The organism is Rhizobium sp. LjRoot30, assembly GCF_964253915.1.
GTDB lineage: Bacteria > Pseudomonadota > Alphaproteobacteria > Rhizobiales > Rhizobiaceae > Metarhizobium.
In genome coordinates this window covers 1-44,337 of record NZ_CAXUSG020000023.1, presented here as the reverse complement: position 1 = coordinate 44,337, position 44,337 = coordinate 1, and the positions used below count along the sequence as shown (strand labels likewise).

43 protein-coding genes and 1 pseudogene are annotated in these 44,337 nt (G+C 57.5%); 18 read left to right on the top strand and 26 right to left on the bottom strand.

Translation table 11 applies throughout. The features are described from left to right. A partial coding sequence (locus tag ACSQ3I_RS26495; protein ID WP_436003935.1) for a DUF6671 family protein occupies positions 1 to 504 on the bottom strand: 504 nt, incomplete at its 3' end. Positions 505 to 577: 73 nt separating this feature from the next. Continuing rightward, positions 578 to 1,495, bottom strand: coding sequence for a LysR family transcriptional regulator (locus ACSQ3I_RS26490; protein ID WP_160862637.1), 918 nt, complete (start codon positions 1,493 to 1,495; stop codon positions 578 to 580). 117 nt (positions 1,496 to 1,612) lie between these two features. On the opposite strand from ACSQ3I_RS26490, the gene ACSQ3I_RS26485 reads away from it, so the two are divergent. Both ACSQ3I_RS26485 and ACSQ3I_RS26480 read left to right on the top strand, forming a co-directional pair. Further along, positions 1,613 to 3,196, top strand: a complete 1,584-nt coding sequence (locus ACSQ3I_RS26485) for a proton-conducting transporter transmembrane domain-containing protein (protein ID WP_160862638.1) — start codon at positions 1,613 to 1,615, stop codon at positions 3,194 to 3,196. Positions 3,197 to 3,200: 4 nt separating this feature from the next. After that, a complete protein-coding gene (locus tag ACSQ3I_RS26480) occupies positions 3,201 to 5,618 on the top strand; it encodes a YbcC family protein (protein WP_160862639.1) in 2,418 nt (805 codons plus the stop codon). Between the two features lie 81 nt (positions 5,619 to 5,699). Here the strand turns inward: ACSQ3I_RS26480 and trpB are convergent, their stop codons facing one another. From trpB to ACSQ3I_RS26445, 7 genes and pseudogenes are all read right to left on the bottom strand, one after another. Beyond that, positions 5,700 to 6,926: a tryptophan synthase subunit beta gene (trpB, locus tag ACSQ3I_RS26475; protein ID WP_160862640.1), complete on the bottom strand. Its 1,227-nt coding sequence runs from the start codon at positions 6,924 to 6,926 to the stop codon at positions 5,700 to 5,702. Between the two features lie 267 nt (positions 6,927 to 7,193). Beyond that, positions 7,194 to 7,817: pseudogene (gene msrQ / locus ACSQ3I_RS26470) on the bottom strand (protein-methionine-sulfoxide reductase heme-binding subunit MsrQ). Then, positions 7,817 to 8,758 (bottom strand): protein-methionine-sulfoxide reductase catalytic subunit MsrP, encoded by a 942-nt coding sequence (msrP, locus tag ACSQ3I_RS26465; protein WP_436003932.1) that lies wholly within the window; start codon positions 8,756 to 8,758, stop codon positions 7,817 to 7,819. The pseudogene msrQ and the gene msrP overlap by 1 nt, the downstream one beginning before the upstream one ends. A 209-nt stretch (positions 8,759 to 8,967) precedes the next feature. Next, positions 8,968 to 10,011, bottom strand: a complete 1,044-nt coding sequence (gene hemH / locus ACSQ3I_RS26460) for a ferrochelatase (protein ID WP_261005855.1) — start codon at positions 10,009 to 10,011, stop codon at positions 8,968 to 8,970. A gap of 23 nt (positions 10,012 to 10,034) precedes the next feature. Then, on the bottom strand, positions 10,035 to 10,706 hold the full coding sequence (locus ACSQ3I_RS26455; protein WP_436003930.1) for a class I SAM-dependent methyltransferase: 672 nt from the start codon (positions 10,704 to 10,706) through the stop codon (positions 10,035 to 10,037). 71 nt (positions 10,707 to 10,777) lie between these two features. Continuing rightward, positions 10,778 to 11,602, bottom strand: a complete 825-nt coding sequence (locus ACSQ3I_RS26450; RefSeq protein WP_436003928.1) for a DUF1365 domain-containing protein — start codon at positions 11,600 to 11,602, stop codon at positions 10,778 to 10,780. Positions 11,603 to 11,622: 20 nt separating this feature from the next. Further along, positions 11,623 to 12,003 carry a DUF2147 domain-containing protein gene (locus ACSQ3I_RS26445; RefSeq protein WP_160862644.1) on the bottom strand — a complete coding sequence of 127 codons (381 nt, stop codon included), beginning with the start codon at positions 12,001 to 12,003 and terminating at the stop codon, positions 11,623 to 11,625. A gap of 120 nt (positions 12,004 to 12,123) precedes the next feature. On the opposite strand from ACSQ3I_RS26445, the gene ACSQ3I_RS26440 reads away from it, so the two are divergent. Beyond that, positions 12,124 to 12,525, top strand: a complete 402-nt coding sequence (locus ACSQ3I_RS26440; protein WP_436003937.1) for a DUF2177 family protein — start codon at positions 12,124 to 12,126, stop codon at positions 12,523 to 12,525. On the opposite strand, the gene ACSQ3I_RS26435 is transcribed toward ACSQ3I_RS26440, so the two are convergent. Genes ACSQ3I_RS26435 through ACSQ3I_RS26415 form a run of 5 tightly spaced genes read right to left on the bottom strand, consistent with a single transcriptional unit; the run spans position 12,490 to position 16,227 of the window. Beyond that, a complete protein-coding gene (locus tag ACSQ3I_RS26435) occupies positions 12,490 to 13,089 on the bottom strand; it encodes a hypothetical protein (protein WP_436003926.1) in 600 nt (199 codons plus the stop codon). The two genes, ACSQ3I_RS26440 and ACSQ3I_RS26435, sit on opposite strands and share 36 nt — an antisense overlap. After that, entirely contained in the window at positions 13,086 to 14,123 is a 1,038-nt protein-coding gene (locus ACSQ3I_RS26430; protein WP_436003924.1) for an SAM-dependent methyltransferase, read from the bottom strand. Before ACSQ3I_RS26430 ends, ACSQ3I_RS26435 begins: the two co-directional genes overlap by 4 nt. After that, complete coding sequence (locus tag ACSQ3I_RS26425; protein WP_160862647.1) at positions 14,120 to 14,935, bottom strand: DUF1295 domain-containing protein; 816 nt, start codon at positions 14,933 to 14,935, stop codon at positions 14,120 to 14,122. The genes ACSQ3I_RS26430 and ACSQ3I_RS26425 overlap by 4 nt, the downstream gene beginning before the upstream one ends. A 3-nt stretch (positions 14,936 to 14,938) precedes the next feature. Then, a complete protein-coding gene (locus ACSQ3I_RS26420; RefSeq protein ID WP_436003922.1) occupies positions 14,939 to 15,592 on the bottom strand; it encodes a ChrR family anti-sigma-E factor in 654 nt (217 codons plus the stop codon). Next, positions 15,589 to 16,227 (bottom strand): sigma-70 family RNA polymerase sigma factor, encoded by a 639-nt coding sequence (locus ACSQ3I_RS26415; protein ID WP_160862649.1) that lies wholly within the window; start codon positions 16,225 to 16,227, stop codon positions 15,589 to 15,591. Before ACSQ3I_RS26415 ends, ACSQ3I_RS26420 begins: the two co-directional genes overlap by 4 nt. 134 nt (positions 16,228 to 16,361) lie before the next feature. On the opposite strand from ACSQ3I_RS26415, the gene ACSQ3I_RS26410 reads away from it, so the two are divergent. Then, a complete protein-coding gene (locus ACSQ3I_RS26410; RefSeq protein WP_160862650.1) occupies positions 16,362 to 17,693 on the top strand; it encodes an NAD(P)/FAD-dependent oxidoreductase in 1,332 nt (443 codons plus the stop codon). Between the two features lie 131 nt (positions 17,694 to 17,824). Beyond that, positions 17,825 to 18,403, top strand: coding sequence for a biliverdin-producing heme oxygenase (locus ACSQ3I_RS26405; RefSeq protein ID WP_436003919.1), 579 nt, complete (start codon positions 17,825 to 17,827; stop codon positions 18,401 to 18,403). Here the strand turns inward: ACSQ3I_RS26405 and ACSQ3I_RS26400 are convergent. Together ACSQ3I_RS26400 and ACSQ3I_RS26395 are read right to left on the bottom strand one after the other, a co-directional pair. Beyond that, positions 18,400 to 20,862, bottom strand: coding sequence for a PAS domain-containing protein (locus ACSQ3I_RS26400; protein ID WP_436003917.1), 2,463 nt, complete (start codon positions 20,860 to 20,862; stop codon positions 18,400 to 18,402). The two genes, ACSQ3I_RS26405 and ACSQ3I_RS26400, sit on opposite strands and share 4 nt — an antisense overlap. Before the next feature lie 167 nt (positions 20,863 to 21,029). After that, positions 21,030 to 21,434, bottom strand: a complete 405-nt coding sequence (locus ACSQ3I_RS26395) for a response regulator (RefSeq protein WP_436003915.1) — start codon at positions 21,432 to 21,434, stop codon at positions 21,030 to 21,032. 289 nt (positions 21,435 to 21,723) lie between these two features. Between ACSQ3I_RS26395 and ACSQ3I_RS26390 the strand changes: the two genes are divergently transcribed. Genes ACSQ3I_RS26390 through ACSQ3I_RS26380 form a run of 3 tightly spaced genes read left to right on the top strand, consistent with a single transcriptional unit; the run spans position 21,724 to position 25,378 of the window. Further along, entirely contained in the window at positions 21,724 to 23,892 is a 2,169-nt protein-coding gene (locus ACSQ3I_RS26390) for an ATP-binding protein (RefSeq protein WP_436003913.1), read from the top strand. A gap of 3 nt (positions 23,893 to 23,895) precedes the next feature. Then, positions 23,896 to 24,354: a response regulator gene (locus ACSQ3I_RS26385; RefSeq protein ID WP_160862663.1), complete on the top strand. Its 459-nt coding sequence runs from the start codon at positions 23,896 to 23,898 to the stop codon at positions 24,352 to 24,354. Between the two features lies 1 nt (position 24,355). After that, positions 24,356 to 25,378 (top strand): HWE histidine kinase domain-containing protein, encoded by a 1,023-nt coding sequence (locus ACSQ3I_RS26380; protein WP_436003911.1) that lies wholly within the window; start codon positions 24,356 to 24,358, stop codon positions 25,376 to 25,378. Between the two features lie 42 nt (positions 25,379 to 25,420). Here the strand turns inward: ACSQ3I_RS26380 and ACSQ3I_RS26375 are convergent, their stop codons facing one another. Further along, positions 25,421 to 25,807, bottom strand: coding sequence for a response regulator (locus ACSQ3I_RS26375; protein ID WP_436003910.1), 387 nt, complete (start codon positions 25,805 to 25,807; stop codon positions 25,421 to 25,423). A 386-nt stretch (positions 25,808 to 26,193) separates the two neighbouring features. On the opposite strand from ACSQ3I_RS26375, the gene ACSQ3I_RS26370 reads away from it, so the two are divergent. The 4 genes from ACSQ3I_RS26370 (at position 26,194) to ACSQ3I_RS26355 (ending at position 32,266) form a co-directional block, all read left to right on the top strand. Further along, positions 26,194 to 28,395 (top strand): putative bifunctional diguanylate cyclase/phosphodiesterase, encoded by a 2,202-nt coding sequence (locus ACSQ3I_RS26370; protein ID WP_436003909.1) that lies wholly within the window; start codon positions 26,194 to 26,196, stop codon positions 28,393 to 28,395. Between the two features lie 265 nt (positions 28,396 to 28,660). Next, a complete protein-coding gene (locus ACSQ3I_RS26365) occupies positions 28,661 to 29,158 on the top strand; it encodes a hypothetical protein (protein ID WP_436003907.1) in 498 nt (165 codons plus the stop codon). A 1,161-nt stretch (positions 29,159 to 30,319) separates the two neighbouring features. Further along, on the top strand, positions 30,320 to 31,459 hold the full coding sequence (locus tag ACSQ3I_RS26360; RefSeq protein WP_436003905.1) for a GGDEF domain-containing protein: 1,140 nt from the start codon (positions 30,320 to 30,322) through the stop codon (positions 31,457 to 31,459). A gap of 495 nt (positions 31,460 to 31,954) precedes the next feature. Continuing rightward, complete coding sequence (locus tag ACSQ3I_RS26355; RefSeq protein ID WP_436003903.1) at positions 31,955 to 32,266, top strand: DUF1476 domain-containing protein; 312 nt, start codon at positions 31,955 to 31,957, stop codon at positions 32,264 to 32,266. Between the two features lie 6 nt (positions 32,267 to 32,272). Here the strand turns inward: ACSQ3I_RS26355 and ACSQ3I_RS26350 are convergent, their stop codons facing one another. The 3 genes from ACSQ3I_RS26350 to ACSQ3I_RS26340 form a co-directional block, all read right to left on the bottom strand. Then, the gene (locus ACSQ3I_RS26350) at positions 32,273 to 32,491 is read right to left on the bottom strand and encodes a hypothetical protein (RefSeq protein WP_436003901.1); all 219 of its coding nucleotides are present in this window, start codon (positions 32,489 to 32,491) and stop codon (positions 32,273 to 32,275) included. Positions 32,492 to 32,592: 101 nt separating this feature from the next. Continuing rightward, on the bottom strand, positions 32,593 to 33,492 hold the full coding sequence (locus tag ACSQ3I_RS26345) for a YsnF/AvaK domain-containing protein (RefSeq protein WP_436003899.1): 900 nt from the start codon (positions 33,490 to 33,492) through the stop codon (positions 32,593 to 32,595). Then, positions 33,476 to 33,868, bottom strand: a complete 393-nt coding sequence (locus tag ACSQ3I_RS26340; RefSeq protein ID WP_436003897.1) for a YsnF/AvaK domain-containing protein — start codon at positions 33,866 to 33,868, stop codon at positions 33,476 to 33,478. The genes ACSQ3I_RS26345 and ACSQ3I_RS26340 overlap by 17 nt, the downstream gene beginning before the upstream one ends. A gap of 362 nt (positions 33,869 to 34,230) precedes the next feature. On the opposite strand from ACSQ3I_RS26340, the gene ACSQ3I_RS26335 reads away from it, so the two are divergent. Next, complete coding sequence (locus tag ACSQ3I_RS26335; protein ID WP_436003895.1) at positions 34,231 to 35,871, top strand: sensor histidine kinase; 1,641 nt, start codon at positions 34,231 to 34,233, stop codon at positions 35,869 to 35,871. 282 nt (positions 35,872 to 36,153) lie between these two features. Here the strand turns inward: ACSQ3I_RS26335 and ACSQ3I_RS26330 are convergent, their stop codons facing one another. Next, positions 36,154 to 36,840 carry a PAS domain S-box protein gene (locus ACSQ3I_RS26330; protein ID WP_436003893.1) on the bottom strand — a complete coding sequence of 229 codons (687 nt, stop codon included), beginning with the start codon at positions 36,838 to 36,840 and terminating at the stop codon, positions 36,154 to 36,156. Between the two features lie 101 nt (positions 36,841 to 36,941). Next, positions 36,942 to 37,187 carry a DUF6894 family protein gene (locus ACSQ3I_RS26325; RefSeq protein WP_436003891.1) on the bottom strand — a complete coding sequence of 82 codons (246 nt, stop codon included), beginning with the start codon at positions 37,185 to 37,187 and terminating at the stop codon, positions 36,942 to 36,944. A gap of 470 nt (positions 37,188 to 37,657) precedes the next feature. Between ACSQ3I_RS26325 and ACSQ3I_RS26320 the strand changes: the two genes are divergently transcribed. Beyond that, positions 37,658 to 37,912, top strand: coding sequence for a hypothetical protein (locus tag ACSQ3I_RS26320; protein ID WP_436003889.1), 255 nt, complete (start codon positions 37,658 to 37,660; stop codon positions 37,910 to 37,912). Here the strand turns inward: ACSQ3I_RS26320 and ACSQ3I_RS26315 are convergent. Beyond that, positions 37,887 to 39,194 carry a TadE/TadG family type IV pilus assembly protein gene (locus ACSQ3I_RS26315; RefSeq protein ID WP_436003887.1) on the bottom strand — a complete coding sequence of 436 codons (1,308 nt, stop codon included), beginning with the start codon at positions 39,192 to 39,194 and terminating at the stop codon, positions 37,887 to 37,889. The two genes, ACSQ3I_RS26320 and ACSQ3I_RS26315, sit on opposite strands and share 26 nt — an antisense overlap. A 231-nt stretch (positions 39,195 to 39,425) precedes the next feature. Between ACSQ3I_RS26315 and ACSQ3I_RS26310 the strand changes: the two genes are divergently transcribed. Next, positions 39,426 to 39,842, top strand: coding sequence for a helix-turn-helix domain-containing protein (locus ACSQ3I_RS26310; RefSeq protein ID WP_436003885.1), 417 nt, complete (start codon positions 39,426 to 39,428; stop codon positions 39,840 to 39,842). A gap of 444 nt (positions 39,843 to 40,286) precedes the next feature. Here the strand turns inward: ACSQ3I_RS26310 and ACSQ3I_RS26305 are convergent, their stop codons facing one another. Next, positions 40,287 to 40,796: a ferritin-like domain-containing protein gene (locus ACSQ3I_RS26305; protein ID WP_436003883.1), complete on the bottom strand. Its 510-nt coding sequence runs from the start codon at positions 40,794 to 40,796 to the stop codon at positions 40,287 to 40,289. Positions 40,797 to 40,846: 50 nt separating this feature from the next. Continuing rightward, positions 40,847 to 41,725 carry a PhnA-like protein gene (locus ACSQ3I_RS26300; RefSeq protein ID WP_436003881.1) on the bottom strand — a complete coding sequence of 293 codons (879 nt, stop codon included), beginning with the start codon at positions 41,723 to 41,725 and terminating at the stop codon, positions 40,847 to 40,849. Positions 41,726 to 42,018: 293 nt separating this feature from the next. On the opposite strand from ACSQ3I_RS26300, the gene ACSQ3I_RS26295 reads away from it, so the two are divergent. The 3 genes from ACSQ3I_RS26295 (at position 42,019) to ACSQ3I_RS26285 (ending at position 43,750) form a co-directional block, all read left to right on the top strand. Then, a complete protein-coding gene (locus tag ACSQ3I_RS26295; protein WP_436003879.1) occupies positions 42,019 to 42,213 on the top strand; it encodes a hypothetical protein in 195 nt (64 codons plus the stop codon). A gap of 360 nt (positions 42,214 to 42,573) precedes the next feature. Then, on the top strand, positions 42,574 to 42,819 hold the full coding sequence (locus tag ACSQ3I_RS26290) for a DUF6894 family protein (protein WP_436003877.1): 246 nt from the start codon (positions 42,574 to 42,576) through the stop codon (positions 42,817 to 42,819). 151 nt (positions 42,820 to 42,970) lie between these two features. After that, the gene (locus ACSQ3I_RS26285; RefSeq protein WP_436003875.1) at positions 42,971 to 43,750 is read left to right on the top strand and encodes an EAL domain-containing protein; all 780 of its coding nucleotides are present in this window, start codon (positions 42,971 to 42,973) and stop codon (positions 43,748 to 43,750) included. 41 nt (positions 43,751 to 43,791) lie between these two features. Here ACSQ3I_RS26285 and ACSQ3I_RS26280 read toward each other — a convergent pair. After that, positions 43,792 to 44,337: GFA family protein (locus ACSQ3I_RS26280; protein ID WP_436003873.1), on the bottom strand; the 546-nt coding region annotated here is incomplete at its 5' end.

The window sequence follows — 44,337 nt, the reverse complement described above, 5'->3', positions numbered from 1 at the left end:
AGGATACTCAATCGAGTTCAAAAATTTGTCCGCTTCGTTAACGTCTTCCACGTCAATATGGGCAAAATTCGGAGACTCATCGATGATCATATCGACGATCTCGACCCCGGATCGGATATCGAGCCATAAGATAAGCTCCCGACCGATCGGAATGAGCGGAATGAATGGGTGTGGACTGTAGGAGCCTTCACTTGCGATGCCGATCGGCAGGCCGCTTAACGCGGCCGCCGCTTTTGCTTTTGCTCGAGCGGCGTCGAGTATGGTGCCCGCTCGCTTCACTTCGCTGGTGAATGTTCCGAACCTATCCGTGTTGAGATCGCGAGGAACCGCCAGATGAACATCTATATCGGCAAAGGAGGGCGAAAGCGCTGCCTCCTTTCCGTGCATGGTTCCAAGCGCAACCTGCCTTGGTAACTTGAAGTAAATTGATGACGAAAGGCTCGAATCCCTGGATTCTGCGTGGCCGAGCGTCCATTGTTTGCGAGATAGATCAGAAATATTCATTTCAGCTTCTCCAACCGATCGCACTATTCTCTATAGCGCGCGAACTGGAGCTCTAAAAATTCATTGTTTCGATCTATTTATTCTCTTTAATGAATGGGTTTTCTGCAGTCGCTGCGGCTTTGGAGGGTTTTAGCAGAAATGATACGAGCGGATTTGGGAAACGACGTTTCACGGTTATAGCGTAAAATGTCTCGACCATGCCCGGAAGGGCGTCGTACTCGATGAGCTTGCCGGTCTCCAGTTCACCCTTGACAACGATAGGAGGAAGAACGGCAAGACCGGCTCCTTCCAGAGCGAGGACGCGCATCATCGCCATATCGTCCACTTCTGCAGCAATCTGAGGTGTGATTCCAAGTCGTGCTACGAGAGCGTCAAATTGCGAGCGAACCCCACTTTCGAGCGACGGCAGAACGACGGGGTGGTCGGTGAAGAGATCCACAAGGCTAGCACGAGATTTAGTGTAAGGTATTTTGCCCACTAAGCTCACTCGCTGTTGATAGATTTGCTGGGTGATAAATGGTGTGACGGAATCGGTCATCGGGGCTTGATTCAGCAATACGATGTCAAGACTCAGTGCTTCAAGCGCGCCAAGCAACTCGCTTGTACTACCTGAGCGTAGTATCATATCAACGTCTGGGCGCCCGAGAATCGGTCGCAAGAACTCAATCTGGAAATTGCGAGAGAGTGTCGCAAGCGCGCCTATCCGGATGGCACGGCGGGTCCTGCCGGTTTCTTTCAACGTCTCAACGAGTTCCTGCCCTGAGGCGAAGATCGCGTCCGCATGATCGAGCGCGATACGCCCCGCTTCTGTTAGAAATAACTGCCGTCCGCGGCGCTCGAAAAGGGCATGGCCCAAGCGCCCTTCCAGCTGCTTTATCTGTGTGGAAAGAGCCGACTGAGAGAGGTTCAGCCGTTCAGCCGTACGCGTTAGATTTCCATCGTGTGCGACGGCACGAAAGTAGCGAAGGTGATGATAGTTCAACTCTGACATCATTCTAATTTATAGAACGATTTCGTGAAAACAATGAATTTTTTTCATCTCTAGCCGGGTGATAACAACGCCTCGTATCGACGCTTTGCCAAGTGTCGAATGTGCATGGAGACCTTTATGATCACGAGTCTTCCCTTAGTAGCGCCGCTGATCCTTGCGGGTGCTTCCTTCTATTGTTTTACGGCGTCCAGCCTTCGGCCTCGTCTGGCCGTGCGCATAGCTGAATTAACGGCTCTTGCCTCGATTGTCGTTGCGATCCTGTCAGGCATCGTGCTCGCCTTGAATGGACCTACAACAGGTCTGGCAATCGGGTACTATTACTTTGCATTCTCCTCGCGCCTCGATCTGGTCAGTGTCCTGATGCTGTCGCTCGTATCTTTCATTGGTTGGATAGTGCTGCGTTATGCTGGCAATTTCCTGGACGGAGAACGGCGCCAGGGCGCCTTCACAGGCTGGATGGCTGCGACCATCGCTGCCGTCCTCTTGTTGGTTCAAGCAGGCACGCTTTTGCAACTTGTCATGGGGTGGATCACATCTAGTCTGCTGCTCCACAAACTTCTGCTTTTTTATCCGCAACGCCCCGCGGCGCAGCGTGCCGCGCGCAAGAAATTCATCATCTCACGCACTGGCGACGCGGCCCTTATTTGCGCTGCGGTCCTCTTGTCGATTGATTTGAAGACAGGCGATATCGCGACGATCCTTGCCATCGCGCGTGACGGGGATGGCACGCCGCTGACGAGTGCTGCCGCAGCCTTTCTGGCGATCTCGGCCCTCCTCAAGTCGGCGCAGTTTCCGACCCATGGCTGGCTGACCGAAGTCATGGAGACGCCAACGCCGGTTTCCGCCCTGCTGCATGCCGGCGTTGTAAACGCCGGAGGCTTTCTGCTCATACGGCTTGCCGACGTTATGTTGCACGCTCCATTGGTGCTGGCCATATTGGTCATCGTGGGTGGGTTCACAGCGCTTTTCGGCAGCCTCGTCATGCTTACGCAATCTGCGGTGAAGACTTCACTGGCTTGGTCTACTGTGGCGCAGATGGGTTTCATGATCCTGCAATGCGGCCTTGCGCTTTTCCCCATCGCACTCCTCCACATCATCGCTCACTCCCTCTATAAAGCGCACGCCTTTCTTTCTTCTGGCTGCGCCGTCGAAACGGTCTCTGCCATCCCGCGTCCAGGCCCGGTTACAATTCCAAACCTAGGCGCGGTCGGTCGCGCTTTCCTTTTGGCCTTCTTTATTTACGCTGTGTTTGGGGTGATCTTTGGAATCGTGGACAAGCCGCCGCAGGCGATGGCTCTCGGCGCGATGCTCATATTCGGGGTAGCTTATCTCATTGCTCAAGGTCTAGCAGATGCCGCACCACGAGCGCTGACGTGGCGGACCACCCTATATTCCATAGCGGCAGCCACAGCCTACTTCGCCCTGCAGTGGATGTCGGACAATCTGCTGAACGGCACGTTGCCGACAACACCGCAGCCCGGCCCACTCGAATGGACGCTTATGTTGCTCGCTGTCGCCACCTTTGGCTTGGTGGCGTTGGCTCAGTCTCTGTTCCCGCTATGGGCCTATCATCCGGCAGCGGCCGGCTTCAGGGTTCATCTTGCCAATGGCCTCTATGTGAATGCGCTCTTCGACCGCCTGCTTGGCGGCTGGACTATTACACGATCGGTGTCGCCGACGTCTGACTTCGTAAAGGAGTGAATCCATGGCCGATGTAGGAAAAGTCGAAACCTTGCATGGCGAAGCACTGGTACGAGCAGCAAACGAGGCGGTAGGGGCTGTTCCACCAGCCTGGCCGCTGACAACGTCCATAGCCGTCAATCCCTTTCTCGGGCAGGTGAACGAGCGCTTCGATCACACGGCAGCTCGGCTCGCTCGAATTGGCGGCATACGGCTCGCACTACCCCGTAAGCACTATTCGGCCAAGATTGCCAATGGTGAGATCGCGGACGAAGATCTTATCGCCGCCCTTGACGCTAGTGTACTTTTTAATCGGATAGACTTGCGTGAACTTAAGATTGCCGCTGCCGCTGAGCCGCAGCATCTCGCGCCTTTGCCAACTATCTCAGAACTCGCGGCACAAGCCACGGGCACGGATTGGCCCTCACTGGTTTGTGACCGCATCGGTTCTTTCGCCTCCGGCTTCTTCGATGAAGGTCAAGCCCTTTGGGCTGCATCCCGTCGCAATGGTCTCTATGCCGCTTGGCGGGAATTTGCGACCCACGATTTGACGACGGAAATCCACGGTCTAAAGAACTTTTGCTTCTATGTCACCGACGCGCCCGAAACCCCACAAGCAGCCATTGAACGAGCATCCGTTACGCTTGGTCTCGGCGCCGAGCCCGGTACTTATTTTCATCAGCTTCTGCTAACGCTTGGCGGATGGGTCCAGTTGGCACGACACATCCAATTCAAGGCAGAGTTGGAGGGCAGGGATGATACGACCGCGCTTGAATTGCTCGCTGTGCGGCTGATCTTCGAAGAGGCGCTCTACATTTGCCACAGGTCGGCCATCGATACGGAATGGGTAAAGGTGCGGCGGACCCATAGGGCGCCAGTCTCGGTAGAATTCGACACGGCGATCGACGGCATTCTCTTGTCAGCTGCCGAGCGCTCAGGCCAACGTAAGCTCGCCTGTACACTTGCCGAACCAAAACCCGCCAATGTTACTGAAGTGCAGCCGGTGCTGCAGGCGGCATTCTGCATCGACGTGCGTTCTGAGGTTTTCCGGCGATCCCTCGAAAGCTTGGATCCAGGAATCCGCACGATAGGCTTTGCCGGTTTCTTCGGTCTCGGTATCAGCCATAAGGGTTTCGCGTCCGACGTTCCCGAACAACGTCTGCCAGTTCTCCTGAACCCTTCCGTTTTCACCTGTAGCGCGGTGGATCAAAGAGGAGAGACCGATGTGCGGACACGGCTGAGCGCGCGAGGAACGCGTGCCTGGGGTCGATTCAAGCTCGCGGCGGTCTCCTCTTTTGCTTTCGTTGAGGCGATGGGGCCGGTTTATGCTGGTAAACTCGTGCGCGATGGTCTCGGTTTCGGCAAAAGTAAGCGCGCAGACGTCGCCATGCCGCGCTTTAGCCCAAGCCTCGATTTGACTACGCGGGCAAGTATGGCCGAGATGGTGTTGAAGGCCATGTCGCTCACGGAGGGCTTTGGGCGCTGCGTACTTGTTGTTGGCCATGGTGCAAACGTAGCCAATAATCCCTACGCTAGCGCACTACATTGCGGAGCTTGTGGCGGGTATGCAGGTGACGTCAACGCGCGTTTGCTGGCGAGCCTGCTAAACGAGCAGCCAGTGCGTGAGAAGCTATCTATGAAAGGGATCAACATTCCTTCTAACACCATTTTCCTTGGTGCGCTACACGACACAACGACTGACACTGTAACTCTGTTCGATCATGATCTCGGAGATGGCATTGCACGCGGGGACATCGTTCGCATTCGTCATTGGCTCGTCGATGCCGGACGGTTAGCGCGAGCCGAACGGTCGAAACGTCTGCCACGAGCGACGGCAGACAACGTCATCAGGCGTAGTCAGGACTGGGCGGAAGTTTGGCCCGAGTTAGGACTTGCTGGCTGCCGAGCTTTCATCGCTGCACCGCGTTTCCGAACCTCCGGTCGGTCCTTGGATGGACAGGTCTTTCTCCATGATTACGTCTGGCGCAAGGATGAGGACTATAAAATTCTTGAGCTCATCCTGACCGCACCTGTTGTTGTCGCGAGCTGGATTAGTCTGCAATACTTTGGTTCGTCGGTCGCGCCAGTTCTCTTCGGGGCTGGCAACAAGTTACTTCACAATGTCGTTGGCGGCATCGGAGTCGTCGAGGGTAACGGTGGCAATTTACGCGCGGGCCTTCCTTGGCAATGTGTGCATGATGGAGAACATTTCATTCACGAGCCTCAACGGCTGACGGTTGCCGTGGAGGCGCCCAGGGATGCGATCACCGCAATCTTGACCCAACATAACCAGGTTCGCGCACTGTTCGATAACGGCTGGCTAAATCTGTTTGCTCTTGACGAGAAAGGTCATATGGCGTGGCGCTACACTAACGGTTTGATCTGGGAACCATTTCAGCACATGAACAATACCATGGCACCCACGTGTGCGATACGAAGATGAACTTAGGAAATATGATGAGGCGCTCTCCACTGGTGGCGGGTAATGAATGCGAGAGCACCTCATCCTCCTTTTATGCTCCAGCTAGCACGGCTCGTTCACTCGCTTTGCATCCGCATCGAAGAATTCCGAAACCGCGAAAATATCCTTGTCACCACGGCCGCAGAGATTGAGGATGACAATGGCCTCCTTCGGCATGAGAGGAGCAATCTTTAGCGTAGCAGCCAATGCGTGCGACGGCTCGAGAGCTGGAATTATGCCTTCCTCCACCGCAAGAAGCCGGAACGCGCTCAGCGCCTCGGTGTCTGTGGCCGAGGTATATGAAACTCTGCCGGTTTCTTTCAACCATGCATGCTCTGGACCAACGCCGGGATAATCAAGCCCTGCCGAAATTGAATGACCCTCTCTAATTTGCCCGTCGTCATTTTGCAGAAGGTAGGTTCGATTTCCATGTAAGACGCCAGGCTGGCCCGTTGACAACGACGCGCAGTGATCTCCGCTCTCTATACCACGGCCGCCGGCTTCCACACCAAGCATCGATACTTCTGACTCATCGAGGAAGGCATGAAACAGTCCGATTGAATTGGAGCCTCCACCAACGGCTGCCACCAGAAGATCCGGAAGTCTTCCCTCATATTCAACTATTTGCCGTCGCACTTCATGGCCGATGACAGCCTGGAGAGACCGAACCATTTCGGGATACGGATGGGGGCCAGCGACGGTCCCGATGAGATAATACGTGTCATCTATGTTCGAAACCCAATCGCGAAGCGCTTCGTTCATAGCGTCCTTCAGGGTTCCGTTCCCCGAAGACACTGCGTGCACTTCGGCCCCAAGAAGGCGCATCCTGAATACGTTTGGCGCCTGCCGTTCTATGTCCTTTGATCCCATGTAAATTACACATTTGAGACCGAACCGTGCTGCAACTGTTGCAGTTGCAACGCCATGCTGTCCTGCGCCGGTTTCAGCTATGATTCGTGTCTTTCCCATTCGGAGCGCCATCAAGATTTGCCCGACGCAGTTGTTTATCTTATGGGAGCCAGTGTGGTTGAGTTCGTCGCGCTTTAAATAAATACGCGCACCACCTATCGAGGCAGACAAGCGCTCCGCCAGATACAAAGGGCTTGGCCGACCAACGTAGTGTCGACACAACAGCTCAAAGCGCGCCCAGAAGGACGAATCCGCTTTAGCTTCCTGCCATTTTGCATCCAGCTCCAGGAGGAGAGGCATCAGCGTCTCGGCTACGAACCGTCCGCCGAATGTACCGAAGAAACCATCCACGTCCGGCATTCGGGCTTTATATGTTTCCATGTCAATTTCTCCAATCGAACCATCTTACGATTCAACGCGCCATGTGGATCGCAAATCCGGAGAAATAAGCGTCGAAGCCAATCGCTTTGAGGCTCTGAGCACGACTTCGGATTGTTTGTAAAATGTGAGTGCAGTTGGAACCGCCTTATTTTCGCGGTTGCCTGCGGGCTATTTCTGCCCGCCCGTTGGCTATAGTGGCATGCTTGTTGTGCCGTGCATCCGGCATAACTGAAAGCAACTCGTAGCGCATATCGGGCGATACGCGCACTACGTAGGTCGAGGGTATGCCCTATTATGGTTGCGCCAGTTCCGCCGCACCGCGCGCCAAGCCAGAAATAGCGTCACCAGCGCGATGTAGATCCATGGTTCCAGCCTCACGACCTTCACCGACATGGCGAAGTGCAGCGCTCCGCCTGCGGCGATGATATAGACAAGCTTGTGCAGTTTTACCCAGCGCGGCCCGAGCCGGCGGATCGACCAGTTGTTGGAGGTGAGCGCCAGCGGGATGAGCGTCACGAAAGCGGCCATTCCGATGGTGATGAAGGGGCGCCTGGGGATATCGACGAGGATGGCCGTGAAATTCAGGTACTGGTCGAGCACCATATAGGTCAGGAAGTGCATCAGCACGTACCAGAAGGCCAGCAAGCCGAGCGCCCGTCAGTAGCGGATCCAGTTGATGCCGAAGAGATCGCGCAGCGGCGTGATCGCCAGCGTGGCGACAAGGAAGCGCAACGCCCAGAGCCCCAGCAGGTGCTCGAATGCCTTCACCGGATTGCCCGGCAGGCGCCCTGTCGCGCCGAGCCAGAAGTCGTAGGCCGCGGGTAGGAAACCGACGGCATAAAGCAGCCAGATCGAGGCGGCATGGTATTTACGGGGCAGGGCGGGCAGCATCAGTAGTTCGCCCTGAGATCCATGCCGCTATAGAGGCCGGCGACCTCCTCGGCATAGCCGTTGAAGGGCAGGGTCGGCCGGCGGTTCGCGCCGAAGAAGCCGCCTTCGCCGATACGGTTCTCGCTGGCCTGACTCCAGCGCGGGTGATCCACCTCCGGATTGACGTTGGCATAGAAGCCGTATTCGTTCGGCGCGGAGATGTTCCAGGTGGAGGGCGGCTGCTTGTCGGTCAACGTGATCTTAACGATCGACTTGATGCCCTTGAAACCGTATTTCCAGGGAACGACGAGGCGGATCGGTGCGCCATTTTGGTTGGGCAGCGTCTTGCCATAGACGCCGACGGCGAGGATGGCGAGCGGATGGCGAGCCTCGTCGAGTCGCAGGCCTTCGACATAGGGCCAGGGCAGCGATTGGAAGTAGCCCGATTGCCCCGGCATCTCCTCCGGCCGCACCACCGTCTCGAAGGCGACGTATTTGGCATCCCCAAGCGGCTCCACCTTGTCGAGCAGGGCGGAGAGCGGAAAGCCCACCCAAGGAACGACCATTGACCAGGCCTCGACGCAGCGCATGCGATAGACCCGGTCCTCCAGCGGCATGGCCAGCAGCTCCTCGAGGCCGAATTCCTTCGGCTTGCCGACCAACCCGTCCACCTTCACCGTCCAGGGTGTCGGTTTTAAATTTTTGGAGTTTGCCGCGGGATCGCCCTTTCCCAGACCGAATTCGTAGAAATTGTTGTAGCTGGTGACGTCGTTTTCGGGCGTCAGCGTCTCGTCGACCGTGTAACCGGTCTTCGATGCCGTCAGGGCTTCGGCGAAGGCTGGTGTGCCGGCGGCTGCGAGCGCGCCGCCGGCGGCAGCTACCAGAAACGAGCGACGACTAAAGAAATAGCTTTGCGGGGTGATTTCCGAGGCTGCGATTCGTGGCGGGCGATAGAGGGACATTGTGCTTACCCTTGTTGTTTGTGCATGCTTGCTAATTCCTCAGCCTCAGAGTTTGAAATCAAGACGCGACTACAGCGAGCAAATTTTCGTGTCGGGGCCGTGATGGGCACGCGATCGTTTACGTCCGTCTTGCCGCTTAGACCGAAAGAAACAGAGCGATACAGGGTCTATTCCGAAGGAATTCCCGGCAGGCAGTAACTTAAGACCTACTATGGCGCCTTGGGGTTCACCCAACCGGAAAGCTCCCGCCTAACGATCTTCTCCAGCACTTTCATGCCTTCCGGCGAATCGTTCAGGCAGGGGATGTGCGCGAACTTTTCGCCGCCGTTGTGCAGGAAGCTGTCGGCAGCCTCCTCGGCGATCTCTTCCAGTGTTTCCAGGCAGTCGGAAACGAACCCGGGATTTAGCACGGCGATACGTTTGACACCTTCCTGCGCCAGCTTTTCCACGGTCTTGTCGGTGTAGGGCTGCAACCATTCCTCCGGCCCGAAGCGGGACTGGAAGGTGACCACGAGCCTGTCGCTCGACCAGCCGAGGCGTTCGCGCAGCAGGCGCGCGGTCTTCTGGCATTGGCAATAGTAAGGGTCACCCTTCTCGAAATAGCTTTTCGGAATGCCGTGGAAGGAGGTCAGTACCTTTTCCGGCTGCCAGTCGAGCGTCGCAAGATGCTTCTCGATGGAGACGGCGAGCGCGTCGATATAGGCCGGGTCGTCATGATAGGGCGGCACGGTGCGCAGCGCCGGCTGCCAGCGCATCTTGAGCAGTGTCTCGAAGGCCTTGTCGTTGACGGTTGCCGTCGTTGCCGCCGCATATTGCGGGTAGAGCGGGAAGACGAGAATGCGTTCGCAGCCTGCCTTCTGCAGGTATTCCATTCGCGAGGCGATGGAGGGCTGGCCGTAGCGCATGGCCCAGTCGACGATGACGTTGGCATGGTCCTTTAGGGCTTCAGCCATCAGCTCGGCCTGGCTACGTGTATATGTGCGCAGGAAGCTCTCGTTCTTTTCCTTGTTCCAGATCGTCTCATAGGCCTTGCCGACCTTGCCGGGGCGGGTGTTGAGCACGATGCCGAAGAGGATCGGATACCAGGCGATGCGCGGCCACTCGATGACGCGCTTGTCCATCAGGAATTCCTTCAGGTAGCGCCGCATGGACGTGTAATCCGTGGCGCCGGGCGTGCCGAGGTTGACGAGCAGAACGCCGACCTTGCCGTGCTTGACGGGCGGATGGCTGTGTTCGATTTTTGGGGATGTCAATCGCATTCTTTTTTGTGCCAATTTCAGTTACCAGGAAGCGTGGGAATAAGCGCGGCAGTATCCCGTCTCGCGCGAATGGGGTCGGCAGGGCGTTCCAATACATAGAGGCCGACATTTATGGTTCCGGCCTTAAAACCAGCCGCGCAGTAGCAGAGGTAATAGTCCCACAGGCGATGAAACTGTTCACTGTAGCCCAGTGCGCTGATGCGGGGCCACGCGGCGCGAAATCGCTTCCGCCACTCGAGGAGTCTTCGAGCATAATCCGATCCGAAATACTCGCATTGGACCATCCGAAGCCCTGCGTTCGCAGCTTGTGCCTGGATGATGCTTTTGGTCGGAAGCATACCCCCGGGGAAGACATGTCGCTGAATGAAATCTGCCGATCCGCGATAGGCGGCAAAACGGCTCTCGTCGATCGTGATGACCTGAAGCACGGCGTGTCCGCCCGCGCGAAGCCTTTGCTGCAGAGTCTTGAAGAACAGCGGCCAATAGGCCTCGCCAACCGCTTCCAGCATCTCGATGGACACGATCCGGTCAAAGCTTCCCGTGACATCTCTATAGTCTTTCAACTCCAGACGGACTGCTTCCTGCTGGCCGTTGGCCCGGATGACGGCGTTCATTGCGCGCGCGAAAACTCCGATCTTCGCTCTGTTTTCGCCAAGACCACGCCTGAATATTCTTGCTAATGCGGCCACGATGTCTTCCTGGAAAATTTGATAAAATTATGGGTGCAGGCGCTTCGGACGCCGTGTGGCTCAAAGCCGTTTCACGCCGTGTCCGTGTAACTTGCTGTTTCCGGTGGTGGCGGACTTGTGCGGAAGCGTGCGCCTTTCAGCCAAAGCTTGAAGGCTTCCCAATGGATACCGGCCATCACCTTCATCGTCATGAAGGGGAAACGGATCAGGCAGCGCGCCAGCATGCCGTCCGTCAGCGGCGCGGCGTCCGCATTGAACGTGGCGGCCATGACCGGCTCTTTGCCTGCGGTTTCGTGAATTCGCAGCCGGACAGTCCGGCCGGGCGGGAGGATGCGGAAATGGTAGCGCAGGCCCATGTCCATGAAGGGGGAAACATGAAAAACCTTCGTTCGTGTCTGCCGAATGCCGGCGGCGCTGATCTCGCCAGCAAGGACCGGTGCCACATAGCTGTGCCGCTCACCGAAGGTATTCCTGACCGCATAAATGATGGCAACCAGCCGATCTTCATCGTCATAGGCGAAATAGGTCGAGAGCGGGTTGAAGACATAGCCGAACATGCGCGGGTAGGCGAGCAGCAGAATACGGGCCGCGGGTTTTTCGAGACCGGCGCGCGCCAGCAGACGGTCGGCGAACTGTCGCAGTGTCTCACCGTCCTCTTCGACGTGGTCGAGCTCATGGAATGACAGGATTCCATTGCGGTTCACGGTAAGCAGGCGCGTCAGTCCGGCGAGATCGACAAGCCGGTCGACATCGACCAGAAGTGAAAAGACGCTATAGCTGAAGCGGTGGCCGAAAGGATGCAGCCTCTGATGCATCACCTTTCCGGCATAAAGCGTACCGGCCGCAGAGGGCGGCGGACCGTTGTCGGCCATGCTAGTGACCCGGATCTGCTTCATGCCTTGCTCTTTTTCGTTCATCATCGGGCCGGCTGCCAGCGCACGTTCTTGCAAAGCACGCCGCCAAGAATACACCCGCGCGTTAGAAGCGAATTGTCGGACACCTGCACCGTGATCGAATAGGTGCGCTCGCGTTTCTCATCGAAGGCGGTGCCTGATAATGTATCCGGCGATTTGGGCTGAAGCGACATGATCAGGCGGTCGCCGGCCTCTTCGCCCTTGCTGGTATCCCGGATCCAGAGATTGGTGGCGCAGATATTGCGGCCGCATGGAGCGATGCGCACACGCGCGTTTCCGTCGTCGCGCAGCCAGACACCGCTTGGATCGGCGGATTGCTGCGCTTGGGAGGCTGCGGCAGTCAGCATCAGGGCGGAAAACGCAGTCAGAACGGCTATCCTCATCGGTCCATCCTCGTTGCTTTTCCTTGAATACGCATGCGCGGGCAGATCGGTTCACCCGAGGTGATCCGTCAGAGCGACGAAGGCGTAGAAATGTCGACAAACGTAATGGGAGACATCGGTATGAAAACCATCGTCATCGCCTATCTGGCGACGGGCATCGCCTTTCTGACCGTCGATGCCATCTGGCTTTCGACGATGGCCGATATGCTTTATAGGCCGCTCCTGGGCGACAAACTGGCGCCGCAGTTTGATCTGGCGCCGGCCGTTGTCTTCTATTTGATTTACATTGCCGGCATCGTATTTTTCGCCGTGATGCCCGCGATCGACGGGGAAGGACTCGGCAAGGCTGCGCTGAACGGTGCGATCCTCGGCCTAGTGGCCTATGCGACGTATGACCTCACGAACCAGGCGACATTGAGAGACTGGCCGCTTTCCATCACGCTTGCCGATATTCCCTGGGGCGCGTTCGTCACCGCGATCGGCGCATCAGCCGGTTTTCTCGTGGCGAGCCGCATCGGCTGACCGTTCCGTCTGAGCCAGAATGCCTGAGAACAGGATCGCGACGAAGGCGGTGAGCATGCCGGCGCTCAGGAGGTTGAGCCGCGCCAGAGCGGCATATTGGACTGCGTCGTACCGCGCGAGCGGCTGGCCGTAGGCTTCATGCAACAGAAGGAAAATGCCGAAGGCGAGCGCTGCAAGCGCCAGCCCGATGACGCGCTCCCGCGGACGAAACACCAACAATGCGATGACGCCACACGGAACGAGGAAGATTTCGACCGCAGACGCCGTGCCAAAGAGCCATGCCGAAAGCATGGTATTGCCGATCCCCGCCAGCGGAAGTAGAGCCCGCCCTGCCACGCTATTCCGTCGCGCCACGGCCGGTACGGCGAGAAAGAACGGTGTCGAAAGGAATGTGAACCAGGCGGCGGTGACGTCGGCACTCACCAGCCAGAAGAGATAGAGCGGGTAAAAGGGCTGGTTCGACGCGACCAGCAAGGAAGTCATGTTCGCCGCAGCGACACGCGGGTCGGGATGGTGCGCATAGGCCCGCACCATCGCGGTGAGGCGTTTCAGAAAGAAGATCACCGGCCTGCGCCGGCGGGGCTTAGGCGATAGTGGCTCACGCCCCATTCTTCTCCATCGGCATGGCCGAAGAGCCCGGCCGTGGCGAGGAAAAACATTCGCCAGCGCCGCATCCAGACGGATGCGTCCTTGCCGTAGGTCGCCTCGAAGATGGTGCGGACCGCGTCGCGGTTTCGGTCGAAATTGTCGAGCCAGTCCTGCGCGGTGCGCTCGTAATGCTTGCCGTTCCAACGCCAGTCCCGCTCGACGGTGAAACTGTCGTCAAACGCGCGAACCAGTCCATGGCTGGGCATGACGCCGCCGGTAAAGAAATACTGCGCAATCCAGTCCGCCTTGTCGGCATGGTCAAAGCGATAGGCAGTCTTGCGATGCGAGAAGACGTGCAGGAAAAGCCGCCCATCGTCACGGATCCAGCTGCGTGCACGCTGGAGCAGGCAATGCCAGTTGGACATGTGCTCGAACATTTCCACCGACACGATGCGGTCGAAGGTGCCGTCCGGTGAGAATGTGTTCATGTCCGCGGTGATCACGGTCAGATTGCGAAGGCCGCGGCGTTTGGCTTCCGCCTCGATATAGGTCCGCTGCGAGGATGAATTCGAAACGGAGACGATGCGACCGGACGGAAAGCGCTCTGCCATGAACAGCGAGAGGGAACCCCATCCGCAGCCGAGCTCGAGAATATCCTGCCCGTCTGCGAGGTCCGCGTGAAGGCACGTCTCCTCCAGAGCCGCGATTTCCGCCTCTGCGGGTGTCGTGGCGGGCGAGGCATAGAGGCAGGATGAATATTTACGGCGCGGGCCGAGCACCAGCGAGAAGAATGCCGCGGGAAGCTCATAGTGCTGGGCATTGGCGTCATCCGTGTGCACGGCGATGGGCCATTCGCTCATGGAACGCGCAAAGTCCTGGTCGGTCGGACCGGTCCCCTCCGCCAGCAGGCGGCGCGTGCGGCCAACGAGCCGGCTGATGCCGAACCGCAGGGCATGATCGGGTAACGGCAGCCGCTCGGCGGCGGTGATGGCGGTCTTGGCAAGGTTCATGTCGTCTGCTCCCGTTTTTGCGCGCCCGGCCAGAAGGCGTTGACGCGCCTGGCATAGGCGGTGAAGGCAGTGCCGCGTGAACGCATCATGTGCGCCTCAAGCGGCGGAATCCCTGAAACGTGCACCAGCAGCCAGTACATCAGGGCAGGGCCTGCAAGCGCCAGCCAGCCCCAGCCCCAATCGCCGGCAGGGCCGATAGCCACGACTGCATAACCAACCCATCCGAGCCACTGGAAGAAATAGTTGGGATGGCGCGACAGGCCCCATAGACCGACATCGCAGACCTTGCCCCTATTGGTGTCGTCGCTGCGAAACCGTGCCAGCTGCGCATCGGCAATGCCTTCCCCGACGACGGTGATGACGATGATCGCGATGCCGGCAATATCGCTCCACTGCCAGCCTATGGCCGGGTTTCGTGCTGCGGTGAAGATCGTGGTGGTGAGGAGAAGCGCGGCGGCGGCCTGGATCTGCAGAAACAGGAAGAGACGCCCGCGCCAGCGCTCGCCCCATTCCTCCTGAAGTTTCGCGTAGCGAGGATCCTCGCCCCCCCTCAGCGTGCGCCGCAGGATATGCAGGCCAAGACGACAAGACCAGAGCGCGGCCACCGCTGCCATGAGAAGCCGTCGCTGCCCATCGCTCTGCCAGTCCGAAACCGGAAAAAGCGCGGCAGCCACACCCGCCCCGCCCACGAGAAAGGACCAGACGGTATCGACCCAGCCGGATCCCGCCCCCTTCACGACCGCGAGCCAAACAGCTGCCATGCCCAGCGAGATAGCAGCGGCCAGAAGAAGGAAGAGCGCCACCGCCGGCATGGTTCAAATCCCGAAGATCGGCTGCAGCATGCGGCCGATGAGATTGTTGAAGCGCATTTTACCCTCCATAGCGGCAAGGCAAATACAATCATCGCCATTGTCGACGACCGGTTGGTGATCAACGTCTTCGTCCATTTCCGCGAGATCACCTGGACCGAATGTTCCGAAACGATCGGTGTATGAACCCGATACGATATAGGTGAACTCGGTGCCGACATGTCCGTGGTCTGGAAGGGCGCGGCCCGGGCCGACCTTGAGCAGGATGAGATTGGCATCCGGATCCTGAGGCACGCCGACCCGGCTCATCTTCATACCGGGCCCGATCCAGCGCCAGCGTCCGATATCGCAGCCGCGCAAAGCGTCCGGCAGGCGAATGCCTTCAATCTCCACCGGCGCCCGCGGCGGCGGTGTGAAGTGGGCGGCGGCGTCCTCATCGTCCAGCATGGCAAGCACGTCGCTCAATGCGGTTGCCGACATTTGCGTCGCTTCCGTTTCTTCCAGAAGCGCGCCCCCCAGCGCTTCATATTCGCCGACGCGGGCGCGACAGGCCGGGCAGCTTGCCAGATGCGCCCTGACGACGATGGCGGGCGCGGGGGCAAGCGTGCCGGCGGCGTAGCGCATCAGGGTCTCGTCGGTTGCGTGATGTGTGGTGGTCATGATTTGTCTTCCAGCAGCCCGCGAAGCCGGTTCATGGCCAGGCGTGTTCTAGATTTCACGGTGCCGAGCGGAATACCCAATTCATCGGCGATTTCGGTCTGCGATCTCTCGCTGAAATACGCGAGGCGGATGATCGTCTGTTGCTCGGGTGAGAGCGCGGTCAGCGCGTTGCGCACCGCAGCGTCCCGCTCGGCGTCGAGCATTCCATCCTCAACCGTATCCATCGCCGTCTCAGCATCCGGCGGCAGAGCCGACGGGTCTTTCTGCCGTCGCAGATGGTCGATGCGAATGTTGCGCGCGACTGTGAAGATCCAGGTCGCCACGCCCGCGCGTTCCGCATCGAAATACGAGGCCTTGCGCCAAACGGTCAGCATCGTTTCCTGCACGAGATCATCCGCCGCGACGGAGGACAACGTCCAGCGAAGGAAGAAGGTCTTCAGCTTCGGTCCGAAATAGCGGAAGAGGAGGGCAAAAGCCTGACGGTCTCGATCCTGCGCAACCTGTCGCATCATTTCGACAAGCGCATCGGGGGAAGGCGTCTGTTGTTTGTCCCTTGAACTCACCACAGCAAGGCGCCGGCCGGTCTGGAGACCGGGTTTGTGATTACTCTCAACGGGGTTCGAAGCTTCATTCATGCATCCTTATACGCGGTGCTCTCCGAAGCGGATCACACTACGCGATATCGTCCTTCGCAGTGATCCGTCAAAAGTGTCCGCCCGTAAAGGATACAGATAGTTGTCCAAAGTTCGAAAGCCGCAAAAGGATCGTCATGCGCCATTTTCCTCAATCGGATCGGCCACTCAAAATCGCGGTTGTCGGCACGGGCATCGCCGGCCTTTCAGCGGCATGGTTGCTTTCGAAGCGCCACGAGGTCACCGTTTTCGAGGCGGACGATCGCGTTGGCGGCCATTCGCACACAGTGTATGCGGGCGGTGTTCCGGTCGACACTGGCTTCATCGTCTATAACGAAGTGAGCTATCCTAACCTCACTGCGCTGTTTACGCATCTCGACGTCCCGACCAAGGCGTCGGAAATGTCCTTCGCCGTCTCGATGGACGGTGGGAAGCTGGAATATGCCGGTACGAATCTCGCCGGTCTTTTCGCCCAGCGCAGCAACCTTGCCAGCCCGCGCTTCTGGTCGATGCTGCGAGACCTCGTGCGTTTCTACCGTCAGGCGCCAGACGGCGTGCGTGATCTCGATCCTTCCGCTAGCCTCAACGACTATCTCGATAGCGCCGGCTTCGGACGGGCGTTTCGCGAAGACCACCTCTATCCAATGGCGGCCGCGATCTGGTCGACACCGGCACTTGAGATCGGGAATTATCCGGCGCTTTCCTTCGTGCGCTTCTGCGAGAACCACGGCTTGCTGAAATTCGTGCGCAGGCCAATCTGGCGAACGGTCGATGGCGGCAGCCGTGCCTATGTCGAGCGGCTGACAGCGTCGTTCCGCGACAGGATCCGGACCGGTACGCCGGTAAGGGCAATCCGACGCGTCAACGGTGCGGTGGAGATTTCCGCGGGCGGCGCGGAGGCCGAATGGTTCGATCATGTCGTGATCAGCGCCCATGCCGACCAGGCGCTGGGGATGCTTGCCGATCGCTCACCACGCGAAGCCGAACTCTTGAGCACGTTCACCTACGGAGATAACGAGACGGTCCTCCACCGCGATGAAACCTTGATGCCAAGCCGCAGGCGTGTCTGGGCAAGCTGGAACTACCTCGCGCAATCCGGACGTGACCGCACGGCAGTGCGCAAGCCCTGCGTCACTTACTGGATGAACCGGCTACAGGGGATTTCCGATTTGCGTCCCTGCTTTGTGACGCTTAGCCCCTTACATGCACCCGCCGAAGACAAGGTGATCTGGCGCGGACTTTACCAGCATCCTCTCTTCAACGCCGCGACGCTTGCCGCGCAAAAGCAACTATGGTCGCTTCAGGGTGAGGCCAATACGTGGTTCTGCGGATCCTATTTCGGTTCCGGCTTCCACGAGGATGCCATTCAGGCGGGTCTGGCCGTTGGCGAAACCTTGGGAGGAAATATGCGGCCATGGTCCGTCGAGGGCGAATCCGATCGAATATTCAGAACCCTGCAGGGCGCTTGATTGCGTGCGCCTTCAGGTTCTTCTGCAATTCTCGATGCTTCCTGCCCACCAGTCTGATACCACGTCCCCAGAGTGAAAGGATCTTCCCTTGCGCAGGTCCTGCGACGATCCGCTTTCTGTGATGGGAACACATGGGACACAGTGAAAGGCGGTTTGCGCTTCGGGATCGAACCCGAGCCAACCATGAGAAGCTCGACACCGCGATCGGCGCATTTGAGAACCTTGCGGCGTATCGGCGCTATGTGACCTTCCTCGGCAGATTTCGCTTCGCGATGGATCGGGTCTTGAACGATGTTGTCTGGCCACGGGATTGGTCCTGGCGTCCGACCGCCGTGTCCGATTCGATCGCGCAGGACGCGAAAGATCTGGGGCTCCGGGTAACACCGACCGAAACGTCGGATGTGCTGTTCGACGATCAAAGTGGTTTGTTGGGTGCGATCTATGTTCTCGAGGGATCAACTCTCGGTGCGCGCGTTCTAAGATCGCGAGCCGCCGCGCTTGGAATGACCGATGGTTTCGGCGCACGGCACTTGGCAGTCATGACGCGCGACATGTCGTGCTGGCAGGCCTTTCTTCGTCAACTGGACGGTGTTGAAGACTTCGACATCGAATGCGCCGCCCAGGCCGCGAATGCTGTCTTCGATCTCGCCTTGCGATGCGTCGAGACAGGCGGGCTACCGTCTCCTGACTTCAAAGCGAGCGCCGATTAGCCATCGATTACACGCCGAACCTTCTCGGCCAGCTGCTCCAGACTGAAGGGCTTTTGAAGCAGATGGGTTCCGGCGTCCAGGATGCCGTTGTGAACGACGGCGTTGCGGGTGTAGCCGGTTGTATAAAGGACCTTCAGTTCCCCCAGTTTCTCCGACGCCAAGGTGGCGAGTTCACGGCCCGTCATCTCAGGCATGACGACATCCGTGAAAAGGAGCGCGGGCTTCAGGCCTTCTCCCAACAGGGCGAGCGCTGCCGCGCCGCTAGCGGCTTCCGCCACCGTATAACCGAGTTCGCGCAGCGCCTCGACGGAGAAATTGCGCACCCGCTCGTCATCCTCCACCACCAATACGAGTTCGCCACGGACGCCGCGCGCAGGGTCAGCATTCTGCGGCGATATCTCTCTGGTTTCCGTCTCGCCGTAATGACGGGGTAGGTACAGTTTTACGGTGGTTCCGTGGCCTGGTTCGGAATAGATCTTCACGTGTCCGCCGGACTGGCGCACGAAGCCAAAAACCTGGCTCAGCCCGAGCCCGGATCCCTTGCCGACCTCCTTTGTCGTGAAGAAGGGATCGAAGGCCTTTGCGAGAGTGTCGCCGGTCATTCCCGTGCCGGTGTCGGTGACCGCAATCATCACATATTGGCCGGGCGACATCGTGTGTTCTCGGGCATAGTCCTCGGAGACGAATGTGTTGGCCGTTTCTACGGTGAGCCGGCCGCCGTTCGGCATGGCATCTCGGCCGTTGACCGCAAGATTGAGGACCGCGTTCTCAAGTTGGCTGACATCGGCATTTATGCGCCATAGGCCCGCGGCCAGCACGGTCTCGACCTGAACCTGCTCGCCGAGCGCCCTTGTCAGCAGCTCGCGCATGCCGGCGACCATGCGGTTCGGTTCGATGATTTCGGGCTGGAGTGGCTGACGACGGGAAAAGGCGAGCAGACGTTGGGTGAGAGCGGCTGCCCGGTTTGCACCGTCCTTGGCGGCGTCGATATAACGGGCGAGATCAGTTTCGCCGCGCGCAAGGCGCCTTTCGAGGAGGTTCATGGCGCCCAAAATGACCGCAAGCATATTGTTGAAGTCGTGCGCGACGCCGCCGGTAAGTTGCCCGACCGCCTCCATCTTTTGCGCCTGTCGCAACTGTGCTTCGGCTTCCAAGAGTTTGACGGTGCGCTCCTGCACTTCCTTTTCAAGCTCTTCCCGCGACCGGGTGAGAACCTCACGCGCGTCGATGATGTCCTGGATGTCCGTGCAGGTACCGAACCAGCGGGTGATTGCGCCGTCCTCATTGCGCACAGGCTGCGCGCGGCCAAGCACCCAGCGGTACTTTCCGCTTCGATGACGGAGCCGATATTCGATGTGATAGGGCTCTCCGGTTTGCAGGCAATGCCGCCAGACGCTCCAGGCGCGGTTCTGATCCTCCGGGTGGAACATTCCGGCCCAGCCCTCGGCATCAGTCGAGCCTAAAGGCACGCCGGTGAAATCGTACCAGCGCTGGTTGTAATAGTCGTGATATCCGTCTGGAGTCGTAGACCAGATCATCTGGTCGATGGAGTTCGTGATTGCCCGGAATCGCTCCTCGCTGTCGCGGAGCGCGGCTTCCGCATTTTTTCGGTCGGTTATATCGAAGCTGATGCCGGGGAAGCGCAGGGGCGTTCCGTCAGGCGCTAGCATCGGCCGTCCCTCGGCGATAACCCATTTGTGCGCACCGTCCGCCTGCACGAGACGGTATTCCTGGGAGAAGACACGGCCGCCCTTCAAAGTCGCCGCGATCGCCTTTTCGACATGGGGAAGGTCGTCAGGATGAATGGCGTTGAAGAAATCGGCGATCGGTGCGCCAACGCCGGCCTTTTCGCGCGGGACGCCGTAGAGTTTGGCAAAGCGCGCATCGGCGATTACCCGGTCATTAGGTACATCCCAGTCCCAGGTGCCCACCGTATCCGATGCGCCCAGCGCATATTCCAGTCGCTCCTCGCTGGCGCGCAGCGCCCGTTCCGCCGACAGGCGCGCTGTTGTCTCGTTGCCCTGGTTGAATATGCCGAGGACCTTGCCGTTCTGTCCGAAGATCGGCGCGAAGCTGTAATCCCAATGGGTCTGTTGTATGCGGCCCCCGCGCTGCATGGGCAGCATCTGATCGGCGACCGAAAACCCCGTACCGGTTTGCAGAACGGCGAGGAGTTGGGGCTCAATCACATGCCAAATATCGGCCCAGACCTCGCGGGCTGGACGGCCCAGGGCCCATGGATGCTTTTCCCCGGCAATCGGCGCCCAGGCGTCATTGTAGAGAAGGCGAAGGTCGTCCCCCCAGTAAAGGGCCGTGGGAAGCGCGGTGTTGAGGCACAGACTCAGCACCATGCGCAGTTCCTGCGGCCAGTCTGCTTCCGCGCCGAAGGGCGTCTTCGTCCAGTCGATCTCCTGGATTCGCTGGTTCATCTCGCTGCGTGTGTTGGGAACAAAGGTCATGTTGCCGTTTCTCGACGTGTCGCAGGCTTATATGGGAAAGTCCCAACAATTGAAAAGCGCGATAACCCTGTGGAAATTCTAAAAGAATGGAAAGCGATATAAGAGGGGCGATGCCGTCTTCGCATCGCGGCGGCCTTTATGTGGCGGCCGGCATGCGCGCCTCGGCGCTATGAACGCATGCGCCGGGTGGAAAGGACGGCGCTTTTCGTCACGATCTGGTTGTCGAGTTCGGTGATCACCTCGTCGAGATTGTAAGGCTTAGCGAAAACCCGGCACGTCACCGACAGGGTCGCTTCCTGCAGATCGCTTCTTCCTGAAACGACGATCCTGGCTGCGTTCGGCCGGCAATTGCCGAGCAATTCCAGTAGGTCGAGGCCGCTCAGCCCGCCGGGCAGGTCGATATCCGTCACCAGGCCGTCGATTTCGGCATGCCTTGCGATATAGCCGATGGCCTCCAGGACATTGGACGCCGCGAGCACGCGGTAGCCTTCATCCTGCAACGCCTCGATCAGGATAAGGCGGAGGAGCGGTTCGTCCTCGACGACGAGAATGGTGGACTGCGATACGGCCATCGGTATCTCCAGTTCGTTGGTCTCCGCACAACGTGCACCCCCTGGAATTTCGCCCGTCCCCAAGACAAGTCTTTGCGAACAATCTTAATAAAATGCAAAGAAGGCGCTTCGCGACGCGAGACACGCCCCGTGCGTCGAATGCGATAACGCGTTCCGGGCACGAAAGAGGCCTACAAAAAATGCGATTCGCTCTTAGATAGTAGGTGTCTTTCAACACTGCGATGGTCGGTCTATACGATCCCCACCATCAGCAGGCTTGGCCGGATTGGCGTGCGGGAGAGGGGATTCGATGTCAGGGAGCCAAAGCGATCTGGATTTTTGCGCGCGCGAGCCGATCCATGTTCCCGGCGCAATCCAGCCCCATGGATCTCTGCTCGTTCTTGATCCCGCCGGTCTCGATGTCCTGTGGGCATCGGCCAATTTTAAAGCAATCACGGGCCGGACGCCGCTCGAACTGTTCCCGTCGGTCGAGGCTGCTTTGCGCGCTTGGCGGGCCAGCGGCGCGCATGCCTACCGCGCCAGGCTGCAGAACCCGGACGTGGACATGGCGGCACATGCCCATCAGGGCCGCGCCATCGTTGAGTTCGAACGCAGCGCGCCCTTTTTACCCAACGCGCTTCTTTCCCGTCTGACCGGCTTCGCACAGCAAATGACGGCCACTGAAGAGCTTACGGATGGGCTTTCCGCGACCGCGCGCCTGATCGCTGACCTGACCGGCTTCGACCGGACACTCGTCTACCGGTTCGATACCGACTGGAACGGACATGTCGTGGCCGAAGCCGGCAACGGTACCCTGCCGTCCTATCTCGACCTGCGTTTCCCCGCTGCGGATATTCCGGCGCAAGCACGCAATCTCTACACGTTGAACCGCATACGCCTGATCCCCGACGCAAATTACAAGCCGGTCCCGCTGACCGCGTTCGGGGAGGAGTGCGACGCAGGGGCCATCGACATGACGTTCACGCAGCTTCGCAGCGTGTCGCCGGTCCATCTCGAATATATGCGCAACATGGGCACGCTCTCGTCCATGTCGATATCGGTCATGGTGGACGGCAAGCTCTGGGGCCTTCTGTCCTGCCACAGCCGCAATGCCCACCATGTGACGAGCGACATCCGCGAAGCCTGCGATTTCGTGGTCCAGAGCCTGGCCATGCGGATCAGCGCCGACAGCCGGGCCGAGACAGCGGCACTCGGCGTTGAACTCGCGCGCGTGCACACCAGGCTTTTGGCCGCGATGGCTCAGGCCGATCGGTGGGATGAAGGCCTGGCCGGCACGCCGGGGGCGCTGCTGGAACTCACCCGAGCGGATGGGGCGGCGGTCCTGTCTCAGAACAGCTACCTGCCTGTCGGCGAGGCTCCGGAAGAGCATCAGGTAAGAAGCCTGGTCGCCCGCCTTTCACAGCAAGACGCGGCCACCGATTCCTACATTACGGACTCTATCGTCTCGGAGGTCCCGCGCGACGGCGGCTTCAACGACGGCACCTGCGGTGTCCTCGCCTTGCGCATTTCCGAGGTGGAAGACAGCTGGCTTGTTTGGTTCCGCCAGGAAGTGGTCAAGACGGTCACCTGGGGCGGGGATCCGCACAAGGTGGTGCGGGAGAGCGGGCGGATCCATCCTCGCAAGTCCTTCGAGGCCTGGCGCGAGATGGTGCGCGGCAGGAGCGCACCGTGGCACCCTGCAGAGATCGCCGCCGCGCGCGACCTGCGCGCCTCGATCGTGGAGATTGTGCTGAAGAAGGCCGAGCAATTGGCCAGGCTTGCCGCCGACCTACAGAAGTCCAACAGGGAACTGGAGGCCTTCTCCTATTCGATCTCTCACGATCTGCGGGCGCCGTTCCGCCATATCGTCGGCTTCTCCCAGCTTCTGACGGAGCGGGAGAAGAATCTCGGCGAGCGCTCGCGCCATTATCTCCAGATGATTTCGGATTCGGCGCTGGCCGCGGGTGACCTCGTCGATGATCTCCTGACGTTCTCTCATCTCGGTCGAGCGGCACTGTCCGCCGACAAGGTGGACATGAACAAGCTCGTCGCCGAGGTGCGGCGGGGACTGGCAGAGGAGACGGCGGGCCGCACGATCGTCTGGCAGGTCGATGATCTGCCCGCTGCGACGGGGGACGCCACCCTCCTTCGGCAGGTTTGGTACAATCTTATCGACAACGCGGTCAAATATACGCGGCTGCGCGAAGAGGCGCATATCGAGATATCAGCCGTTCTGACCGACCAAGGCATTTTGTACCGGATCGCGGATAACGGTGTCGGCTTCGACATGGCTTACAAGTCTAAGCTGTTCGGTGTATTCCAGCGGCTGCAGCGAAGCGAGGATTTCGAGGGCACGGGTATCGGCCTTGCCCTCATCAAGCGCATCGTCGAGCGGCATGGCGGCAGCGTGGACGCCATTGGCACGGTGGACGAGGGCGCATGCTTCACTTTTTCCTTACCGGCGCTACCTGAGGAGTAATCCGTGCCAGAACTGAGGCCAATTTTGCTCGTTGAAGACAATCCCCGGGATCTCGAACTGACCCTGACGGCGCTTGAGAAGTGTCAGATCGCCAATGACATCGTGGTTGCCCGCGACGGCGCCGAGGCGCTGGATTTTCTCTATCTCAGCGGTTCCCATGCCGCCCGCGATCCAGGCGATCCCGCAGTCGTCCTGCTCGATCTCAAGCTGCCGAAAGTCGACGGACTGGAGGTGCTCGAAAAAGTAAAGCGCGATGAGAACCTGCGTCACGTTCCAGTCGTCATGTTGACCTCGTCTCGCGAAGAACAGGATCTGGTGAAAAGCTACCAGCTCGGGGTCAACGCATTCGTCGTCAAGCCGGTCGAGTTCAACCAGTTCTTCAAGGCGATCCAGGACCTCGGCGTCTTCTGGGCGCTTCTCAACGAGCCGCCGCCGAAGCTGCGGCAGGTGGGCGGCGACTGACATGGCCGGAATGCTGCGTATCCTGCTGCTGGAAGACAGCACCATCGACGCTGAACTTATTGAAGCGCAGCTCGAGAACCTGCAAGAAACCTTTGAGGTCAATCGCGTCGCGACGCGTGCTGCTTATCAGGCCGCGCTGGCACAACACACGTTCGAGATTATCCTTTCAGACTTCTCGCTTCCCGATTTCGATGGCATGGCCGCGCTCGACCTAGCGGTCGCCTCAGCGCCGGACGCGCCCTTCATTTTCGTCTCAGGGGTTCTAGGCGAGGATGCTGCCATCGAAGCCTTCCGCAAGGGCGCGACCGACTATGTTCTGAAGCAGCGCCTGGCGCGTCTGCCGGCTGCCGTGACGCGTGCGGTGAACGAAGCACGCGAGCGGGCAGAGCGCAGGCGGATCGAGCAACAGAAGGATCTGCTGGTCCGGGAACTCAGCCACCGGGTGAAAAACAATCTCGCCGTCGTGCTTTCGCTAATCCGCCGGACCGGTCGCGGTTGCCGGTCAGTCGCGGAATTCGAGGAGAAACTCATCGCCCGTGTGTCGGCGCTGGCAGACGCCCACGAGCTCCTGTTCGAAGGCAATTGGGACGAGACGGAGCTTCTGAGCGTTTTCCAACGCGCGGTTCGGCCACACAACAGGGATCTCTCGCGCTTCGATATTGGGCGGCACGATCTCGTTCGGTTGGACCCCAGGACCGCGCTCTCCATCGGCATGGTCTTCAACGAGCTGGTGACGAATGCCTCGAAATATGGGGCGCTGGCCAACGAGCAGGGGCGTGTCTCCATTGCGTGGGTGGTCAACAAGACGGGTCCGGGGCGGTCCGTTCGGATAAACTGGACCGAGCGCGGCGGACCGGTCGTCAAGGCGCCCGATGACGAGGGCTTCGGTACCCGGCTCATCAAAGCTAATATCGAATATGAGCTGGGCGGGCAGGCGAGCCTCCACTACCTGCCGGACGGGTTCAGAGCCGAAATCGACCTTCCGATCGCCGAGAGCGAAGCGCTAAGGCCGGTGTCGGCCTGAACGAACCTGTCCCGGCACTTCGCCGGCTTCGATCTTGCGCGTCTAGGAAGTCGTCTGGGGCGCTGCGGTAATCTGCTCAGCGAGTCTAGCTTGCAAAACCTTGAGGTCGCAAGGTTTCGGCAGCAGCGCGATATCAGTCAGCTCCGTCCGGGTGTCGGGCAGTTCGGCGTATCCGGAACATACGACGAGCGGTGTGCCCGCCTCGGCGAGTGCTTCGATGACCGGGTAGGAGTAGGCACCTCTCAGATTGAGGTCGAGGACCGCCCCGTCGATCCCGGTGGAGACCGCCTGGAGGGCCTGCTCGACGCTGGAGACAGGCCCGATCACCCTAGCGCCGAGTTCCGTAAAGAAGTCTTCGAGGTCGAGAGCGAGGAGAGGGTCGTCCTCCAGAATGAGAATGCGTTTGTTTTCTAGGCTGCTTTTCACCATGATACCCTGAACGTCTCTGTCAGTACCCACCTAACTAGGATCGTGTAACTATCCGTCAATGGTTTCGATCGGGTGAGGCAAACGATATCGCGTGAAGGCGCACATACCCGTCGACGACACTTCGGATGACGACGAGGACTTCAGGGTGCTGTTCCCAAAAGTCCAGACGGCGGTGGCAATTGCCACTAGGGCCAGGTTTGAAAGCAGGTCGTTCCAAGGGCTCATTCATTCTTCACGCTTGACTATGACGTAAGCCTAATGAACCCGTGTAAAATTTGACTGAAGATATCGTGGGGTTTGGACAGTCAGAAGCCTGCGGCCGCCTTTCATGATTACATAACGAAATTCTAAGATGATGCTTCGACAGTTTGGAGGCATGTAAGTTGATGCGCATTGAACGTGCGGAGGGGTCAAGCGGCGCTTCCGGAAATGGCATACAGGATTCCGCGATCGATCCCTTGCGTCGTGTCGCTACAACCTCGCGGACGAACGAGGACCTGGCCGAGCGTTACGTTTGGCTGGAGGCCATGATCAACCACGTCCCCGACTACATATATGCGAAGGATCGCGAGGGGCGCTTCATCTTCGCGAACGCTGCAGTAGTCACAAACAACGGGTTCGAACACTTCGACGAGATGATCGGCCTGAAAGATTCAGATCTTCACGGTTGGGAAGCGGCCACCGAGATCCATGAAATCGAGCGGCGGGTCATGAACTCTGGCGAGGCCGATCTTGGCTTTGAAGAGCGTGCCCTCAAGGGAAATTGCGACCGATGGCTCATGATGTCGAGGGTGCCCTTACGCAACCGGGATGGTGAGATCGTTGGTGTCGTAGGCGCATCGCGCGACATTACTGCGCGTAAGGCTGCTGAAAGAATGCTTAAGTCGCAAACATGCATTCTGCAGGCAATTGTATCTGGCAAGCCAGTAGGCGAGTTCTTCCAAGAGCTTTGTGAGCAGCTAGAGACGGGGTCGCCGGGTTCTCGTGCTGCAATCCTCACGATGGCGACAACTGAAGAATGGAGGATTGCGGCCTGCCCGGCATCTTCCGCACTACCTACTTCAATCAGCCAAGGACCGCACGGTACACTCGTGGACGTCCTTCGAGGGGTCATCGGCGATAAGGGGGCGTTCAGATGCATCGACATCATCGGCGGTAGCGGAGACATATTAGGCTGCCTTCTCGTGTGGTACCCGGAAGATCAGCTCACATCGGAATACCTCGAATTTTTCGAGGCGGCGGCGCGCATGGCCGGAATAGCGATCGATCGAAGTCGTGACGAAGAGAAGATCCTTTACTTGGCCGAACACGATGCACTTACCGGGCTTCCGAACAGAGACAGGCTCGAACGGAGTCTCGATCGTATGGTAGCTCAGGCGGATATCGAAGGAGGGACACTCGGGGTCGCGTTTCTGGATCTGGACAACTTCAAGCATGTGAACGACAGCCTCGGACATAGGGTCGGCGATCTACTACTGAGTGAAACTGCCGTCAGGATCAAACGGGCTCTCGGAGCTTATGGAATAGTGGGGCGGATCGGCGGGGATGAATTTGTCATCGTCCTCGAGGGGGACGAGTCCTATGAGGCCCGGATGGAGCGTGTCCGTGCCGCGATATGCCTGCCGTTCACGGTGGACGGCGTCGAGCTTCAGACTGCATGTAGCATCGGTATTGCCGCCTTCCCGGATCATGGTCATTCCTCTGCCGAACTCATGGCGGCTGCCGATCTTGCGATGTATCGTGTGAAGCGGGAAGGACGCGACGGGGTCCGAAAGTTCACCAAATGTATGTCGGTTGCTGCGCGCGAGAAGGTGCGCATGACGAAGGAGCTGCGCACCGCAATCGAAAACGACGAACTGGTTGTGCACTACCAGCCACAGAAGGATCTGAGGACGGGCAAGGTATGCGGGGTCGAGGCACTGGTACGCTGGCAACACGAGGGCCGTCTTGTGATGCCAGGCGAGTTCATCCCGCTGGCAGAAGAAACCGGGCTTATTTGCGCTCTCGGAGAGTTCGTCATGACCAAGGCATGCGCTCAGGTTCGTGCCTGGCAGGCCGCTGGAGTTGAACCATTCAAGGTTGGGGTCAATATGTCGGCACGGCAGTTTCAGGATCCTGGGATGACCCGCAAGGTAGCCGACATCCTTAGTGCGGCGGACTTGGATCCGCGGTGGCTGGAAGTCGAAATAACCGAAAGCATGATCATGTGCGACGTGGCAGACTCCGTCCGGAAGATGTCGGAATTGACCGCGTTGGGGATCAGCCTTGCGCTGGATGACTTCGGCACGGGATATTCAAGCTTGAGCACTCTAAAGTCCTTTCCGCTTTCGCGCCTCAAGATCGACCGTTCTTTCGTGAAAGGCATTCCTGCAGACGAAAACGACATGGCGATCGCTTCCGCCATCCTGTCAATGGCGAAGAAGCTAGGTATACAGACCATGGCAGAGGGTGTTGAGAATGCCGAGCAGGAGCATTTCCTCAGGGATGCCGGTTGCTGTCAGATGCAAGGGTACTATTTGGCTAGACCATTACCGCCGTCTGAACTCCGCGAATTTGTGACAAATTATCAAGAGCTACCATCTCTGTGATGACCAGACTTTAATCTGGCACTGCTTAGGTGTCTCGCCGGATTCCGGGCCGGCCGTCTTCGCGTGCGGCTGGACGAGCACTCCGGCTGGAGTGACATCTGCCGCAAACGAAATGGACGCTTTTTCTCGACGCGACCAGTCGCATTCGTGAGCAAACGGTGCTGCGACGGCGCGTGCCGCCAAGCACGCTCGGTTGCTCGCTGCTCTTGAAGAGACTTGAGGCCGACGTCGAGTATCATGCTGTACGCGCTGCGGCTGTGCACAAATGATCGCCCAACCGGTCACTTACCTAAATAGTGACCAAACCTATTGCAACCCAAAAATCAGAAGGTTAAGAAATCGGCACGCATCAACAGGTATCTCCGTGCCGAAACAACTCTTGGCCTTGCTCGCAGCCGCAACCCTCATCTCATCCTGCCAAACCGGCGCCATGTGGCAGGACCGCTTGACCAAGCAACGCCCGGCGACCGCGGCCGAAAAAGCAGCGATCATCGAAGGCGCGCGCCGGGTTCTCAAAGATCCCTACTCGATCATGGACGCGGAGATCTCCTACTTCATCCCAGCTGGATCAACCACCACGGGCAATATTTGCATCAAGGGGAACGCCAAGAACTCCTTCGGCGCATACACCGGTCGCAAGGACTGGTTCCTGGATATGAGCAACAACGTCATTCGTTATGCTTGGGAAGGCCATCCGAGCTGCGACCTGCCGGGTATCCGTTATCAGCCGTTCCCAGAGATCTATAAGCTTCGGAATCTGTAACAATGGAGTTTCCGAATGAGGCTGCCGCAGCCACCGAGGCGCGCAACGTTCTGGCTGAAATGGCGAGCGAAGGGCTGCGCCTCGAGCCGCCCAGGCCGAGGCCCGTCACATTGTTTTGCAGTGGCTTCAGGCTATAGAAACGGCACATCGTACAGGCGAAGAGCTCGCCCTACTGGGCTACAGCAGTCAAGGATCGGTAATCGCCCGCGTCGCGTTCCAGCTTGAGGAAAACCCGCCGATCGAATACCTGCACCGGCTCCTCAGCTATCCTCGCCTTTCCTGACCTATAAAGTAAATGGGCGCCTGGTTGCCCAGACGCCCGCCCACCGAACGGAGCAACAACCAAGAAGCGGCGGGTTGAACTTGGACGGTCTGCCCGGATAATTTGAGCCGCACCAGTTGCGGTTCCACTATCGACAACGCCTGATCTTGAATCGAAGTTTTTTAGACCGGTTGTCGACACTAACGTTTTTCGAACGCCAATCAGCATCTCGTGCAATCCGTAACAACAAACAGTGCGACCGGTTCCGAGAAGCCACGAATTTTCGCCGACTGCAAAGCATGGATCGTTATATGAACTGCTAAAGCCTTGTGTTCCAGCGTTGATCAGCCGCTAGGGGAACCTCTCTTTGCTAGGAAAGTTGTATTTCGTCCCGGAGGCAAAAACATGTCAGATGAAGATCCTTATCGCCATATCTCCCAAACGTCCGAGACGCAGCGGGAGGCCTACTTGCGGCGCTCATCCTTGCATTTCCTTGAATGTGCCATTCACCTATGCGCATCCCACATGAGCCTTGAGGATGTGGCGCAAATCCTGGAAGCGGAGGCGCGGATGCTAAGAGAGCACGGATGAAATCGCTCCTCTCGGCGGCGCGGGTACCCGTCGGCCTGCCTGCTTTTGGTATAAGGCTAGCTTCCACCGGGAGTTTAAGCGCATTTCATCAAATTTGACCCAAATTAAAGTGCCGCGTGCTGTCGGTGGTAGCCTGATATGAAAAAGTTGCGTTGAGAAATGAGGCTGGACCTGGTGACCGGCATGTTGTTCGTTTGAGACATGCTTGAAACCGAATAGCTTCCTGTGAATATTTGCAACCAAACCTAAATGAAGTGACAGGCAACAAGCGGCTCACCGCGGCCATAGGGTGGGGAATGGAGAGTGCATTGCACCAGACCATCGTCAATGTGGCGGTGGCAACACTTTTCACCATAGCCTTCACCCTGGTTTCTATTCGAAGGAACACAAAGGGAGATGCAGGTTGGTTCGCGGTGAGCTATGGCACCGGCATCCTGACGCCGGTCAGCGAACTGCTGGTTTGGCTGACCCCCTACCCTGCCGTTTTTACGGCTACCAACTTCGCAAGCTTCACATTGGCCTTTCATTTCATGGCGAAAGGTCTGTCCGTTTACTATAAACAGCCGGTCAGCAACTGGCTTCTGATCGCGTCCTTCGTCCTGTCTCTCATCGTTCGGGGGGCGATCTGGGGTGGTGCGCGTAATACGATGCCCTATGAGTTGCTTTACCAGCTACCGTTTGCAGTCGCGATGGGCTTGTGCGCGATGATCATTGCCAGTTCCCGCTCAAATGGTGGGCTGGAACATATCCTGACCGGCCTCTTCGGTGCTTTGGCAGCCTCTTTCATCGTAAAATCAGTTGTGGCTATATGGTTGAATTCCGGGTCCACCGCCTCACAATACCTGGACAGCAAATATGCGCTGTTCTCGCAGTCCTTGAGCGCAATCCTGCTCATCGCGATAGCCTTGACGCTTTTGATGGTACTCATGCGTGATACAGTTGAGGCAGCCAATACCATCGCCGAAATCGACCCTCTGTCGCAGGTGCATAACCGACGTGGCTTTAACGAGCGGGCCAAGCTGGCTTTGGAACGCAGCCAGAAGCGGCGCCACGAAGTGGCATTTCTGCTTTTCGACCTGGATCACTTCAAGCTTATCAACGACCGTTTTGGACACGCTACCGGTGACCGTGTCATCGAAAAATTTGGTGAGATCCTGCGCTTGGGCGTGTCAGATCGAAATGTCGCAGGGCGTATAGGGGGAGAGGAATTCGCGGTTCTCCTGGAGAACTTGACCGCACCGGCCGCAAGGGAGGTCGCCGAGACGATCCGGCTGGCTCTCGCCAATACTCGGTTCGACGAACCGGACCTCCACGCCACGGTAAGTATCGGAATCGCCATGGCAGAACCTTTCGAAAGCCTGCATACGTTATGCGAAAAGGCGGATATCGCTCTCTACCGCGCCAAGCGTAGCGGCCGTAACCGTACCGCCGTGACCGAGCCGACCTGATCTTGCCCCGAACGCGAAGCCTTTTTACATCGACTCCAGCCGTGAAGGCTGGACATCTGCGTTTTTCTCATGGCAGTGCGCCGGTTGAAAACCTTGAGAGACACGATCCAAAAGGGCCGCCGCGTAAGGATCAGGCTCGGAGAAAACGTGTAAACAGGCTGCTGCGCCCCGGTTATCAACGGAAGCATTAGATCGCACTACGGCAACTGCGGGACTTTGGGGTGCAACGGCCTGTTGATCCCCGTCGTCGGGAGTCAGAATTGCCAGTAAGGTCGCAGCAGGGAGGATGTATCTCATGACATTCGCATACGGCAGTTTCACTTGCGCCAGCCTAACGTCGTGAAGCGAAAATATACAAAACACAAGTGTAAGGTGTTTTGACCGTTTATTAGCCCTTCCCGTTGCCCGGTTCTTTAAAACTCCTGATCTATAAGGTTACTCGCGGCCAGGGGAAAAACGGCTGGGGTATAAAATCGATCTAAACGGGGATTAAACATGACTGCTTTGCTGAAGCGTGCCCGCGCGCTTGAGGACAAGTTCGCTTATGATCAGGAATTCATGTTCAAGGCGCAGGCGCGTCGCAACGCGCTGATTGGCCTTTGGGCCGCGGCCACCATGCGCCGGGACGACGCACAGGCTTATGCCCGCGAACTTACCACCGCCGATATCGCCGATCCGGACGGCGTCTTTGCCCGACTACGTCGCGACTTCGATGCCGCCGGCGTGGAGGTTCTCGATGCCGACCTCCGTTGTCGCATGACCTCACTTCTCAAGGATGTTGCCAGGGATATGTACGAAGGACGGTGAGACGGTCTAATTATCAAGAGCGGGGTTTGAGGAAGGATTAAGTTCGCTGACGAGGCAACGCATGTTCTCAACAGCTTCCGCCATCAAATCGATAATAGGGGCCAAGCCTGGATCCGTGTTGGTTTTGCTGATGATGCCCATGCCAGCGGAAATGGAGTGCAGGGCATTGCGCATGTCGTGGCCGATACGACGAAAATCTTTCTCTGGCGCAGTTCTTTCGTCCATATGTCCTTCACCTCATTCTTCAACACGGGGTGAAATGGCAAAGGGAACGACTAAGTCAATATGAAACGCACCGCGGTTGACGGTGCGTTTCACAAGCTAAATTAGCTGCGCTGGCTCTGAGACTGCCCAAACTGAGACTGACCTTGGCTCAGGCCGCGTTTATCTTCGATTTCGACCTCGGTATGGCGTACGGTTTCGTTGATTTCTTCAGTGCGTTCGGCTTCGGTTTTCTTGATGCCGATTTCTTCAACGACCCGGGCTTCCTTCGACACCACGGCTTCCTCGTGATGCTCCTCGGCAGAAATTGTCCGTTCTTCGAAAGCACGGTCCGCGTCGGTAAGCGGCCGGTCGACATTTCGTCTCTCAATGGTGACATTTTCGTCACGGAGTGTGAGGCTTTCATTTACGGGATTTTCCACAGTGTAGGCCCTGACCTTGACGCTGCCGGCATTTACATCCCTTTTGCCAACGCGCAGATTTTCCTCCACGACCGGGATCGTTTCCTCGTTGCCGCCGGTCTGGTTGCGGAGCGCCGCCTGCGTGGCGATATCAATTCGGTCAGACCCTGTCGTGGCCGAGCTCGAATGGGAGCCATTCCATCCCTCCGCCCGCCAGGTATCGGCACGCTCGTCAAGGTTGATGCTGCCTTCATCGTCGAGAATGTCCCGGACAGTCTCGTAGGAGCCGTCATCGACACCACTGACGGTGACAAGGAAGCCGCCGCGGCGCAGGCCTTCGCTGTAAACCTCGCGATCCTCATCGGGAAAGAAGAAGTCTTCCAGCGCCGCCCAGAACCCTGTCCGGCTTTCCGGCGGAGGTGCATCTGTACGATCGGCTTCATAGCCGGGGACCAGGCGCAAGTTGGCTTGCGCGATGCCAGCGTCGCGAAGGCGGGTAATGGCAGCCTCCGCCTCGGAGCGATTGTCGAAAAATGCGGTCAGCGTCGAGGCTGCGTTACCGGAGACATAGCTGGATGTTGTATCGCTATAGGTCTGTGTCATGGGTGTGCTCCTTGCTGTTGGGGTAAATGCGCTCAACCACAAACTTTTGTTTGCGAAGGCTGATCGGGACGCGCTCACGCTGAACCGTGATCTCGCGCTTGATCCGTATTTCTTCAACGAGGACCAGCCGCTTTTCGACGATGACGCGTTCCTCGCAGATGGGTACAATAGTGGTATCTCCCTCGGTCCGAATCTGGGGGAATTCATCCACTTCGAGGCCGATCGGTATACGTTCAATGCTCGCCGTCACCTGTTTGAGATCCTGCTCGACAGTCTCGTGGTCCAACTCTGTTTTCGTGCGAACTTTGACTTGTCCGTCGCTGACACGGCGTTTGGCCACTTCAAGCTGTTCTTCAACACGTTGAATTTTGTCCATTCGCGTCACCAGGTCGTTCCAGACGATTGCGTGGCCGAAACGAAAAGACCGAGAAAATGGTTCCGCAGTAAGTCCGTTCGAAATGCTCCGGCTTCGAATGCGTTCCGGATCCTTTTCGATTTGCCTTCACCCAAAAAGTTTTTCCTTTCGAATGGGACGCCGATATCGGAACGAATGAACCGTGACCTTTTGCGTTCAATCCATCGAATTGATTTTTCGTAAAATATATTGATCATGCCTATTGTTGGTTCATGCGAATTGTCCCGACTGAGGATGACCTCTCACCGGTAGGTCAAGCCCAAGTTCCGGTCGGTTCGGATGGTGGGGCCAGACGGGGAACAGGACGCGTGAGAAAAAGACTGATGGCAGTGGCAGCCACTGCCCTTTTGCCGGCCATCGGGCTTTTGGCCTATAACGAATTTGCAAGTCGCGAACGGCGTTCGGCTGAGATCCATAGTGAAGCTGCAGCAGCGGCCCGCATGACCGCTTCGGAAGTCGAGCGCATTCTTGAGGGATCGCGTAGCCTGCTGATTGCGGTATCGGCGCTTCCCGCAGTTGTTGAAATGGACGCAAAGGCCTGCGGCGAAGCCCTGAGTCGCGTTGCCACCCGGCTCACTTCCACAGGCGCCATCCTATTGATCGACACCAAGGGCAAGCTGGTATGCGACAGCCAGGGCAATGCCTCCGGCACAGACTTCTCAGATCGTTCCTACGTTCAAGACGGCCTTGCTGCCAAAGACCTTGTTGTTGACGGATACACAGTCAGCAAGTTGACTGGCGTTCCCGTCCTTCCTGTCGCACTGTCGGTATACAACGATGACAAGCTCGTGGGCGTCATCGCAACCGGTATCCGTCTCGATTGGCTTCAGGCGCGGATCATTGAGCGCGGCGTTGCACGCGGCGGGGCGGTGACGATTGCCGACCATAACGGCGTTATATTGGCCCGTAACCCTTACCCTGAACGTTTTGTCGGTACGCGCATACCGGATCCTTACCAGCATTTGATTACCTCCGATAAGCCCGGAACCATGGAAGTCAAAAGTCAGGATGGCACCGAACGGATCCTGGGCTACGTTCCAATATCGGCAACCAACCAGCTTTACATCAGCGCCGGGTTCTCACAGCAGGAAGCCTTTGCCGAGGTCAACCGCCTGACTATCACCGCCGTAATTATGTTAAGTCTGGGCGCTGTGTTGGCCTTCGTCGCAGCGACCCTTGTCGGAAGCCGGTTCATTCTGAGGCCGATAGCTCATATTGTCGATGTCATGGAGAAATGGCGTCAAGGCGATACAGCGGTCAGAACCAACATGGCCGGGAATTTTGGAGAACTCGGCCTTGTCGGCGGATCCGTTGATACCCTTCTCGACGAGCTCGAGCGACGCCGGCTTGTTCTGGAAGCTGCCGAAGAACGACGAAGCCTGCTCGCTCGGGAACTGACCCATCGTGTCAAAAATACCCTGGCGCTTGTCAGCGCGATCGCCCGGCAGACGTTCAAGAATTATCCGCTGCAGGTCAACTCGTTCATTCAACGCCTTGCCTCTTTAGGAAGCGCCTATGACCTGCTCTTTGCCGCTGAACACCAAAGTGCTGATATCAGGGCGATTGTCGAGCGCACCCTTCGGCCCCATCTGCCAGTCGTTGCTGACCGCGTAACGATCAACGGGCCGGAATGCCGGGTCGATCCCGATATCGCCCTGGCTCTTTCTCTGGTTATCCATGAGCTGTCAACGAATGCTGTCAAATACGGAGCCCTCCGGGATGAGCAGGGGTTGATATCGATCAACTGGAGCTGTGACACACGACGTGTGAGCCTTTTATGGCGTGAACACGACGGTCCTCCCGTCCTACCTCCCGAAAAAGAAGGCTTCGGCTCGAGGCTCATCCGACGGGCATTTCCAACTGCCGCCAACGCGCAGGTTATCTCACATTACCTTCCAGAAGGCCTGGAGGTCTCGTTGGCGTTTGATCTGCAATGTGCAGATAATAACGATCACGAAGTTTAGCTGGCTTCCCCAGAATGACAAAGCGAGCGTGGGAAGACAACAGTGATGACGAGGCCCTCAGGACGCCATTCCCGCATAATGGTCGCACCTAAGCTGGTTTTAAGGGTAGTTTCGAGCTTGCTGCCAAACCCACGCGACAGGGAGGGTGATTGGACGGGCGGGCCGCCCCGTTCAGTCCACACGGCGGCCGGGTGCTGATCTCGATGAAACCTTCTTCGGTCTGTAATGCGCCGTACTTGGCTGCGTTGGTGGTAAATTCGTGAAACAAGAGCGCCAGGCTCGTCACATGCGGTGCAGCAAACTCGACATCATCGCCCGCCATGGTGATCCGAGATTTCCTGTTTTATGGGGTGCGGGCATGGCGTCCAGCAATGCGAAAAGAGATATCGTTCCTGCAGCAGCGGGATCCGCCTCGTGGCTTCTCAGGGTGAGATCGTGAGCCCGGGCCAAAGCCACTAGCCGCTCACGCATCAACTTAACCAGATCCCCTGGAGTTTCTGCTTCGCGGGCCGCGAGGGACAGTAGTCCACCAGTAAGTGCAAACAGGTTTTTGATCCGATAATTCATCTCGTGGAGGAGCAAGGATTGTTGCTCTTGTCCACGCTGCCGCTCAGAGATGTCACGCGCAATCTTGGAAGCCCCTACGATAATTCCGCCCGGAGTCCGGATGGGCGAAATCGTGAGGGAGATATCGATAAGTTGACCGTCTTTGCGGCGACGAACGGTCTCGAAATGATCGACGCGCTCGCCAGACTGGACGCGGGCGAGGATTGCCGGCTCTTCATCCAGACGCTCCGGCGGTATTAATATGGTTATGGGCTGGCCAATCACCTCGATCGCAGAGTAGCCGAAAATCCGCTCAGCGCCGCGGTTCCAACTGGTGATAATCTCCTCAAGACTTTTGCTGACGATGGCGTCGTCGGAAGATTCAAACGATGGCCGCGAGGAGGGAAGAGGGTTCGTATGCAAATGTGTTCGGCTGGTCTTTTGAATTCGTCATTACAAAAGCAAAATCTGTTGCTGGGTCCGTTTTTTTACGAAAATCCGCCGGACGCTTCAAGATAATCAATTCATGGTTTTCGGACCGGGTCCTCTTCCCTGGTGAGCTTCATCGTTGTCACACTTTCGAGGTTTGCATCAAGGAGCTCGACTTGGAGGAGCCAGAATGACGGATCGCGCAAACGCTCCCTTGCCATGTCAAACAAGGCTGCGCGAGCTTCTTTGAGCGCAGTCTCGTCATCCGGCATATCAAGAACGGTCTCAGTTAAGAACGCGTGCTCGTTTCTCTCAAGGGTCCGAAAATAGTAAAGGGTCATAACCGCTCCCACGAGTTGAGACCTACGTCGTTCAGGATCCACGAAATGATAGCGGGCCGCCCCTCCCAAAACGGCCCGCTTCGCGCCAGCCGCCTAATGACGGCAGGCCTTACTCCACTGCACTTATCAGTGCTCGTCAATGGAGTGGCCCATAGAGAAATCACTAACTTTTTTAAACCGCATTAACATAATTAATTGAAAATCATCAATTTTTAAAGGCGGTGGCCCTGCATTCCGATTTGTTCAAGCTTCGGTCACGAATGTTCCGCGCAATACCCAACGTTGGTCTCAAACGCTTCGGAACCGTTTGCCGCAAACGACGTTTTGAGGGCGATGCAAGTCGTGTCAAGCGGACACGATGGCATGGAGAACACAGGGATTTTTCCGCTTTCTTCCTGTGGCCAACGAAACGGCAGGCGAGCTCCTATCCCATCCGGCTTGCATCACCATCTTTTCCATTGGGGGCATGAATGACGAACGACATCATTTTTGCAAAGCGGAGACTGCGCGGACCTCAATACTCGCTTGAGGAATTCGCAGAAGCCTACAATCTTCCTGAACCTGAAGCGACCCGCCTCTTCAAGCTCTCCGGTCCCGGCCGGGTCGATCTCGATATGCTCATGCGCGTGAAGACGCTGAAAGCGGCGTCGCCGAGCCAACCAGTGTTCCAACGCCTGGATTGGGTTGAAGCCCTGGGCCCTACTGCGTCAGCCGGGGCTGATTGATAACTTTCAGAAACAGCGCCTGCATCGCTTCTGTTATCCCTTCCGTGGGAGACACCTCAAAGAACAAGCCCGGTGACGCGCACTCCTGAATTTTTGCAGAGATCTCGCTCTGGAACGGTTTGATCCAGCTGTTATACCAGCTGTTCTTGGGGAGCGGCAGATAGGTAGTATACAGAACGGCGATCTTGATGTGCCGGTCCTTTACCAGCTTGCAATAGCTCGTATCGATCGGCTCCTGACAACGTCCGCCGGTCGTTTTCTTGGTGCACTTTGATGGCTTGTAACTGTCACCTACTCCGTCCGATACAAAGAATAGAATTTTCTGCCGCTCATTGGTCGTGTCGCCGCTGCCAGGGGCATCGATGAGCTTGTTGATCTCCGTCAGGGCATTATCGAAACTCGTTTGCTGATCGTTGTTGTAGCCCTGCTTGGGAATGGTCATCAAATCCACCGCTTCCGCATAGGAACGAACCGTATCCATATCCCCACTCAATGTCGCAGCGGCCGTCAGCTTCACATCTTCGGCTTTTGCTCCAAAAGTATACACCCCCATGCGGTACTGATTGGCAAACAACATGGTGGCCTTGGCCGTTTTGGTCAGCTCCTGGGTTGCTTTGCGTACGATATCAATGCGCATGCTGACGCCCAGGCTTTTGGCCAGATTATAGTAGTTGTTGACGTTCTGAACCTCGTGACACGCGAACGCGCAGGTGTCCTTGGTGTTTTTCTCCATCATGGCAATGTCGGCAGCCGTAGCCCCAACACCCATAGACGGCGTGTTGTCCAGCAACACGTAGAAATCAATGTGGGCGCCAAGCTGATAGGTGGCTTTGGCTTTGCCTGAGATCACCACTTCTTTTTTGCCAAACAGTTGGAGAAAGGTGGTCGGGATCCCTTTTTCGAACCGGACTTCCGAGTTGAGATTTTGTCCGGTCCTGTGAACGTCAATGTCGAGGTGCAGGGGAGTGACGCTCGAATATGGGTCGACCTGATCCGTAGTGCCGCTGCTGCCGGTTTGCGCAAGGAAGAGATCGTGGGCCTCGTCGATCGCTTCCTGGACACTGCCGTTGCCACCCATCGTGCGGGCCTTGGCGACACCTTTGGATTTCTCGGAGATGGCACCGACGGCCGCCGCGTCCGCTGCGTTCAACAGGTTTTCCCGCTCTTGAAGAGCAACCGATATATCGATCGCCAGGCCGACAACGCCGCACAAAGGCGTCGCGAGGAGCGCCGTGATGATGCCGAAATTACCATGGCGACTTTTCAGAAACGAGCGAACCATCCAGGTACTCCGATACGCAACTCATTGATCTTTATGAGCAGTACCGCTCCTGACTTAATTTGGGACAAAGGCATACGCTTAAGACTTTGTTTCAATGCTAGCTTTCCAAACGACAAACAACATCAACCAGCCTGCGGATCTGATCAAATTTAATGTAAAAAGAATGACGGCAGCCGTGGCATATGCTCACCTAAAGCGGGTTGTTCGAAGGCTATACCGGCGGAGGGACACATGAAGCATATAGAAGATTTAGACTTGATTGTCGGGCGGCAGCTTCGGCAATGCCGAAAGCTTATGGGTCTCACACAGACTGAACTGGCAGCTGGTTTGGGTGTCAGTTTCCAACAACTGCAGAAATATGAGAGGGGCGTCAATCGGATTGGGGCCGGGCGCCTCCAACAAGCGGCGGACATCCTGCATGTGCCTATATCTTATTTTTTTGAAGATCATCGTCATGATGCCGAGCGGCAAAAACTCATCCCTTTGTTAAGTTCGCCACAAATACAGGAGCTGAACAATCATTTTTGTCGCGTTTCCTCCCCTACCCTTCGTCAGGCTTTGGTGGAGCTCGTAAAAGCGATTAGTGATTGGGGGAGCGAAGACGATGGTGTGTCGGGCGAGGAAAGTATTCCGAAGTTTTTACGGTGACCCACAAAAATGCGGCCATGGTAGAAGAGTCATTGCCACTGGCGCTAGTCTGGCACACGAAAGTGCCAACCTGCATGACCTATGCTCCACTTCAAGCCTATGCTGCTTGAGCGCGCCGTTGCTGCCATTTCTGACGGTATGCGGTGTTTACGGCGGCGGGCGGCCCGCTTGAGAACGTAGTCTTACTTCTCGTCATTTCTTTCTGATTCTTTGGCCGTGATAAGAATTTTTTCCCGCAGCAGTTTTCGATCGTGCTCCCGCGCAAAAGCTTTGAGATGAGTCAGGGCGTCGGTACAAGTGGCCGGCTCCTGAGCGCGCTCGCTCTGATTTTTCCTATCTATGGCACCCTCCTCATCTCTTCACCGCACATATTCAGTCATCGCACATCCATAGCAGACAAACAGAATGGATGACGGCGGCGCTGACACGCCGCCGTCTGCGATCTCAAGCAGCTTTGGTCTTTCCCTTAGTGCCTTTGCTGTTGGCGGATGCTTCGGCAAGTCCCGTCAACGCTTCGTCGGTAGCGGATTCCTCCTGCAGCGTGGCGTCCAGAAGCTGCGCAGCTTCGTTCAGGCCCAACCGGCCGGCCCATGCCTTGAGAGTGCCGTAGCGGGTGATTTCATAATGCTCGACGGCCTGAGCCGAAGAAATCAGGCCAGCGTCAAGGGCTTCCGAACCCTTGTATTCTTCCATGATTTCCTCGCCTTCCGCCAGAATTCCGACGATGGCGTCGCAGGTCTTGCCACGCGCAGGCTTACCGAGCAGTTCAAATACCTGCTGCAGACGCTCGATCTGACCTTCGGTTTCTTCCTTGTGCTTCTGGAAGGCGGCTTTCAGATCCGCGGACTGGGTCGCCCGCGCCATCTTCGGCAAGGCTTTGACGATCTGGCGTTCCGCGTAGTAAATGTCCTTGAGGGTATCCAGGAACAGGTCCTGCAGGGTCTTCTCGGCCATTTTAGACTCCTATGGCTGGGGTTGAGAGGTAGAAGATGACAAAACCCGGGTTAGGCGATGTCATCCAATTCAATGCCGTGCTTGGTGCCGACCGCACCGCCGATCCACGCTGCGGCCGCTCCCACAGCCAGCGAGATGAAGGCGATGATCGCGGCAATCGAGATGACAGATGTTGCCGTATCTGCTGCCTGAACCGCAGTTTGCTTGGCGCTTTCCACAGCCTGGCGATATTGCGCTTCATACAGCTGAACCTGACTGCGGGCCTGCTCGACAGGAATGTTCTGTGCGCGAGCCAACGCTTCGGCTGCCTGCGTGCGTGCATTATCAGCCTGGGCCGGATCGCCGGTCATCACGCCGCGAACCGCAGCAACAGCGGCATTTCGGAGCGACTCCGGATCGCTTCCGCTTGTCTCGCGAACCTGCTGCTCAATGGAAGCCATGGGATCGGTCGCCGTAGCGATGGATGGTGCAGCTGCCGTCGCAACGGTGGCCGCAGTCTGACCTGCGCCCGCTACCAAGCCCGAAAGACCGCTGTAGACGCCGCCAACGAGAGCGCCTACCGAAGTACCGAGCAGGTAAAGAAGAAAAAGGGTGGTGACAGCCCAGGACGTAAGCCCATGCAGTGCACCGGTGGACGTAGACGGGCGACCTGAAAGACGGCTGGCAATGTAACCGCCTGCGAATGAAGCGATAATACCGGTCAGAATGAACCAAATCGCGCTGCCGATTGAAAACGTGCTCGCGTCTGGATTGTCGTTGGTCATAGGATCAAGGACTGCCGCACCAATGCCGATACCCAGTAAATTCAACAGAAAATGCGCTGTCAGCGCGATAACGGCGCCGGCAAAGACAGCGCCCCAGGAAATTTTGTGAAATGCCGCGGTTGAAGGCTGCTCAAGTGGAGCAGGGGTGACGGAAACGGTGCTCATCGGGGAAATCCTATGCATGCAGCTCCCAAGATTGTGATGCCCACTAGAACGTCGCTGCCCGGGTTCAGTTCCGCTGACTGCCCCGCAATCTCACCGCAGGCAGCTGTCTTTTAAGGAATCCAGCGATACCTTGATAAATGCTGTTTCAGGTATATCTTACAGCCCATAACCCGGCGGCGGACCGACCGGCTTAGGGCCGTCGCTGACGAGGAGCGGCGGCCCTACCTACCGACAATGTCTCTATCCCGATTAACTCAGCCAGCGAAAATTCGCTTCGCGCCCAGGGAGGTTGTATGCTTTTCAATCTTCTTTCTTATAGGGACAAGGAAATCGACAGCATTCTTCAGGCCGCGATTGAAACGTGCAACCGGCTCGATATTGACCTCAAAAGCGAAGATGGCCGCAGAGTCTTGCAACGCGCGACCAATATAGCTGCCGGCGGCGTCATGGACGCCGATGAGATCGTCGCAAGGCTCTGTGCCAGTTAGCGCTCCGCGCTCACCATGGAAATTCCGCCGAAACCGCCGTCTCGACCGAGATTTGTCGCAGGGGTAGCCGCCCGCGCAAGCCCCGGCTGCGGCGCCTGGCGGTTACAGGGCATTGCGCCGCCGTCATGAGCCCCTGCCTGACGTGATCCGCGACGGCGGCTCCGGCGGAATTCCCAGCTCATCAGTGCAGGAACCTTTTCAAGGGTTTAAGGTTTTTGTCCCGAGCGTCCGGAGCGATGTCAAGTGGACGCAACAAGCATGAAGAACTTAGAGTTTTGCGCTTTCACCCTATGGCCAACGTAGCGGCAGTCGAGCTTTGTACTTGTTTCGCTCCGGATCTCGCCATCAAGGAGCAAATGCATGCCAAATTACTATTTCCGAACGTTGGAGCAGAACGGTGGACGAGAGGTCCACGAAACCGCTGTCGACCTTCCAGATGAGGCCGCAGCAATTGCCGAAGCGCGCATCATACTGGGAGAAATGGCTGGCGACGGCCTGCCTCACAGCTCAATCAACATGATGTCTGTTGAAGTCCTGGACGAACATCTGCAGCCGCTAATTGAGGTCCGCCTCACTGTAGAGGACATTCCCAAGCCTCACGCTTGATAGGCAAAAGCCAGCCCTCATCAATGGATTGGCAACCAGCCGCAGGCAAAATCGATTCAGCCTGGGCTCGTGCGAAGCCCTGAAACGTCGGTAATGCCGGCAAGCGTGCAGATCGCGCAACGGTCCCAACTCGATTTCAAGGAAATGACTGATGGCTCAAGGATGTAGTGGCTGCCGTGACGGGGCGGATTTTGACTTGCCCTTCTCAATGGCTTTCCAGCCGATTGTCGATATCACGAGCTCCAAGGTTTTCGCGCATGAAGCGCTGGTACGTGGGCCTCAAGGTGAAGGCGCCGGATCCGTGCTTTCGAAGGTAGAGCTCGCCAACCGCTATGCTTTCGACCAGCAATGCCGGGTCAAGGCGATCGAGTTAGCCGCCGTCCTTTTCCCTGCAGACCAGGACACCTGCCTTTCGATCAATTTTATGCCCAACGCTGTCTACGAACCTCGGGCATGCATCCGACTCACGCTCGCAACGGCCGTGAAAACCGGGTTTCCCCTCAAAAACATCATCTTCGAATTTACCGAAAATGAGCAGTTGGACACGGCACATGTACTCAATATCTTAAGCACTTACAAGGACACGGGCTTTAAAACCGCCTTGGATGATTTTGGCGCCGGCCATGCTGGGCTGGGCCTTCTAACGCATTTCCAGCCCGATATCGTCAAGCTCGATATGAACATGATCAGGGGGATCGACACGGACGGGGTACGACGAACCATTGTCAAGCACACGTTGCACATGCTTCAAGATCTTGGGATCCAACCGATTTGTGAAGGTGTCGAAACCGTCGGGGAACTTTCGGTCCTGCAGGAGTTGGGAGTTCGGCTTATCCAGGGCTATGTGCTAGCCAAGCCCAGCTTCGAAAGCCTCTCACAGCCATTGTCGGCTGCCGCCCTGATAGGTGAGACTGCTAAATCCACTTTTTAGTGAGCGTACGATTTAAGCACCCTCTATGAGACACTTTCAGCTCAGTCTTTTTTGTCTTCTACCTTGCGTTTGTCAGGGTAGCCGATCGCGACATCCCGTTCTCGGGTATAACTTGGAAATCGGGGAAGGGCGTCGGCAAAATCTACCCAGGGTAATTTCATGCGCCAGTAGCCATGCGCGACAGGCGTAAAGCGCTCAGGATGATCCATAAACCCAATTGTTATCCAAATCTCGTTTCTGAGCCCCGCATCGACGTAACTTATGGATGATCCGCAATCCGGGCAAAACCCTCGTTCGGTGCCAGGTGTCTTACTGAAGGTTCTTGGCCCCTTGTTGGTGAACGCAACTTTGTCTTTCGGGTACCCGATCCAAACTGTGAGGGGGCCGCCTATCGCCTTTCTGCAGTCATCGTCATGATCGTAATTGATCCAGAAGGGTTCACCCTCCAATTCCGCTACGATCGCTCCGCAAAAACACGATCCTCGCTCAAAGCGCACCGCCATTTCGGACTTCCTTCGTAAATTGAAGCTGCGCCCAGGTTGGACCCCAGAGGATGGAACTGCAATGCCATAGCGGTCTGGATCTCC

Bases quoted from the DNA above. Each gene is read 5' to 3' on its own strand.
- ACSQ3I_RS26410 (WP_160862650.1), top strand. From the start codon at position 16,362: ATGCGCCATTTTCCTCAATCGGATCGGCCACTCAAAATCGCGGTTGTC.
- trpB (WP_160862640.1), bottom strand. From the start codon at position 6,926: ATGGAAACATATAAAGCCCGAATGCCGGACGTGGATGGTTTCTTCGGT.
- ACSQ3I_RS26325 (WP_436003891.1), bottom strand. From the start codon at position 37,187: ATGACCCTTTACTATTTTCGGACCCTTGAGAGAAACGAGCACGCGTTC.
- ACSQ3I_RS26485 (WP_160862638.1), top strand. From the start codon at position 1,613: ATGATCACGAGTCTTCCCTTAGTAGCGCCGCTGATCCTTGCGGGTGCT.
- ACSQ3I_RS26355 (WP_436003903.1), top strand. From the start codon at position 31,955: ATGACTGCTTTGCTGAAGCGTGCCCGCGCGCTTGAGGACAAGTTCGCT.
- ACSQ3I_RS26380 (WP_436003911.1), top strand. From the start codon at position 24,356: ATGGCCGGAATGCTGCGTATCCTGCTGCTGGAAGACAGCACCATCGAC.
- ACSQ3I_RS26365 (WP_436003907.1), top strand. From the start codon at position 28,661: ATGATCGCCCAACCGGTCACTTACCTAAATAGTGACCAAACCTATTGC.
- ACSQ3I_RS26400 (WP_436003917.1), bottom strand. From the start codon at position 20,862: ATGACCTTTGTTCCCAACACACGCAGCGAGATGAACCAGCGAATCCAG.
- ACSQ3I_RS26335 (WP_436003895.1), top strand. From the start codon at position 34,231: ATGGCAGTGGCAGCCACTGCCCTTTTGCCGGCCATCGGGCTTTTGGCC.
- ACSQ3I_RS26350 (WP_436003901.1), bottom strand. From the start codon at position 32,491: ATGGACGAAAGAACTGCGCCAGAGAAAGATTTTCGTCGTATCGGCCAC.
- ACSQ3I_RS26450 (WP_436003928.1), bottom strand. From the start codon at position 11,602: ATGAAGCAGATCCGGGTCACTAGCATGGCCGACAACGGTCCGCCGCCC.
- ACSQ3I_RS26290 (WP_436003877.1), top strand. From the start codon at position 42,574: ATGCCAAATTACTATTTCCGAACGTTGGAGCAGAACGGTGGACGAGAG.
- ACSQ3I_RS26490 (WP_160862637.1), bottom strand. From the start codon at position 1,495: ATGTCAGAGTTGAACTATCATCACCTTCGCTACTTTCGTGCCGTCGCA.
- ACSQ3I_RS26390 (WP_436003913.1), top strand. From the start codon at position 21,724: ATGTCAGGGAGCCAAAGCGATCTGGATTTTTGCGCGCGCGAGCCGATC.
- ACSQ3I_RS26425 (WP_160862647.1), bottom strand. From the start codon at position 14,935: ATGCCGGCGGTGGCGCTCTTCCTTCTTCTGGCCGCTGCTATCTCGCTG.
- ACSQ3I_RS26285 (WP_436003875.1), top strand. From the start codon at position 42,971: ATGGCTCAAGGATGTAGTGGCTGCCGTGACGGGGCGGATTTTGACTTG.
- ACSQ3I_RS26375 (WP_436003910.1), bottom strand. From the start codon at position 25,807: ATGGTGAAAAGCAGCCTAGAAAACAAACGCATTCTCATTCTGGAGGAC.
- ACSQ3I_RS26445 (WP_160862644.1), bottom strand. From the start codon at position 12,003: ATGAGGATAGCCGTTCTGACTGCGTTTTCCGCCCTGATGCTGACTGCC.
- ACSQ3I_RS26430 (WP_436003924.1), bottom strand. From the start codon at position 14,123: ATGAACCTTGCCAAGACCGCCATCACCGCCGCCGAGCGGCTGCCGTTA.
- ACSQ3I_RS26415 (WP_160862649.1), bottom strand. From the start codon at position 16,227: ATGAATGAAGCTTCGAACCCCGTTGAGAGTAATCACAAACCCGGTCTC.
- ACSQ3I_RS26370 (WP_436003909.1), top strand. From the start codon at position 26,194: ATGCGCATTGAACGTGCGGAGGGGTCAAGCGGCGCTTCCGGAAATGGC.
- ACSQ3I_RS26440 (WP_436003937.1), top strand. From the start codon at position 12,124: ATGAAAACCATCGTCATCGCCTATCTGGCGACGGGCATCGCCTTTCTG.
- ACSQ3I_RS26320 (WP_436003889.1), top strand. From the start codon at position 37,658: ATGACGAACGACATCATTTTTGCAAAGCGGAGACTGCGCGGACCTCAA.
- ACSQ3I_RS26480 (WP_160862639.1), top strand. From the start codon at position 3,201: ATGGCCGATGTAGGAAAAGTCGAAACCTTGCATGGCGAAGCACTGGTA.
- ACSQ3I_RS26295 (WP_436003879.1), top strand. From the start codon at position 42,019: ATGCTTTTCAATCTTCTTTCTTATAGGGACAAGGAAATCGACAGCATT.
- ACSQ3I_RS26345 (WP_436003899.1), bottom strand. From the start codon at position 33,492: ATGACACAGACCTATAGCGATACAACATCCAGCTATGTCTCCGGTAAC.
- ACSQ3I_RS26310 (WP_436003885.1), top strand. From the start codon at position 39,426: ATGAAGCATATAGAAGATTTAGACTTGATTGTCGGGCGGCAGCTTCGG.
- msrP (WP_436003932.1), bottom strand. From the start codon at position 8,758: ATGTCCCTCTATCGCCCGCCACGAATCGCAGCCTCGGAAATCACCCCG.
- ACSQ3I_RS26315 (WP_436003887.1), bottom strand. From the start codon at position 39,194: ATGGTTCGCTCGTTTCTGAAAAGTCGCCATGGTAATTTCGGCATCATC.
- ACSQ3I_RS26420 (WP_436003922.1), bottom strand. From the start codon at position 15,592: ATGACCACCACACATCACGCAACCGACGAGACCCTGATGCGCTACGCC.
- ACSQ3I_RS26405 (WP_436003919.1), top strand. From the start codon at position 17,825: ATGGGACACAGTGAAAGGCGGTTTGCGCTTCGGGATCGAACCCGAGCC.
- ACSQ3I_RS26305 (WP_436003883.1), bottom strand. From the start codon at position 40,796: ATGGCCGAGAAGACCCTGCAGGACCTGTTCCTGGATACCCTCAAGGAC.
- ACSQ3I_RS26395 (WP_436003915.1), bottom strand. From the start codon at position 21,434: ATGGCCGTATCGCAGTCCACCATTCTCGTCGTCGAGGACGAACCGCTC.
- ACSQ3I_RS26340 (WP_436003897.1), bottom strand. From the start codon at position 33,868: ATGGACAAAATTCAACGTGTTGAAGAACAGCTTGAAGTGGCCAAACGC.
- ACSQ3I_RS26300 (WP_436003881.1), bottom strand. From the start codon at position 41,725: ATGAGCACCGTTTCCGTCACCCCTGCTCCACTTGAGCAGCCTTCAACC.